This is a genomic window from Pseudomonas sp. R-28-1W-6 (assembly GCF_009799925.1).
Lineage (GTDB): Bacteria > Pseudomonadota > Gammaproteobacteria > Pseudomonadales > Pseudomonadaceae > Aquipseudomonas.
Genome location: NZ_WELK01000005.1, coordinates 77,832 through 134,735, shown reverse-complemented (window position 1 = coordinate 134,735; position 56,904 = coordinate 77,832). Strand labels below are relative to the sequence as shown.

The window sequence follows — 56,904 nt, the reverse complement described above, 5'->3', positions numbered from 1 at the left end:
GGTCACCCGCAACGACCGCAACGCGATCATCCAGCACGGCACCATGACCATGATCCGCCGCACGGTGATGGACGAGCTGCAGTGGGCCGACTGGACCATCTGCGAGGACGCCGAGCTCGGCCTGCGCGTGTTCGAGAAGGGCTACGCCGCCGCCTACGCCCACCAGAGCTTCGGCCAGGGGCTGATGCCGGACACCTTCATCGACTACAAGAAACAGCGTTTCCGCTGGGCCTATGGCGCCATCCAGATCATGAAGGGCCATGCGCGCAGCCTGTTCCTCGGCAAGGGCTCCGAGCTACAGCCGGGCCAGCGCTACCACTTCATCGCCGGCTGGCTGCCGTGGGTCGCCGATGGCCTGAACATCTTCTTCACCATCGGCGCCCTGCTCTGGTCGGCGGCCATGATCATCGTGCCGCAGCGGGTCGACCCGCCGCTGATGATCTTCGCCATCCCGCCGCTGGCGCTGTTCTTCTTCAAGTTCGGCAAGATCCTGTTCCTCTACCGCCGCGCGGTGGGTGTCGATCTGGTGCGCTCGTTCCAGGCGGCCATCGCCGGCCTGGCGCTGTCGCACACCATCGCCAAGGCCGTGCTGTACGGGGCGTTCACCAAGACCATCCCGTTCTTCCGCACGCCGAAGATGGCCAGCAACCACGGCATCCTGGTGGCCCTGGCCGAGGCCCGCGAGGAAGTGTTCATCATGCTCCTGCTGTGGGGCGCGGCACTGGGCATCGGCATCGTCCAGGGCCTGCCCAGCGCCGACGTAAAGTTCTGGGTGGCCATGCTCCTGGTGCAGTCGCTGCCGTACCTGGCCGCGCTGATCATGGCTCTGCTGTCGTCCCTGCCCAAGCCGGTGGAAGCGAGCGAGGACGAGGCCACGGCCCCGGTCTGAGTCGTTTCTGCCTGTCGAAACGGCGGCCTTGGGCCGCCGTTTTGCTTTAAGATATGCGCCTTTTCCGCGCCTTGAGTGTTATCCATGACCGCCCTCTCCCCCACCCTCGAGCTTGCCTGCGACCTGATCCGCCGCCCGTCCGTGACCCCGGTCGACGAAGGCTGCCAGGAGCTGATGATGCGCCGCCTGGCCGCCGCCGGCTTCGCGCTGGAGCCGATGCGCATCGAGGAGGTGGACAACTTCTGGGCCCGCCGCGGTGGTGACGGCCCGGTGCTGTGCTTCGCCGGGCATACCGACGTGGTGCCGACCGGCCCGCTGCAGTCCTGGCAGCACCAGCCGTTCGATGCGCTGATCGACGCCCAGGGCATGCTCTGCGGCCGCGGAGCGGCGGACATGAAGGGCAGCCTGGCGTCGATGATCATCGCCGTCGAGCGCTTCGTCGCCGACCACCCGAAGCACAAGGGCGCGATCACCTTCCTAATCACCAGCGACGAGGAAGGCCCGGCCCACCACGGCACCAAGGCCGTGGTCGAACGCCTGCGCGAACGCGGCGAGCGCCTGGACTGGTGCATCGTCGGCGAACCGTCGAGCACCACCCTGGTCGGTGACGTGGTCAAGAACGGCCGCCGCGGCTCGCTCGGCTGCACCCTCACCGTGCGCGGCAAGCAGGGCCACGTGGCCTACCCGCACCTGGCCCGCAACCCCATCCACCTGGCCGCGCCGGCCCTGGCCGAGCTGGCCGCCGAGCACTGGGACAACGGCAACGCCTACTTCCCGCCGACCAGCTTCCAGGTCTCCAACCTCAACTCCGGCACCGGCGCCACCAACGTGATTCCCGGTGAGCTGAAAGCGGTGTTCAACTTCCGCTTCTCCACTGAATCCACCGTCGAAGGCCTGCAGCAGCGCGTGCGCGCCATCCTCGACAAGCACGGCCTGGACTACGAGCTGGACTGGGCGCTGTCCGGCCTGCCGTTCCTCACCCAGCCGGGCGACCTGCTCGACGCTGTGGCCGCCAGCATCAAGAGCGTCACCGGCCGCGAAACCACGCCCTCCACCTCCGGCGGCACCTCGGACGGACGCTTCATCGCCACCTTGGGTACCCAGGTGGTCGAGTTGGGCCCGGTCAACGCCACCATCCACCAGATCGACGAGCGCGTGCTGGCCAGCGACCTGGATGTGCTGACCGAAATCTACTATCAAACCCTGGTCAATCTGCTCGCATGAGTCTGACCTGCCCGATCTGCCAGCAGGCGCTGAGCCTCGTCGACAACGGCGTGGCCTGCCCGGCCAACCACCGCTTCGATCGTGCGCGCCAGGGTTACCTGAATCTGCTGCCGGTACAGCATAAGAACAGCCGCGACCCGGGCGACAACGCCGCCATGGTCGAGGCCCGTCGACGCTTCCTCGATGGCGGCCACTACGCGCCGCTGGCCCGGCGCCTGGCCGAACTGGCCGCCGAGCGCGCCCCACAGCGCTGGCTGGATATCGGCTGCGGCGAGGGCTACTACACCGCCCAGCTCGCCGAGTTGCTGCCTGACGCCGACGGCTATGCCCTGGACATCTCCCGCGAGGCGGTCAAACGGGCCTGCAAACGTGCGCCTCAACTGACCTGGCTGGTGGCGAGCATGGCCCGCGTGCCCCTGGCGGATGCCAGCTGCAACCTGCTGGCCAGCGTGTTCAGCCCGCTCGACTGGCAGGAAGCGCTGCGCCTGCTCGCTCCCGGCGGCGGCCTGCTGCGCATGGGGCCGACCGCCGAGCACCTGATGCAGCTGCGGCAGAAGCTGTACGACGAGGTGCGCGACTATGACGAGCAGAAGCACCTCGGCCTGATTCCGCCGGGCATGCGCCTGGCCCACAGCGAAACCCTGCGCTTTGCCCTGAACCTGACCAGCAGCCAGGCCCGCGCCGACCTGCTGGCCATGACCCCGCACGGCTGGCGCGCCAGCGCCGAACGCCGCGCGGCGGTGATTGCCGAAGACTTCGAAGTTACCGTCGCCATTCGCTACGATTGGATCGAGAAACTCTAGGGACACCCTCATGCGCCAACCCGATATCGAGATCTACCTCAAGGACGCCGATCACAAGGCCATCGCCGCCTGGCTGGGCCAGGCCATCGGCCCGGTCAGCGAATGGCACCAGCAGGGCCAGACCTTCAAGTGCCGCGCCGGCGACGTGCCGGTGACCTGGCTGCCGAAGGCGGTGGGCAAGTGGCACAGCCTGTATCTGGAAAGCGACGCCACACCCTGGGACGACGACCTGGCCTGCGCCCGCGCCGCCTTCGCCGCGCTCAACGTGGAAGTGCGCTGCGCACCCGGCGGCTGGGACGAGGAGGAAAGCATCGAGACCGCCGACCGCTGGATCCGCATCAGCGCCGACGGCGAGGAAGAGATCATCTGGCGCACCGACTGAGTCGCCGCCCGGAAAACAGAAGGCCCGTCATTGACGGGCCTTTTGCATGCGGCGAGTGGCCTGGATCAGAGCTGGGAGACGTCTTCCGCCTGCAGGCCCTTCTGCCCCTGGATCACGGAAAACTCGACCTGCTGGCCCTCGACCAGCGAGCGATGCCCCTCTCCGCGGATGGCGCGGTAGTGGACGAACACGTCCGGGCCGCTGCCCCGCTGAATGAAGCCATAGCCCTTGGAATCATTGAACCACTTGACGGTTCCGGTCTCACGATCAGCCATTGCCACTTCCCTCGACTCTCATTGTTTTTATTGCCCGCATGGGCCTCGACGGTTCAGCAAGAACGTCCCTCGGCTACGCGCAGCTCCGGCCCGACAAGCAGGGCCAGGGCCACGCGAATGGCGTTCCTAATGCGACCGCTTCGCGAGTATAAAACAACTTAAGAGGCTGCCAAGGACTTTTTAAAACAGCCCGCAAGCCACGCGCGGCGTGGCCTGCAGCCATTTAAACCGGCACCGCGGCGAGCGGATCGGTCAGCTTTTTCGCCAGCCGCCAGTACTGTTGCGGCTCCGATCAACAGGCCCGCCTGGCAATTCTGTAGGGAGCACCGCGCGCACCGGCAGGTGCCTTACAGGGCCTAGGCGAACATGGCGTGGTTAGTACGTGAGCCGGCGAGGCGCCTGGCTCACGAGCCCCTAACGGTCTCTCAGGCGGCCTTGCGCCGACGCCACAGCCACAGGGCCAGCACGCCGAGGGTCAGCAGCAGCGGCACCAAGGCAATGTTGACGAACTTCAGGGTGCGCCCCAGTTCCTCGATCTTCGAGTTGAGCTGGAAGCGCACCTCGCGCAGTTCCTTGCGGATGCGCACCTTCTCGGCGAGGAACTGCTGCACGGTGGCCTGCTGTTCCGGGGTCAGTTCCATGGCCTTGCTCGGGTCCTGGTTCTGCTGCAGGGCAGCGAGTTTCTGCTCGGTCTCGCCCAGGCGCTTCTGCAGGTCTTCTTCCTTGACCCGGAACTGCGCCTCGGCCTCGCGTTGCAGCGCCTCGACCACCTCGAACGGGCGGCTGAAGCGGCCGCGCGAACGCACGCTGATCAGCGCGTCCGAGCCGGACAGGTTGTCCAGGGCATTGATGGCGAAACCGGCGTTGTCGGCGAACGGCTGCGGCACGCGCTGGCCGAAGAAGTCCTGCACCTGCACCCACATGCGGTCGCTCAGCAGGTCGGTGTCGGCCACGGCGATGACGTTGATGTTGTCCGCCGCCTTGAGGCCGTCCTTGCGCCCTTCGATGCCGTTCGGGTAGGCGCTCTGCACCGGACCGCTGATGCGCGCGGCGATGGCATAGCGCTCGCCGGTCGGCTGCAGATCGCGCAGCAGCTCTTCCGGGTTATTCAGCATGGCGAAACGCGCGGCATCGAACGGCATGGCGTATTCCGAGCTCTGCAGCAGCGGCACAAACTGGGTCTTGGCGCCTTCGAGCGGTTCGAGGATGCCGCTGGTGGCGACGTTGATGCTTTCCAGGCCAGCGGTACTCACATCGTCCTGGTTCAGCGCCCGGGCCTGCAGGCCCAGCCAGCCGGCATGGCGCACCGGGCGCTGGCCCTGGCCCATGCCCACGGCCATGGCGTAGGAACCGTCACCGAGTACCTTGCCCGGCTGCAGGCGCAGGCCCCAGGCCTTGAACAGCGGCTCGAGATCCGAGGACTTCTCGGCGCCATCGCCCGGCAGCATCGGCATGCCGGTGTCGGCCTCGCTGTAGGGGTCGACGAACACCATCAGCTTGCCGCCGCGCAGGACGAACTGGTCGATGGCGTACAGGGTCTGCTCCGGCAGCTGCTTGGGGTGCACCAGCAACAGCACCGAGACCTTCTCCGGGATCTGGTCGACGCCGATCTTCAGGCTCTCGATCTGGAACAGCTGGCGCACTTCCTCCATCACCATCCAGGGCGCCGTCGGCTGCCGGCTGGCCATGTCGAAGCCGCCGTTGATCTGCAGCCCGGACAGCACGCCGACCACCGGGCGCTGCGGGGTAGCCAGGGTCTGCACCAGCTGGCTGACCTGGTATTCGAGCAGCTCTTCCTGGTCCAGCGGGAAGAACGGGATGATCTGCTTGCCATCCTGGCCATTGGTGCCGGCCAGGCCGAAGTAGATCTGCGCGCCGTCCTGGTTCGCCGGCACGGCCTGCAGGCCGAAGCTGGCGGCCTTGTCCTCGTCCTCGGAGAACGGCTCAGGGTCGACCACGTGCAGGGTGATCTTGCCCTTGGCCGCGCGCTCGTAGGCCTTGAGCAGCTCCTGCACGCGGGTGGCGTAATTGCGCAGCACGGCCAGGTCGCGGGCCGACTTGTCGGAGTAGAAGAAGTACAGGTCGATCGGCTCCTTCAGCTCGCCGAGGATCTGCTCGGTGCCGGCGGAGATGGTGTAGAGCTTCTGCTCGGTCAGGTCGAGACGGGCGTTGTTCAGGGTCAGCCCGGCGAACAGGTTGAACGCCAGGAAGGCCGCGGCGATCAGCAGCAGGCCGGCGCCGGAATACATCAGTTTTTTCATCTTCAGTCAGCCTTCTTCAGATCGACCACGATGGCGGTGGCGGCAAGCCAGGCGGCCATCAGGGTGATGAAATAGAGCAGGTCGCGCAGGTCGATCACGCCCTTGCTGATCGCGTCGAAGCGGGTCAGGAAGCTCAGCGAGGCCACCGCATCCAGCAGCCACTGCGGCGCCCAGCCGGTGAAGGCATCCAGCACCATGGGGAAACCGCTGACGATGAACAGGAAGCAGGCGCTGACGGCGAGGATGAAGGCGATCACCTGGTTCTTCGCCAGGGCCGACATGCACGAGCCGATGGCCAGGTAGGAGCCGGCCAGCAGCCAGCTGCCCAGGTAGGCGGTGACGATCGCGCCGTTGTCCGGTTCACCCAGGTAGTTGACCGTGAGCACCATCGGGAAGGTCAGCAGCAGGGCGATGCCGGCGAACACCCAGGCGGCGAGGAACTTGCCGGTGACCGCGTCGAAGCGGGTGATCGGCAGGGTCATCAGCAGCTCTATGGAGCCGGACTTGCGCTCCTCGGCCCACAGGCGCATGGCCAAAGCCGGCACCAGGAACAGGTAGAGCCAGGGGTGGAAGCCGAAGAAGGCCTTGAGGTCGGCCTGACCGCCCTCATAGAAACCGCCCAGGTAGAAGGTGAAGACCCCCGACAGGACCAGGAAGATCAGGATGAACACATAGGCCAGCGGGGTGGCGAAGTAGCTGGCCAGCTCGCGTTTGAATACCACCGGTAGCTGCTTCATGCCGCTTCTCCCCGGGTCAGGCTGCGGAATACTTCATCGAGGCGGCCGCGCTCCACGTCCAGCTCCTCCACGTGCCAGCCACGCTGGTGAATCAGCGCATTGACCTGCGGGAAGATCACCTGGCCCGGCTGGGCCAGCACGGTGAGGCTGTGCTCGCTGCGATTCTCCTCGACCCCGGCCACGCCCGGCAGGGCGGCCAGCGCGGCCTGGTCCAACTCGCCGCGGCTGACCAGGGTGACGGCCTGGTGGTAGCGCGAGCGGCTTTCCAGCTCCAGCGGCGTGCCGTCGGCAACCAGCTTGCCGGAGGCGATCACCACGGCGCGGGTGCACACGGCGCTGACTTCTTCGAGGATATGGGTGGAGATGATGACGATCTTGTCGTGGGCCAGGCTCTGGATCAGCCCGCGCACCTGGTGCTTCTGGTTCGGGTCGAGGCCGTCGGTGGGCTCGTCGAGGATCAGCACCTTGGGGTCATGCAGGATCGCCTGGGCCAGGCCGACGCGGCGCTTGAAACCCTTGGACAGGGTGTCGATGGACTGGCCGAGGACCTTGTCCAGCTCCACCTGGTCGACCGCACGGCTGACCCGCTGCTTCTTCTCGGCGCCACGGAAACCGCGGACCTCGGCGATGAATTCGAGGAAGCCACGCACCGTCATGTCGCCGTAGCACGGCGCGCCTTCCGGCAGGTAGCCGATCTGCTGCTGGGCCTTGAGGGTCTGGCGCTGGATGTCGCAGCCGAGAATGCTCGCCGTGCCGGAAGTCGGCGCGAGGAAGCCGGTCAACATCTTCATGGTGGTGGATTTGCCGGCCCCGTTGGGACCGAGAAAGCCCAGCACTTCCCCCTGCTGGACAGTGAACGACAGGCCGTCGACGGCCGTGTGTCCCGCAAAACGCTTGGTCAGGTTTCTTATTTCGATCATGGCCTCTCACCATCGCGATAAAGGCCCGCCGCGCCACGCCGCGCGTGAAACGGGCCCGATAAATGCCGGCCGGACTATAAGGAGTCGGTCGTCGGCAATGCAAGACCGCATTGTTCGCGAAAAGTTGCCGGTTTTTTCCCGCCTGCCGGCGCCATATCGGTTTTGCCGCGGGGCGGGTGATGCGGCAAACTAGCGCCCCCGAGCAAATGCTCGCTTGATTGCCCCGCAGAGTCCGTATGACCCGCTCGCCCTTCCGCCGTCTCGTTTTTGGTGCCCTACGCCGTGTGCTGTACCTCTGGGTGCGCTCGGAAACCATCAACCAGTCCGCCTTCACTCTCAAGCTCGACCGCAGCAAGCCGGTGTTCTACGTGCTGCAGCAGCCTTCGGCGAGCGACCTGGCAGTGGTCGACACGGAATGCAGCAAGGCCGGCCTGCCACGCCCGGTGCTGCCGGTAGCGATCGGCGAGCAGATCGAACCCGCCGCGTTCTTCTACCTGACCCCCGAGCCGGGCTGGTTCGGCGGGCATGACAAGCGCGGCGCGCCGCCGGCGCTGGTACGCACCCTGGCCGCCCTCGAACGCAACGCGGTAGAAGACGCGCAAATCATCCCGGTCAGCGTGTTCTGGGGCCAGTCGCCGGACCGCGAGACCAGCCCGTGGAAACTGCTGTTCGCCGACAGCTGGGCGGTCACCGGGCGCCTGCGCAAGCTGGTGAGCATCCTGATCCTCGGCCGCAAGACCCGCGTGCAGTTCTCCGCGCCGATCCACCTGCGCGAGCTGCTGGCCCAGGACAAGGGCCTGCAGCGCACCCAGCGCATGGCCCAGCGCATCCTGCGCGTGCACTTCCGCAATCAGAAGGCGGCGGTGATCGGCCCCGACGTGTCGCACCGGCGCAACCTGGTCAAGGGCCTGATCCACGGCCCGCAGGTACGCCAGGCGATCCTCGACGAAGTCGAGCGCGAGAAGATCAGCCTGGACAAGGCCGAGGCCCAGGCCCTGCGCTACGGCAACGAGATCGCCTCGGACTACACCTACACCGCCATCCGCTTCCTCGAACTAGTACTCAGCTGGTTCTGGAACAAGCTGTACGAAGGCATCCAGGTCAACCATATCGACGCCGTGCGTGAAGTGGCCCACGGCCACGAGGTGATCTATGTGCCCTGCCACCGCAGCCACATCGACTACCTGCTGTTGTCCTACCTGCTGTTCAGGAATGGGTTAACGCCGCCGCATATCGCCGCCGGGATCAACCTCAATATGCCGGTGATCGGCGGCCTGCTGCGCCGCGGCGGCGCCTTCTTCATGCGCCGCACCTTCAAGGGCAACCCGCTGTACACCGCGGTGTTCAACGAATACCTGCACACCCTGTTCAGCCGCGGCTTCCCGGTGGAGTACTTCGTCGAAGGCGGCCGCTCGCGCACCGGGCGCATGCTGCAGCCGAAGACCGGCATGCTGGCCATCACCCTGCGCAGCTTCCTGCGCTCCAGCCGCCTGCCGGTGGTGTTCGTGCCGGTGTATATCGGCTACGAGCGCGTGCTGGAAGGCCGCACCTACCTGGGCGAGCTGCGCGGCGCGGCGAAGAAGAAGGAGTCGATTTTCGACATCTTCAAGGTCATCAGCGCCATCCGCAAACAGCGCTTCGGCAGCGTCTGGGTCAACTTCGGCGAGCCGATCAAGCTGGCCGAGTTCCTCGATGCGGAGCAGCCGGACTGGCGCAGCCAGGACCATGGCCCGCAGTTTCGCCCGGACTGGCTGAACAGCACCACCAACCGCCTCGGCGAGCGCGTGGCGCAGCACCTCAACGAGGCTGCGGCGGTCAATCCGGTCAACCTGGTCGGCCTGGCCCTGCTCTCGACAGCCAAGCTGGCGCTGGACGAGAAGAGCCTGGTGCGGGTGCTCGATCTGTACCTGGCCCTGCTGCGCCAGGTGCCCTACTCGCCCCACGCGACCCTGCCGGAAGGCGACGGCGCCGCGCTGATCCGCTACGTGCAGAGCATGGACCTGCTGGCCGAGCAGAAGGACGCGCTGGGCAAGATCCTCTACCTGGACGAGCAGAATGCTGTCCTGATGACCTACTACCGCAACAACGTACTGCACATCTTCGCCCTGCCGGCGCTGCTGGCGAGCTTCTTCCAGAGCAGCTCGCGGATGAGCCGCGAGCAGATCCTGCGCTACACCACGGCGCTGTATCCGTACCTGCAGTCCGAGCTGTTCATCCGCTGGTCGCGCGAGGAGCTGGAAGGCGTGGTCGACCAGTGGCTGGCGGCCTTCGTCGAACAGGGCCTGCTGCGTCAGGAAGACGATGTGTACATCCGCCCGGCACCGAGCTCGCGTCAGTTCGTCCTGCTCACCCTGCTGGCCCGCGCCATCGTGCAGACCCTGCAGCGCTTCTACATGGCCACCGCCCTGCTGAGCAACGCCGGGCAGAACGTGCTGTCGGCCGAGGAGCTGGAGAACCTCTGCGTGGTCATGGCCCAGCGCCTGTCGATCCTGCATGGCCTGAATGCCCCGGAGTTCTTCGACAAGAGCCTGTTCCGCCACTTCATCCAGACCCTGCTCGACGAGGGCGTGCTGCGCCAGGACAGCGCCGGCAAGCTCAGCCACCACCCGCAACTGGCCGAACTGGCCGAGGGCGCGGCCAAGCGCGTGCTGCCGGCGGAGATCCGCCTGTCGATCCGCCAGGTCGCGCTGGAACGCGGCGAGGATGCCGAGGACGCAGCCTGATCCGCCAGCGCCTGCAGAGACAAGGGCCGCCGATGCGGCCCTTGTCGCTTTCACAGCCCCTTAGCCACCGGTAACGCTCAGCCATGACCCCAGCAGCCCTCGCCACCCTGCACCAGCACCTGCTCTCGGCCTTGAGCCCGCCGCCCGACGAAGTGCGGCGCCTGTTCCACGGCCGCGGCCGCTGCTGGCCGGGGCTCGAACACCTGACCCTCGACTGGCTGCAGGGCGTGCTGCTGGTGGCGCTGTTTCGCCAGCCCGAGGCGGAGGAGCTGAACGCCCTGGAGGCCATGCTGCTGGCGCTGACCGCCTCCCCCGCCTGGCAACAGTGCGGGGCGCACAGCCTGCTGTTGCAGCACCGCTACCGCCAGGACAACGGCGCGCAATGGCTGCTGGGCGAGCCGCTGGAGGGCTGCGTGGTGGTCGAGAACGGCCTGCGCTTCCAGCTGGACCTGGGCCGCTTCCAGAACACCGGACTGTTCCTCGACATGCGCCATGGCCGGCGCTGGGTCCAGGAACAGGCGGCGGGCAAGCGCGTGCTCAACCTCTTCGCCTACACCTGCGGCTTCTCCGTCGCCGCCATCGCCGGCGGCGCCGAGCAGGTGGTCAACCTGGACATGGCCAAGGCAGCCCTCAGCCGCGGCCGGGACAATCACCGGCTGAACCGGCACGACCTCAGCCGCGTCAGCTTCCTCGGCCACGAGCTGTTCAAGTCCTGGAGCAAGGTGAAGAAGTACGCACCCTACGACCTGATCATCATCGACCCGCCCTCGTTCCAGAAGGGCAGCTTCGTTCTGACCAAGGACTACCAGAAGATCCTGCGCCGCCTGCCGGACCTGCTCGGCGCCAGTGGCAGCGTACTGGCCTGCTTCAACGACCCGAGCATCGGCCCCGACTTCCTGATCGACGGCATGGCCAGCGCGGCACCGGACCTGCGCTTCGCCGAACGCCTGGACAACCCGCCGGAGTTCGCCGACATCAGCGCCGACAGCGCCCTGAAGGCCCTGGTGTTCACCCGCCAGCCGCCTGCCGAGGCCGCCGCCCCCTGAGCCAAGCGGTTTGGCGTCACTGCCCCAGTCCGCTAAGCTCGCCCGATTCCCACCGCCATAAGGAAATCCCCATGCTCCGCCTCACCGCCCTGGCCGCCGGCCTGCTGTTGTCCGCCAATGCCTTCGCCCTGTCCCTCGCCGACCTCAGCCAGACCGACGCCAGCAGCGGGCTCAAGGATGCCCTGACCCAGGGCGCGCAGGCCGCCGTGCAGCAACTGGGCAAGCCCGGCGGCTTCAGCGACAACGAGGAAGTGCGCATCGAACTGCCGGGCAAGCTCGGCAAGGCGGCCAAGACCATGAAGATGATGGGCATGGGCGAGCAGGTCGACCAGCTCGAAGCCAGCATGAACCAGGCCGCCGAGGCGGCCGTGCCGCAGGCCCAGGCGCTGCTGGTGGATGCGGTGAAGAAGATGACGGTGACCGATGCCAAGAGCATCCTCGCCGGGCCGAACGATGCCGCCACCCAGTACCTGAACAAGACCAGCCGCGAGCAGATCCGCGCCAAGTTCCTGCCCATCGTCAAGCAGGCCACCGACCAGGTCGGCCTGGTCAAGCAGTACAACAGCTTCGCCGGCCAGGCCGCCGCCTTCGGCGTGGTCGATGCGAAGAGCGCCAACGTCGAGAACTACGTCACCGAGCAGGCGCTGGACGGCCTGTTCAAGATGATCGCCGAACAGGAAGCGAGCATCCGCGAGAACCCGGCCGAAGCGGCGACCAGCCTGGCCAAGAAGGTGTTCGGCGCGCTCTGATCGCTTGAGCCCCGACAAAAAAGCCCCGCACTCTGGCGGGGCTTTTTCTTGCCTGTCTGGCTTACGCCTCGACTTCCTTGACCTTGAACCAGGCCGCGTACAACGCCGGCAGGAACAGCAGGGTCAGCGCCGTGGCGACGATCAGGCCGCCCATGATGGCCACCGCCATAGGCCCGAAGAACACGCTGCGCGACAGCGGGATCATCGCCAGCACCGCCGCCAGGGCGGTCAGCACGATGGGGCGGAAGCGCCGCACCGTGGCCTCGATGATGGCGTGCCAGCGGTCCTGGCCGGCGGCGATATCCTGCTCGATCTGGTCGATGAGGATCACCGAGTTGCGCATGATCATCCCCGACAGGGCGATGGTGCCGAGCATGGCGACGAAGCCGAACGGCTGCTGGAACACCAGCAGGAACAGGGTCACGCCGATCAGCCCCAGCGGCGCGGTGAGGAACACCATAACCGAGCGCGAGATGCTCTTCAGCTGCAGCACCAGCAGGGTCATCACCACCAGGATGAACAGCGGCACCCCGGCGTTCACCGACTTCTGCCCGCGCGCCGAGTCCTCGACCGTGCCGCCGACCTCCAGCAGGTAGCCGCTGGGCAGCGCATCGCGGATCGGCTGCAGGGTCGGCAGGATCTGCTTGACCAGCCCGGCCGGCTGCTCGCCGCCGTAGATGTCGCCCAGCACGGTGACGGTCGGCAGGCGGTCGCGGTGCCAGATCACGCCTTCCTCGAAGCCGTATTCCAGGGTGGCGATCTGCGACAGCGCCACGCTCTTGCCGTTGCTGATCGGCACCGCCAGGCTCGGCAGCAGCTCCAGCTGCTGGCGCTCGCGCACGGTGCCGCGCAGGAGGATCTCGATCAGCTCGTTGCCCTCGCGGAACTGACTGACGCTGGAACCGGACAGCGAACTCTGCAGGAAGCGCGAGACATCGGCGGTGCTCACCCCCAGGGCGCGGGCGCGCTCCTGGTCGATGTTCAGGTAGACCACCTTGCTCGGTTCTTCCCAGTTCAAATGCACGTTGGACACATGGCTGTTCTCGCGCACCTTGTCGGCCACCTGGCGGGCAATCGCGCGGACCTCGTCGATATGCTCGCCGGAGACGCGGAACTGGATCGGGTAGCCCACCGGCGGGCCGTTCTCCAGGCGCGAGACGCGGGTGCGCAAGGTCGGGAACTCGTCGTTGAGCACATCGATCAGCCAGACACGCAGCGCCTCGCGGTCCTCGATCGACTTGGCCAGCACCACCACCTGGGCGAAACGGGTCGCCGGCAGCTGCTGGTCCAGCGGCAGGTAGAAGCGCGGCGAACCGGTGCCGACATAGGCCACGTAGTTCTCGATACCGTCGTGCTCCTTGAGGCGTGCCTCCAGGCGCTTGACCTGCTCCTCGGTGGCCTTGAGCGACGAGCCCTCGGTGAGCTTGAGGTCGATCATCAGTTCCAGGCGTCCGGATGCCGGGAAGAACTGCTGCGGCACGAAGCGGAACAACACCACCGAGGCGACGAACAGGCCGACGGTGACCAGGATCACCGTGCGCCGGCGGCGCACGCACCACTCCACCACTTCGCGCACCGTCTGGTAGAAGGTGGTCGAGTACGGATCATGGCCGCCGACGCTGCCGCCATGCTTCTTCGCATGCAGCTTGGCCAGGTCCGGCAGCAGGCGGTCGCCCAGGTACGGCACGAACACCACGGCGGCGACCCAGGACACCAGCAGGGCGATGGTCACCACCTGGAAGATCGAACGGGTGTACTCCCCAGTGCCCGATTGCGCGGTGGCGATCGGCAGGAAGCCGGCGGCGGTGATCAGGGTGCCGGTAAGCATCGGGAAGGCCGTGCTGGTCCAGGCGAAGCTGGCCGCCTTGAGCCGGTCGTAGCCCTGCTCCATCTTGATCGCCATCATCTCCACGGCAATGATCGCGTCGTCCACCATCAGGCCGAGCGCCAGCACCAGGGCGCCGAGGGAAATCTTGTGCAGGCCGATGCCGAAGTAGTGCATCAGGGCAAAGGTCATCGCCAGCACCAGCGGGATCGAAAACGCCACCACCAGGCCGGTGCGCAGGCCGAGGGAGAAGAAGCTCACCAGCAGCACGATGATCAGCGCCTCGACCAGCACCTGGATGAACTCGCCGACCCCGGTCTTCACCGCCGCAGGCTGGTCGGAGACCTTGCGCAGCTCCATGCCGACCGGCAGGGTCTGCTGCAGGCGGGCGAACTCCTGCTCCAGCGCTTCGCCGAGCACCAGGATGTCGCCACCGGCCTTCATCGACACGGCCAGGCCGATCGCGTCCTGATCCATGAAGCGCATGCGCGGCGCGGGCGGGTCATTGAAGCCGCGGTGCACCTCGGCCACGTCGCCGATGCGGAAGGTGCGGTCGCCGACGCGAATGGGGAAGTCGCGGATCTCGTCGACCGTCTCGAAGCTGCCGGACACGCGCAACTGCACGCGGTCGGTGGTGGCCTCGAAGAAACCCGAGGAAGCCACTGCGTTCTGCTCCTCCAGCGCCTGCTGCACCACCGCCAGCGGCAGGCCTAGGGTGGCCAGCTTGACGTTGGACAGCTCGATCCAGATCTTCTCGTCCTGCAGGCCGATCAGCTCGACCTTGCCCACGTCCTTGACCCGCTGCAGCTGCAGTTGCAGGCGGTCGGCGTAGTCCTTGAGCACGGCGTAGTCGAAGCCTTCGCCGGTCAGGGCGTAGATGTTGCCGAAGGTGGTGCCGAATTCGTCGTTGAAGAACGGCCCGCGGACGTCCGGCGGCAGGGTGTGGCGGATGTCGCCGACCTTCTTGCGGATCTGGTACCAGAGATCGGGAATGTTCTTCGACAGGATGTTGTCGCGGGCCATGAAGGTGACCACCGACTCGCCGGGACGCGAGTAGGACATGACCAGCTGGTAGTCGCCGGTTTCCATGACCTTGCGTTCGATGCGCTCGGTGACCTGGCGCGAGATCTGCTCGGCGGTGGCGCCCGGCCAGTCGGTGCGGATGACCATGGCCTTGAAGGTGAAGGGCGGGTCCTCGCTCTGCCCCAGCTTGGTGTAGGAGATGGCGCCGACCACGGCGATCACCAGCATGAAGTAGAGGACCACCGCGCGGTTGCGCAACGCCCATTCGGAGAGGTTGAAGGACATGCGCTTACTCCCCGGCGACGAGCTGGACGGTGCGATTGTCGCGGTCCACCGGCTTGACCTTCTGCCCGTCACGCAGCATCTGCACACCGGCGGCGACTACCCAGTCGCCCTCCTTCAGCCCTTCGAGCACCGACACGCGTTCCTGGCCGTAGCGGCCGATGCGCACGGAGGTGCGTACCACCTTGGACTCCTTGGGATCGACCACCCAGACGAAGGGCACGTCCTTCTCCGCGCTGAGCGCCGACATCGGCACCGACAGCGGCACCTCGCCCTCGGCCTTGATCGCCACGCGGGCGCTCTGCCCCAGTTCGGCTTTCATCGCGCCACCGGCAAAGGCCACCCGCGCGGCGAAGGTGCGCGACTGCGCGTCGGCGGCCGGCGACAGCTCGCGGATGCGTCCGGGGAAACGCTTGCCCGGCTGCGACCACAGTTCGACGCTGACGTCCTGGCCGATGCGGAAGCGCTCGAAGGCATGCTCCGGCACGCTGATCAGCACTTCGCGCTCGCCATCGGTGGCCAGGGTGAACACCGTCTGCCCGGCGGCCACCACCTGCCCGACCTCCGCCAGGCGCCGCGCCACCACGCCATCCTGGGAGGCACGCAGCACCGAGTAGCCGGCCTGGTTGTTGGCCACGTTGAACTCGGCCTGGATCTGTTTGACCCGCGCCTCGCCGGCGCGGTACTGATTTTCCACGTTGTCGTACTGCGACTGGCTGATCAGCTGGCGGGCCAGCAGGGTCTTGTAGCGATCACGCTCGGTGCGTACCAGCTTGAGGTTGGCCTCGGCCGCAGCCACCTGGGCGCGAGCGGCCTCCAGCTGCAGCTTGACGTCCTCGGGGTCCAGCTCGGCCAGCGGCTGGTCCTTCTTCACCCGCGCGCCAGCATCCACCAGGCGCTTGCTGATCTTGCCGCCGATGCGAAAGGCCAGCTCCGGTTCGAAGCGCGCGCGCACCTCGCCCGGGTAGGTCTCCACGGCATCGCCGGCCGGCAGTGGCTGCACCACCATGGCCGGGCGCGCCGGCGCCTCGACAGGCTCGCCGTTGCCGCAGGCAACCAGCAGGGGGATCAGGCACACGGGCACAGCGAGGGACAAGGCATGGCGGAACATGGAGAGTGACCTTTCGCAAAGAAACGCTTGGAATACTTATACTGAGCGGTATAGTAAAAATAGCAAACTCACCAGTCCAGTATTAAAACGCGAAATGTCCGACAAACTGTTGCAGTCATCCAGCGGCCCGGGACGGCCCAAGGACCCGGCCAAACGTCTGGCCATACTCGAAGCCGCCAAGCGCCTGTTCATGCGCCACGGCTACGATGGCAGCAGCATGGATGCGATCGCCGCCGAGGCGCGGGTTTCCAAACTCACGGTGTACAGCCACTTCACAGACAAGGAGACGCTGTTCGCCTGCGCGGTGGAATCGAAATGCGAGGAGCAGTTGCCGCAGCTGTTCTTCGCCCTGCAGCCGGATACCCCCATCGAGGCGGCCCTGCTGGCCATCGGCCGCGGCTTTAACACCCTGATCAACAGCCAGGAAGCCGTGGCCATGCTGCGCCTGATGATCGCCCAGTCCACGCAGAACCAGCGCCTCTCGGAGCTGTTCTACAACGCCGGGCCGCAGCGCATGCTGGACGCCATGCAGCATCTGCTGGAACAGGCCAATGCCCTCCAGCTGCTGCGCGTGGACAATCCGCAGCATGCCGCCGAGCATTTCTTCAGCCTGGTCAAGGGCGGCTGCAACTTCCGCCAGCTGATCGGCTGTGGCACCACCTTTGCCGACGAGGCGGCGGCCGAGCAGCACGTGCGCGAGATCGTCAGCCTGTTCCTGCGCGCCTACCGGCCCTGAGCGCGCGCAGTACAGGCTTCTGCCCCCACGCCCGTTTACGGGAGTGGGCTGGAGAGCAAGCAACCACTCAAGGTTTCAGTGCTTTCTTGGGGTAGATGTCATAGCGGCTGGACTTGCCCTCCAGCGCGTAGCTGGGCTTGGCCCCCTCGATCACCGGCGCCTTGCGCGGGCGCTTGACCACCACCCGGTGGCTGGCCAGGGCCAGCGCGGCCTCGAGTAGCGCCGGGGCGTCCAGGTCGTCGCCCACCAGCGGGCGGAACAGGCGCATCTCCTTCTTCACCAGGGCGCTCTTGTCGCGATGGGGAAACATCGGGTCGAGGTAGATCACCTGCGGCGGTTCGCCCTGCCACTGCCCCATCAGCTCGATGGCATTGCCGCCGAGCAGGCGCATCTGCGCGGCGATCGGCCCCACCTCGGCATCCTGCCTGGCGCGCGCCAGGCCATCTTCGAGCAGGGCGGCGATGATCGGCTGGCGCTCGATCAGGCTCACCTGGCAGCCCAGGCTGGCCAGGACGAAGGCATCGCGGCCCAGGCCCGCCGTGGCATCCAGCACCACGGGGCGCACCCCGGGCTGCACGCCGACCGCCTTGGCGATCATCTGCCCGCTGCCGCCGCCGAACAGGCGCCGGTGCGCCACCGCCCCCTCGACGAAATCGACCCGTACCGGCCCCGGCGCCTGCGGCCCCAGCTCCGCCAGCTGCAGGCCTTCGCCGCCCAGCTGCAGGGCGAACTCGGCCTCGCCCGCCAGAGGCAAGCCCAGGCGTTGCGCCCACTCGGCACAGGCCGCCTGGTAGGTTGGCGCCAGGGCCTCGGCGCGGATTCTGGCTATATGCCGCTCGTCGCTCATCGGGAAATATGCTCAAAAAATGTTCAATTCGACCGCTCGGCAGCCGATACAGGCGTAACGCCGTATTTTGCCAGACGCAGTGGCCGCCAGCCGCATCGAGTTGATCATGTTTGACGTAGTTTCCGCGCCCCATGGCGCCGCCCACCACCCGCGCCGCGACAATCTGGACGAAAGCCTGGATGCCGGCCTGCGCGACTCGCTGGATTACCAGATCCTGCGGCGCACCCTGATGCTCGACGAACCGCTGCCGGCCGCGTCGCCCGCAGCCAGCGCCGCCGCGCAGCCCAGCAGCGCCCAGGCCAGCGCGGCGCCGCCGGAAGTCGAAGCAGCCGCGCGGGTCGCCAGCTTCCGGCAGGTCCTGCAGCAGCGCGAGCTGGAGCTGAACGTCAGCGCCAACCCGCCGCCGCAGAAGAGCGACCCGCTGGCCCTGGACCTGGCCGGCAACGGCTTCAGCACCCGCGGCCTGAACGATGCCGTGCGCTTCGACCTGGATGCCGACGGTCGCACCGACCGCATCAGCGCGCCCAGCGGCGACGACGCCCTGCTGGCCCTGGACCGCAACGGCAATGGCCGCATCGACGACGGCCGCGAGCTGTTCGGCGACCAGCATGGCGCCGCCAACGGCTTCGCCGAGCTGGCCAAGCACGACGACAACCGTGATGGCCGCATCGATGCCCAGGACGCCATCTTCGAACGCCTCAGCCTGCTGCGCTTCGACGCCCAAGGCCGCCAGCAGCAACAGAGCCTGAGCGAGGCCGGGGTCGGCGCCATCCAGCTGCAGGCGCGCGATGTCCAGCAGGCCCTCGGCGCCTATGACGAAATCGCCCAGCTCGGCAGTTTCGACTTTACCGACGGGCGCCGCGGCCAGGCCGCCGACCTGCTCCTGGCGCGGCGCTGAAACCGCAAGCCCGCTAGAGCAATCCCAGCTGCCCCTCCTGCGCCTGCCTGTCGGCAAATGCCAGCTTCGGCAGGCCCGGCAAGCGTTCGCCCAGCTGCTGGTGAAAACGCAGCGCCAGGTGCGGCGCCCGCAGGTTATCCGGGGTATGCAGGAACACGAAAGGCTGCAACCCCGCCTCGATCCAGGCCGCCACCTTATCCAGCCAGGGCGCCATGAACGCATCGTTGGCCGCCAGCTCCGGGTGGCCGATGAAGCGCAGCTGCGGCTGCCCGCTGAAGGCGGTGGGGCGTGGCGGCAGGCGCGGCTTCTTGGCCTGCGCATGCAGCACCGCCGGCTCGCTGGAAGCACAGCTGAACAGGGCCCGCGAGTCCAGGCAGATGCGTTCCACCTGCCGCTCGTGGAGCAGGCGATTGAGCGCCCGCTCCTCCTCGCCCCTGGCGAAGAACGCCGGGTGGCGCACTTCCACCGCCACCTTGCCCTGCAGCGTGTCGAGCAGCGCCGGCAGCTCGGGCAGGCGCGCGGGGCCGAAGCTGGCCGGCAACTGCAGCCAGAACGGCGAACAGCGCGCGCCCAGCGGCCGCAGCAGGCCGACGAAGGCCTCGGCGGCGCTCAGTTGCTCGCGCAGATCGCCGCCATGGCTGATATCGCGCGGCAGCTTGGCGCAGAAGCGGAAGTCCATCGGCATCAGTTCGGCCCAGCGCGCCACGGTCTGCGCCGAAGGCCGAGCGTAGAAGGTGGTGTTGCCTTCCACGGCATTGAACAGCTGCGCATAGTGGACAAGGAAGTCGCTGCTGCGGGCGCTATCGGGATACAGGGAGTCGCGCCAGGCCGGCTCGCTCCAGGACGGGCAGCCGAGGAAATAGGGCAGCACGGGGTCAGGCGTAGAGATCGAGGCCGAGCACTTCGGCGGCATCCCGCTCGCTGGTGAAGCTGGCGGTGCTGCCGTAGGCGGCCAGGGCCTGGCTGGCCTTGGCATTCGGCGGGCGCTGCTGACTGAGTACGTCCTGGCTGCGCACCGGCAGGCTGTCGCTGCTGGCGCTGCCGGCCTGCACCCGGCGCAGCTGCGGCGTCTGCTCGAAGCCCTGGCTGCTGGCCGGGCTGGCGGGCAGCTCGCGGCGCACCTCGACTTCGCGCTGGCTTTCGCGATAGGGCGTTACCGCGCTGCCCGGGCGGGGCGTGCGGTCCAGCGAATAAGAGGAGGTGAAGCCATCGATGCGCATCGGTTACTGCTCGAACTACATAAGGGCAATTTAACGACGCCGCCGGCAATTGGCAATTGCCGGCGGACGCGGGGTCATGGCGCCGCCTTGGGGGTCGCCACCTTGTCGCGCAGATAGACCGGCAGCGCCTGGTCGGCCGGCAGCGCCTCGCCGCGGGCCCAGGCGAAGCGAGCCAGCTGCAGCAGGTCCTGGGCGTGCGGCAGCATGCCGCCGTCCTGGCCGGCCGGCGTCACCGCCAGACGCGCGGCGTAGCTGCCCCAGCCGGTACCGGCGCCGAACCAGTCGCCCGTGGCGCCGCGTGGCAGGCTCACCTGCTCCGGCGCCAGTACCGCCTCGACGCCCTGCAGGCGCATTTCCCCCTGCTCCTCGCGGTAGCAGCCCCAGTACACCTCGTCCATGCGCGCGTCGATGGCCGCGGCCACCTGCCGAGCACCCTGCTCGCGCAACGCGCGCTGGGCCAGCACGGCCAGGTTGGACACCGGCAGTACCGGCTTGTCCAGGGCGAACGCCAGGCCCTGGACCACGCCGATGGCGATGCGGATGCCGGTGAACGCGCCCGGCCCGCGACCGAAGGCGATGGCATCCAGCGCCGCCAGTTCGACCCCGGCCTCGTCGAGCAGGCTGCGGATCATCGGCAGCAGGCGCTGGGCGTGCAGGCGCGGGATCACCTCGTAATGGCTGAGCACCCTGCCCTCATGCAGCAGGGCAACGGAGCAGGCTTCGGTGGCGGTATCCAGGGCCAGCAGGGTGGTCATCGGGGCAATCCGGTCAGGCAAAAAGGGCATGCAGTATAAACGCCAACGGCCCGCAAGCGGGCCGTTGGACAACTAACCAATGATCGAGCGAGCTAGAGCCAGGCTAGGCGGGAAAGGGCCGAGGGCGCGGAGTTTACATGCAGTAAATGAGCACCCGAGGCCCTATTCCAACGCCGCATGGCCGACGCGCAGCCGATCAGCTCAGAGCGGCCAGCACCTTGGCGGTGATCTCGTCCACCGAACCGACGCCAGCGATGGCGCTGTACTTCGGCGTGCCGTCGACGGCAGCCAGCTTCTGGTAGAAGTCCACCAGCGGCTTGGTCTGCGAGTGATACACGGACAGGCGATGGCGCACGGTTTCTTCGGTGTCGTCCTTGCGCTGCACCAGGTCGTCGCCGGTGACGTCGTCCTTGCCCTCGACTTTCGGCGGGTTGTAGACGATGTGGTAGACGCGGCCGCTGGCCTCATGCACCCGACGACCGGCGATGCGCTGGACGATCTCTTCGTCGTCGACGGCGATTTCGACCACGTTGTCGATGATCACGCCGGCTTCCTTCAGGGCTTCGGCCTGGGGAATGGTGCGCGGGAAACCGTCGAAGAGGAAACCCTTGGCGCAGTCGGCCTCGGCGATGCGCTCCTTGACCAGGTTGATGATCAGGTCATCGGAGACCAGACCACCGCTTTCCATGATGCTCTTGGCCTTCAGACCCAGCTCGGTGCCGGCCTTGACCGCTGCACGCAGCATGTCGCCGGTGGAGATCTGTGGAATACCAAATTTTTTGGTAATGAAACCAGCCTGGGTACCTTTGCCGGCACCGGGCGCCCCCAGCAGAATCACGCGCATCGATGTGCTCCTCAAGAAATGACTAGAAATCGTCGGATTCGCCTCATGGGGCCAATCTCAATATTCGGGTTTCGGCGTCACTGAGCGGCCAAAAGGTTGACCAAGATACACAGCAGCCCCCTGCCACACAAGCCACCCAAAGTAGCAGTCCGAAAGGCCTTAGCCGGTGTTGCGCAGGCCCGCGGCGATGCCCGCGACAGTCACCAGTAAAGCCTGTTCCAGAGGGCTGTCCACCGGCCCCTGACGCTGCCTGGAACGGGCCAGGAGCTCGGCCTGCAGCAGGTGCAGCGGGTCCAGGTAGATATTGCGCACGGTGATCGCCTCGCGGGTCTCCGGGCTGTGGGCAAGCAGCTCCGACTGGGCGGTCAGGCCGAGGACGATGGCACACGACTGCGACAATAGGTCGCGTAAATGCGCACCCAGCGGTCGCAAATCGTCACCGACCAGACGCTGGTCGTAGAGCGCGGCGATGCTGCCGTCCGCCTTGGCCAGAACCATCTCGAGCATGTCGATGCGCGTGCGGAAGAACGGCCACTGCTCGCGCATCTGCGTCAGCAGGGCCTTTTCGCCACGCTGCAGGGCGTTGCCCAGTGCCGTTTCCCAGCCCAGCCAGGCCGGCAGCATCAGGCGGGTCTGGGTCCAGGCGAAGATCCACGGGATTGCCCGCAGGCTCTCCACCCCGCCGGCCCGGCGCTTGGCCGGGCGACTGCCCAGCGGCAGGCGGCCGAGCTCCTGCTCCGGGGTGGCCTGGCGGAAATACTCGACGAACTGCGGATGCTCGCGCACCACCGCGCGGTAGGCGGCCAGGCCGTCGGTGGCCAGCCGATCCATGGCCGCGCGCCAGGCCGGTTCGGGCGCCGGCGGTGGTTGCAGGGTGGCCTCCAGCACGGCCGCCAGGTACAGGTTGAGGTTCTGCTCGGCCAGGTCCGGCAAGCCGAACTTGAAGCGGATCATCTCGCCCTGCTCGGTGGTGCGGAAGCGCCCGGCCACCGAGCCCGGCGGCTGCGAGAGGATCGCCGCATGGGCCGGGCCGCCGCCGCGGCCGACCGTGCCGCCGCGACCATGGAACAGCAGCAGCTCGACCTCGTGCTGGCGACAGACCTCGACCAGCGCCTCCTGGGCGCGGTACTGGGCCCAGGCGGCGGCCAGGGTGCCGGCGTCCTTGGCCGAGTCGGAATAGCCGATCATCACCTCCTGCGGGCCGTGCAGGCGCGCGCGGTAGCCATGCAGGCCGAGCAGGCGGTCGATGGCTGGCGCGGCGTTGTCCAGGTCGGCCAGGGTCTCGAACAGCGGCACCACGCGGATCGGCCGCTGCAGGCCGGCCTCCTTGAGCAGCAGTTGCACGGCCAGCACGTCCGAGGGCGCACCGGCCATGGAGATCACGTAGGAGCCCAGCGCCGCGGCTGGCGCGCCGGCCACCACCCGGCAGGTGGCCAGGACCTCGGCGGTCTCCGCCGAAGGCCGGTGTTGCGGCGGTAGCAGCGGGCGGCGGTTGTCCAGTTCGCGCAGGAGAAAGTCGAGACGGGTGTCCTCGTCCCACTCGGCATAGCGGCCCAGGCCCAGGTAATCGGTGATTTCGCTGAGCGCGGCGGCATGCCGCGCAGCATCCTGGCGGATGTCCAGGCGCAGCAGGAACAGGCCGAAGGTGGCCGCCCGGCGCAGGCTGTCGAGCAGCGCGCCCTCGGCGACCACGCCCATGCCGCAGGCGTGCAGCGAGTGGTAGCAGAGTTCCAGGGGTTCGAGCAGCTCGCGGTTGTCGTGCAGCACCTCCGGGCCGGGGGCGACTTCGCCGGCCAGCGCCGCCTCGATCCAGGCGCGGGTGGCGCGCAGACGTTCGCGCAACTGCTTGAGCAGGGCCCGGTAGGGTTCCGGATGCACGCCGACCACCCGGCGCAGCTCGTCGCTGGCCTGCTGCATGGACAATTCGCTGGCCAGCTGCTCGATGTCGCGCAGGTACAGGTCGGCGGCCATCCAGCGCGCCAGCAGCAGCACCTCGCGCGAGACCTGGGCGGTGACGTTGGGGTTGCCGTCGCGGTCGCCGCCCATCCACGAGGCGAAGCGGATCGGCGCCGCCTCCAGCGGCAGGCGCAGCCCGGTGGCGGCCTGCAGGGCCTGATCGGCGCGGCGCAGGAAGCTCGGCACGGCCTGCCACAGGGAATGCTCGATGACGGCGAAGCCCCACTTAGCCTCGTCCACCGGGGTCGGCCGGCTGCGGCGGATTTCCTCGGTGTGCCAGGCCTCGGCGATCAGCCGGCGCAGCTTCTGCTGCAGCACCCCGCGCTCGCTGGCGGACAGGTCGGTGTGATCCAGCGCCGCCAGCTGCGCGGTGATCGCATCGTATTTCTGGATCAGGGTGCGCCGCGCCACTTCGGTCGGGTGGGCGGTCAGCACCAGTTCGATATCCAGCCGCGCCAGCTGGCGGGCCAGCTGCTCGGGCTTGTGCCCGTCGCCCTGCAGGCGCTGCAACAGCTCGGCCAGCACGCGATTCTCGAACGGCTCGGCCTCGCCCGGCCGGCGCCGGCGGATGCGGTGGTACTGCTCGGCGATATTGGCCAGGTTGAGGAACTGGTTGAAGGCCCTCGCCACCGGCAGCAGCTCGTCGTCGCTGAGGCCGTCGAGGGTGGCGCGCAGCTGCTGCTCGCCGGCGGCCGAGCCCTTGCGCCCGGCCTTGGCGCCCTGGCGGATCAGCTCGATCTTGTCGACGAACGCCGCGCCGCGCTGGTTGCCGATGGTGTCGCCGAGCAACTCGCCGAGCAGGTGCACTTCTTCGCGCAGGCGCGCATCGATTTCCGCCATGGCCGAGCACTCCCCTGGGGTAGAGGCTTCAGCTTGCCCAGCATGGCGATTTCTGACAAGTCCACGACGAATGGCGATACAGCCGGCGAGCGCGAGCTAGGCTGAACATAGCGGTCGTCAAAAGCGCCCGCCGACCGGCCTGCGCCGCTCCCGGCCAGTACCGTCGCCCACCACGAATGGGCCTGTAGAGGTGTTTATGAAAATCCGTGAGCTTGCCCGCCACTGGGAACAGAACGCCAAGGGCCGCCTGACTCCCAGCCATTACCAGATCCACCTGGACCTGGAGTCCGCCGCGCGCCTGGCCGCGCTGGCCGAGATGTACCCCAAACGCAGCAGCGAGGAGCTGATCGGCGAACTGATCAGCGCCGCCCTGGAAGAGCTGGAAGCCAGCCTGCCCTACGTCAAGGGCAGCAAGGTGGTGGCCACCGACGAACAGGGCGACCCGCTGTACGAGGACATCGGCCCGACGCCGCGCTTTCTCGCCCTGTCACGCCGCTACCTGCAGACACTCAGCGCCAAGCAGGACGGCGCCAAGCACTAAGAGCCTGACTCGGATCTTCCGTAGGGTGCGCCATGCGCACCAGCAAGCCCGCACAGGACCATGGTGCGCACAACGCCCCCTACGTGGAGGCATCGATAAGCTATCGAAGTGCGGCCGCAGGGTACCCTGCGGTACTCGCATTGTGCGGCTCGAAAAGATCGTGAACGGGCTCTAAGCAGAATCGAGCAGACGCTGGTACAAGCCGGCCATCTCGGCCGAAAAGGCCACCAGCACGGCCCGTTGCAGGCTGCTGCCGGCCGCACGCGGACGGCGCAGCTCGCCGACGGCGACCTGCGCGGCGGCCTCCCGGGGATAGCCGTAGACGCCGCAACTGATCGCCGGAAAGGCGATGCTGCTCAACCCGGCGCTTTCGGCCAGGGCCAGGCTGTTGCGGTAACAGTTCGCCAGCAGCCGGGCCTCGCCCGCATCGCCACCCTGCCAGATCGGCCCGACCGTGTGGATCACATGCGGCGCGGGCAGGCGAAACCCAGGGGAAAGCTTCGCCGCGCCAGTCGGGCAACCGCCCAGGCCGCGACAGAAGGCCAGCAGCTGCGGGCCGGCGGCGCGATGAATCGCGCCATCCACGCCTCCGCCGCCGAGCAGCGAGCCATTCGCCGCATTGACGATGGCGTCCACCGCCAGGCGGGTGATGTCGCCCTGCCAGACGTCTATCTGCATGGCCTTGCCCGGTCTTACTGGGCCGCCGGGGCCGGCGGGGTTTCCTCGCCCATGCAGCGCACGGCCTGCTTCTTGTCGTCCACCAGCACGCCGGTCAGGCCCTTCTGCTGGGTGTCGAACAGCACCAGCACGCCGTCGATGCAGTGCGCCACCTGGTTGGCCGGTTTCACCGAGAGCTTGTAGTCCTCGCCCGGAATGGTCTTGAGCATGGTGAACTCGGCCAGCAGCAGGGCGTCTTCTTCCTTGGCGAAATGCAGGTAGCCGTAGAACCACAGCACCGCGATGGTGCCGACGATGCTGGCGATACCGGTGAGGATCAGGGGGATGGCGTTACGTTCTTCACTCATGGCGTTGTTCACTGCTCGAACTGGCTGAAATGGGACTTGGCTGCCGGCAGCCAATGGCGGCGCAGCCTGATATAGGCGTACGCCATTGGCAAGAGGGCGCGACCGATAGCCGCTGCGGTCATTAGACCTTTTTACGATCTCCCGTAGGGTGCGCCGTGCGCACCACAACCCCCATACAGACATTCAGGTGCGCACGGCGCACCCTACGGATTACACAAAGTTGTAACTCAGGACTTGCCGCCGGCGCGGACTTCCTCGCGCGCCTTGAAGGTGGCGTCGTAGATGCGTTCAGCCAGGCGCGAGAACGGCAGGCTCTGGATCCACACCGTGCCGGTGCCCTTGAGGGTGGCCAGGAGGATGCCCTCGCCGCCGAACAGCATGCTTTTCAGCCCGCCGGCCAGGCCGATGTCGTAGTCGATACCGCTGGTGAAGGCCACCAGGCAGCCGGTGTCCAGGCGCAGGGTCTCGTTGTTCAGCTCCTTGCGGATCACCGTGCCGCCGGCATGCACGAAGGCCAGGCCGTCGCCCTCCAGTTTCTGCAGGATGAAGCCCTCGCCGCCGAAGAAGCCGGCGCCGATGCGCTTGTTGAAGCTGATGCCGATCTCGGTGCCGTGGGCCGCGCAGAGGAAGGCGTCCTTCTGGCAGATCAGCTTGCCGCCGACCTGGCTCAGCTCGATGGGCACCACGCTGCCCGGATAGGGCGCGGCGAAGCCGACCCGCTGCGGGCCCTGGGCCTGGTTGCTGAAGTGGGTCATGAACAGCGACTCGCCGGTGAGCAAACGCTTGCCGGCGCCCCACAGCTTGCCCAGCACGCCGCTGGCCGAGCCGTCGCCCATGCGCGTCTCGAAGCGGATGCCTTCGGTCATGTAGTTCATCACCCCGGCTTCGGCGATCACCGTCTCGCCCGGGTCGAGGATGATTTCCACGGTCTGCGCCGAGGCGCCGAGGATTTCGTAGTCGAGTTTGTGGCTGGGCATGCGGGGCTCCTTGGCTGCCGAGGTTGGGCTTCGCCGCTGCGCGGCTCAACCCAACCTACAACCCGTATCTGTAGGTTGCGGTTGAGCGCAGCGAAGCCCAACGCGAAGGTCAGAGAATGTTGGCGTAGTCCGCTTCGATGCGGTCCAGGCTGAGGTGATTGAGGAAGTTGGAGAAGCACATCCAGGCCGACAGCGCGTTGAGGTCGCGGAACTGCGGCGGCAGGTACTTGGGCGGCGTGACCAGGCCTTCGTCGACCAGCTGGCGCAGGGTGCGCATGTCTTCTAGGGTGGTCTTGCCGCAGAACAGCAGCGGGATCTGCTCCAGCTTGCCCTTGCGCACGGCCAGCTGGATGTAGTTGTAGATCAGGATGAAGCCCTTGAGGTAGGACAGGTCCTTGGTGAACGGCAGGCCGTCCGGGGTCGAACCGCGGAAGGCGCGGCTGGCGTTGCCGTAGCTTTCCTCCAGGCTGAAGCCCTGCTCGCGGTAGAACGCGTGGACCTGCAGGAAGTCGGCGCCCTCCTCGGCCATGTGGATGGCGCGGGTGCGGTTGGTCAGCTTGCGCAGGCGGGTCGGGTAGGAAGCGAAGGCGATCACCTCCATCAGGATCGCCAGGCCTTCCTGGGTCACGGTCGACGAGGGCGGCCCCTTGGCCAGGAAGGTGCAGATCGGCTGGCTCAGGCCGTTCAGCGTGGTGCCGACATGCACCATGCCCTCGTGCACTTCCAGGGCGCGCACATCGCGCTGGTTGAACAGCGCATCGGCACGCACCTTGATGTAGTCGGCACCGGCCGCCGCGTCGGCGACGATGCCGTCGGACTCGAACACGCGGATGGTGTCGTCGCCGAACACCGCGGCCAGGCGTTCCTGCAGGATAGCCACGGCGTCCTTGGCGGTGAGGGTCTTGGCCTCGTCCTCCAGGTCACCGCGGGCGGCGATGTTGTTCAGGTAGTCGGACAGCATCAGGCCGAGGTCGGCCAAGGTCGGGTCGCCGGCATGGAAGGCGTCGGAGGCAGCGCCGTACAGCTCCTGGGAGATCAGGCCGAAATCCGCGGTGCCGCGCGCCTCGAGCATGCGGATGACCATGCGGTACTCCTTGCACATGCGCCGCATGATCTGCCCGACCGGGTTGAACTGGCCGAGCTGGCGGGTGATGTCGCGCTCGATGTTCTGGAATTCCAGCTTCTTCGCCGTCGAGTCGAAGCTCAGCGGGCGGCTGTCGTAGTAGCTGCGGTCGACCGCCGGCATGGCCTTGCCCTTGGCCTTGAGGAAGCCCTGGCGGATGCTGTCGTCCCACTTGATCGCATCGAGCACGCGGATCGGCGTCTGCGCCTCGACCAGGCGATCGGACAGGGCGCGAATGGTGGCGTGGTAGTCGTCCAGCGTCTTGCGTCTGCTCATCGGCCTGCTCCGTTACTGCCCGCTGCTGCGCTGGTAGCGCGCGACTTCGACGAACACGTCGGCATTGGCCTGGTCGTCCAGGTAGCGGAACACCTGATCCAGCGAACTGCTGACCAGCACGCCCTCGCCTTCCGGGGTTTCCACCGGCTGGCCCTGCAGGGTGCCGTTCTGCATGTCCTGCAGGATGCGCTCGACATCCAGGTTGTAGATCACCAGCTCGTTGCCGGCAGTCAGCTCGAAGCCGGCAATCGCGAAGTTGGCGCCCAGGCGCTTGGGCAGCCCGGCGGAGATGTACCAGCGGCGGCCGTGGTGGGCCACGGTGAAGCCGTATTCCTCGAGGCTCTTGAGGTTGTCCTCGCTGTCGACCCAGGTGCGCGCCTTGTAGACATTGGAGCCGGCGCGGCTGATCGCCAGGAGCTGGCGCTCGCCCCACTCGTCCTGGCGCTCCCAGTCGCCGAGCAGCGGTATCGGCGCGGCCTCGTTGGCCGGAATCGGGTCCTTGAAGGTGACCAGACAGCCGCTCACCAGCAGACAGGCGAAGGCAGCTACCGCAAAGCGCCAGGCATTCATTACGCACTCCTTGTGAGATCCGTTGGGCCAACGTCGCGCTGGCTTTGCCGGCTGCAGAAACAGCGAGCCCCGCAACAGCGGGGCTTGGCCTGCCAATCCTACAGCCCTATGGCCAGGTTCAGAAAGCGCCGCAGCACGGCGCTCTGGCCCGGCATGTCCAGCTTATCCGCGCCATCGACGAGGGCATGATATTCCATCCGCAAAATAAGCGTAGTCAACACCTGCGCATCCTCGACCGCTGCCGCAGAACCCAGGGTGCGCAAGGCCAGCTCGGCGAACCGCAGGCGCAGCTGCTGGTGGGCCATGGCCAGCGGGGTCAGGGTCGGGTTGGTCAGCGCCTCCTGGCGGAAGGCCAGCTCGGCGAGCAGCTCGGCATTGCCGTCGCGAACCTTGGCCTGGACATGGGCGACGGTCAGCTCGATCAGCTGTTCGGCCATCTGCTGGCGCAGCTGTGGATTAGCGCCGATTTCCCCGGCCATGCGCTGGAAGTCGCGGGCGATATCGGCCCAGAGCAGCGCCAGGCTGGCCGAGCTGCGCTCGACGAACAGCACGAAGCTGTCGCTGATCAGGTCCTGGATGTCCTTGAAGTAGTAGGTGGTGGCCGACAGCGGCACGCCGGCCTCGGCGGCCACGGCGCGGTGGCGCACGCCACGCAGGCCGTCGCGCACGATGATGCGCAGGGCCGCGTCGAGGATGCTCAGGCGGCGCTGCTCGCTGCCCTGGCGGCTGGCCTTGCGGCCCTGATACTGGACACTGTCGGCGAGTTCACCGGCCAGCCGGGCCGGGCACGCAAGGACGGAGCTGAGAGTCACTACGGCGGAATCCCCCACGAATTGCGGACAAAAAACAGGGCCTGCCATGGGCAGACCCTCCTTTTTCGGCAGCGGCACACGGTGATAGCCATGTGCCATGCCGCGAGTTCCGCACAGTGCCCGTTGCGGGCACTGCAATCAAGCGTGCGGACGCATATGCGGGAACAGAATCACATCGCGAATCGATGGCGAGTTGGTCAGCAGCATGACCAGGCGGTCGATACCGATACCCTCGCCGGCGGTCGGCGGCATGCCGTATTCCAGGGCGCGGACGAAGTCGGCGTCGTAGTGCATGGCCTCGTCGTCACCGGCGTCCTTGTCGGCCACCTGCTGCAGGAAGCGCGCGGCCTGGTCTTCGGCGTCGTTGAGCTCGGAGTAGGCGTTGGCGATTTCGCGGCCACCGATGAACAGCTCGAAGCGGTCGGTGACGCTCGGATCGTCGTCGCTGCGGCGGGCCAGCGGCGAGACTTCGAACGGGTAACGGGTGATGAAGTGCGGCTGCTCCAGCTTGTGCTCGACCAGCTCCTCGAAAATCATCACCTGCAGCTTGCCCAGGCCTTCGAAGCCGAGGACCTTGGCGCCGGCCTGCTTGGCGATCTCGCGGGCCTTGTCGATGTCGGTCAGGTCGGCGGCGCTGATGTCCGGGTTGTACTTGAGGATCGAGTCGAACACCGACAGGCGCACGAACGGCTCGCCGAAGTGGAACACCTTGTCGCCGTACGGCACGTCGGTAGTGCCCAGAACCAGCTGGGCCAGCTCGCGGAACAGCTCCTCGGTCAGGTCCATGTTGTCTTCGTAGTCGGCGTAGGCCTGGTAGAACTCGAGCATGGTGAACTCGGGGTTGTGCCGGGTCGAGACGCCTTCGTTGCGGAAGTTGCGGTTGATCTCGAAGACCTTCTCGAAGCCGCCGACCACCAGGCGCTTGAGGTAAAGCTCCGGGGCGATGCGCAGGAACATCTGCATGTCCAGGGCATTGTGGTGGGTCTCGAACGGCTTGGCCGCGGCGCCGCCGGGAATGGTCTGCAGCATCGGCGTTTCCACTTCGAGGAAGTCGCGCTGCATCAGGAAGCTGCGGATATGCGCGATGACTTGCGAACGCACGCGGAAGGTCTCGCGCACTTCCTCGTTGACCATCAGGTCGACGTAGCGCTGGCGGTAGCGCTGCTCGGTGTCGGTCAGGCCGTGGTGCTTGTCCGGCAGGGGGCGCAGCGACTTGGTCAGCAGGCGCACGTCGGTCATTTCCACGTACAGGTCGCCCTTGCCGGAACGGGCCAGGGTGCCCACGGCGGAAATGATGTCGCCCATGTCCCAGTGCTTGACCTCGGCGAGTTTCTCTTCCGACAGGGTCTTGCGGTTGACGTAGACCTGGATGCGCCCGGTCATGTCCTGGATGACCATGAACGAGCCACGGTTGAGCATGATGCGCCCGGCAACCTTGACCGGGATGGCAGCGGCTTCCAGCTCTTCCTTGGTCTTCTCGGCGTACTGTTTCTGCAGGTCGGCGCAGTAGTTGTCGCGGCGGAAGTCGTTGGGGAAGGCGTTGCCCTGCTCACGGATGGCAGCAAGCTTTTCCTTGCGCTGGGCAATCAGCTTGTTTTCTTCCTGCTGCAGTTCGTGTTGGTCGAGTTGTTGGTCGCTCATGGTCATCGGTTTCCGTCACGGTGTCGTTGCCGCCCTCCTCTGGAGAGCGGAATCGAAAGGTATTACAGGCCTTGCTTCAGGCTGGCTTCGAGGTATTCGTCGATATCGCCGTCCAGCACCTTGTCGCAGTCGCTGCGCTCGATGCCGGTGCGCAGATCCTTGATCCGCGAGGCATCCAGTACGTAGGAGCGGATCTGGTGGCCCCAGCCGATATCCGACTTGGTCTCTTCCAGGGCCTGGGACGCGGCGTTGCGCTTCTGCACTTCCTGCTCGTACAGGCGCGCACGCAGCATCTTCATCGCGGTGTCTTTGTTGGCGTGCTGGGAGCGTTCGTTCTGGCACGCCACCACGGTGTTGGTCGGCACGTGGGTGATACGCACCGCCGAGTCGGTGGTGTTGACGTGCTGACCGCCGGCACCGGAGGAGCGGTAGGTGTCGATGCGCAGGTCGGCCGGGTTGATCTCGATCTCGATGTTGTCGTCGATTTCCGGCGAGACGAACACCGCGCAGAACGAGGTGTGGCGACGGTTGCCGGAGTCGAACGGGCTCTTGCGCACCAGGCGGTGCACGCCGATCTCGGTACGCAGCCAGCCGAAGGCGTATTCGCCCTTGATGTGCACGGTGGCACCCTTGATCCCGGCGACTTCGCCGGCGGACAGTTCGACGATCTCGGCATCGAAACCGCGCTTGTCGGCCCAGCGCAGGTACATGCGCAGCAGGATGTTGGCCCAGTCCTGGGCCTCGGTACCGCCGGAGCCGGCCTGGATATCCAGGTAGGCGTTGTTCATGTCCATTTCGCCGCTGAACATGCGGCGGAATTCCAGCTTCTCGAGGATGTCGCGCAAGCGCTCGACTTCGCTGACGATGTCGCTCACCGCGCCTTCGTCGTTCTCCTCGACCGCCATGTCCAGCAGGTCGCGCGAATCGGCCAGGCTGCCGGTGAGGTCGTCGATGGTTTCGACGATCTGCGCCAGCATGGCGCGCTCGCGGCCCAGGTTCTGCGCGTATTCGGGGTTGTTCCAGACGTTGGAGTCTTCGAGTTCGCGGTTTACTTCGACCAGACGATCATGCTTGTGATCGTAGTCAAAGATACCCCCGAATGGTCTGGGTCCGCTCGGACAGGTCCTTGATGCTGTTGAGGATCGGGTTGATTTCCATGGCTGTCAGCACTCGCAGGCGAAGAGGGACGCAGCGGCCCTGTGCGGCCCGGCGAGCCAGCCGGAACGGCCGCTGACCGGGCACGGCGACAGGCCGTGACCCCGAAGTTTCAGAAAAGCCGGCGAGTATACCCCAGTCGGTGCCGTGCTGCCGAGGCCCGGCCTGACCGGCGGAACCATTCAGAATTGCAGGCTGAGGCGCCCACCCAGCTGGTTGTCGCGGGCGTCTTCGGCGTACTGGCCGGCGTAGGTCAGGCCCAGATAAAGCTGCTCGCTCAGCTGGTAGTCCAGGCTCAGGTCCAGGCGCAGCTGATCGCGCTCGAATTCGCGCCCGCGCAGCTCGAAGGTCTGCCCGGTCGCCGGCTGCCAGGCCTGCGCCTCGGCCCGGTCATCGAGGAAGCCATGCCGCGCCGCCAGGCTGGCGCGGCCGACCAGGCGCCGCTCACGCAGCTGCCAGGCACTGGCCAGGCGCCAGCCGAGGGTCAGGTAGGCGCCATCCTGCTGCGCGCCGCTCAGGTGCAGGGCAGCGACACCGCCCACCTCGCGCAGGCTGTCGGCATCCAGATGGACGTAGGCCAGGCCGGCGAAGGGTTCCAGGGTGAAGTCGCGAAAATCCAGGGGATAGCTGGCTTCGCCGAACAGCTGGGCGCTGGCGGCCTGGCTGTCGCCCTGCAGGCGCTGCCCGGCACTGCGGCGCCGGCTGTCCAGCTCATGCCAGCTGTAGGCGGCGCCAAGCTTGAAGCCCAGCTGGTAATAGCGGGTCGTCGCGTAGGTCGCCAGGTGATAGCTGTCGACATCGCTGCCGCCGCCCCCATCCGCCTGCAACTCGCTGCGACTGACGCCGGCCAGCGCGCCGGCCATCCACATGCCCGCCAGGGGCCGGTCGACGCCGACCAGCAGCCCGGCGCTGCGCCGTTCAAGTCGGGCCGAGTCACTGCTGCCATCCCAGGAACCATAACCGCCATGGGCGCGCGACCAGCCCTGCAGCTGACCGGTCGGCGGCGGCCGCTCGCGGAAGGCGAAACGGATCTGCTGCATGCGATCGAGCGCCGCCTCGCGCGGCAGGCGGCTGTCGTCCAGCAGCAGGCGGCGCTGGCTGAGCGGCAATTCGGCCGCCTGTGCACCCGCCCCCAGGAACAGCAGGGTGATCAACAGTGCAATGCTGGAACGGGCTGGCATACCGACAGGCTCCCTTGGCGATCCGTGGATTCTAAACCCGCACGACTGCGGAGATTGCAGTCGCCCTCACTATTGTGTGCAATGGCCGCCGCCCTCGCGTCGGCACGGCTAACCGCACCCGGGAAATCGTCACGACCATCTGTTGTTTTGTCCCAGGAGCTTTAGTGCCATGCCGTTCCCGCACAGCCTGCGCAGCCGTTTCGCCCTGCTCATCGCCCTGCTGGTGACCCTGCTCAGCTGGTTGCTGGGCACCCTGATCGGCCAGGATGCGAGCAAGCGCATCCGCGAAGAAGTCGGCCGCGACCTGGCCGAAGCCTCGTTCCAGATGGTCGACCGCCTGGACCGCGACATGGCCGGCCGCGCCGACTACCTGCAAGTGCTCGCCAGCCTGCGGGTGCTGCGCCAGCCCGATGCCATCGGCGAAATACGCGCCCTGCTCGACCGCCTGCAGCAGGAAATCCCCAGCATTGCCTGGATCGGCTACACCGACACCCACGGCCAGGTCCTGGCCTCCAGCAACGGCATCCTCGAAGGCGCCAGCATCGCCCAGCGCCCGGTCTACCTGGAGGGCAGCAAGGGGCTGTTCATCGGTGACGTGCACGAGGCCGTGCTGCTGGCCAAGCTGCTGCCCAACCCCAGCGGCGAAGCGATGAAGTTCGTCGATATCAGCCTGCCGATCCACGGCCCCGACGGCACGTCGGTGGGCGTGCTGGCCAGCCACCTGTCCTGGGGCTGGGCGGAAGACGTGCGCCGCTCGCTGATGGAGCCGCTGCAGCAACGGCGCGATGTCGAGTTCCTCGTCCTCGGCCGCGACCACAGCGTGCTGCTCGGCCCTGCGGAACTGCTCGGCCAGACCCTGCAGCTGCCCGCCCTGAGCGATGAACGCGAGGACGACTTCTGGGCGGTACAGCAATGGCCCGACGGCCAGCACTACCTCACCGGCTTCGCCCGCAGCCAGGGCCATCTGGACTACCCCGGCCTGGGCTGGATCGTGCTGGCGCGCCAGCCCCTCGCCGAAGCCTATGCGCCGGCCCGCGCGCTGATGCACGGCATCCTGCTCTGGGGTAGCGCCCTGGCCCTGCTGTTCGCCGCCATCGGCTGGCTGCTGACCGGCTACTTCACCCGCCCGCTGCGGCAGATCGCACAGGCTGCCGACCGCCTCAGCGCTGGCGAAATCACGGTGATTCCGGACCTGCGCAGCCCCAGCGAAATTGCCCTGCTCAGCCAGTCGATCCGCCATCTGGTGGAAAGCCTGACCCACCAGCAGACCGCCCTCGACCTGATGGAAGACAAGGCCCATAGCGACCCGCTGACCGGCCTGCCCAACCGCGCCGCGCTGGAGAAGTACCTGCCACAGGCACAGCAACGCAGCCAGGCCCGGCATGACTGCCTGGCCCTGCTCTACCTCGATCTGGACGGTTTCAAGCCGATCAACGACCGCTTCGGCCATGCCGCCGGCGACCTGTTGCTCAAGGAGGTGGCCAGACGCCTGCGCACCGGCCTGCGCGACGGCGACCTGGTGGCGCGCCTGGGCGGCGATGAATTCCTGATGGTCCTCCAGGTGCCGCAGCACGAGGCCCGGCAGCAGGCCCGGCAGATTGCCGAGCGCACCCTGCAGGCCCTGGCCGCCCCGGTGGAGCTGAATGGGCAGCAGGCGCAGGTTGGCTGCAGCATCGGCGGCGCCCTCTGGCCGCTGGACCACGCCGACCTCGGCGCGGCGCTGGAGCTGGCCGACCAGTCACTGTACCGGGCCAAGCATGCCGGCAAGAATCGCGCACAGTTCCAACCTCCAGCAGCAATCGGCAGCCTGATGACCGATTGAAAACCCTGCAAGCGCAACGCTTGCCGCAGAAACCACCACCAAGGCGAACATGGACCCCGGTCAATTGCCAGACCCTGGTCGATACACCATGCTGATCGAGAGTCATCCCCGCCCCTCACCCCTGGAGGCTGGCCACCATGCTCAACTGGCTGCTGCTGTGCATCCCGCTAACTCTGGCGCTGGAATACCTGGCACCCCAGCAACACCTGCTGATCTTCCTGGCCGCCGCCGTGTCGATCATTCCCCTGGCCGGCTGGCTGGGCAAAGCCACCGAGCAACTGGCCGAACGCTGCGGCGAAGGCATCGGCGGCCTGCTCAACGCCACCTTCGGCAATGCCACCGAGCTGATCATCGCCATCGCCGCCCTGCGCGCCGGCCTGCATGACGTGGTCAAGGCCTCGCTGGCCGGCTCGATCATCGGCAACATCCTCCTGGTGCTGGGCGCGGCCATGTTCTGCGGCGGCCTGCGCTTCAAGGAACAGCATTTCAACTCCGAAGGCGCACGGGCCGAAGCCAGCCTGCTGACCCTGGCCGCCATCGCCCTGGTGCTGCCGGCGGTGTACATGACGCGCGCCCAAGAAGTGCCGGAGCTGCTGGGCAAGGTGCAGCACCTGAGCAACGCGATCTCGGTGGTGCTGCTGCTCGCCTATGGCCTGTTTCTCTATTACTCGCTGGTCACCCACAAGGCGCTGTTCGCCGGCAGTCGCGAGAATGACAGCGAGGCCGTGGATCTGTGGCCGATGGGCAAGGCCATCGCCATCCTCGCCGTGGCCACCGGCCTGATCGCCTGGGTCAGCGAAATCCTGGTCGGCGCCATCGAACCCAGCGCCCAGGCCTTCGGCCTGAGCAACCTGTTCATCGGCGTGTTCGTCGTGGCGATTCTGGGCAACGCCGCCGAACACGCCACGGCCATCACCGCCGCCCTGAAGAACCGCATGGACCTGGCCCTGTCGATCGCCATCGGCTCCAGCCTGCAGGTGGCCCTGTTCGTCGCCCCGGTTCTGGTGCTGGCCAGCCTGGTCATCGGCCCGCAACCGATGGACCTGGCCTTCACCGCCGGCCTGACCCTGACCGTGATGCTGTCCGTGCTGATCACCAGCCAGGTGGCTGGCGATGGCCGTTCCGACTGGCTCAAGGGCGTGCAGCTGCTGGCCGTCTACCTGGTGTTCGGCATGGCCTTCTTCTTCATCCCCGTCACCTCAGCCCCCTGACCCGCGAGCGTTCGCCCATGCCGACTGAATCGCCAAGCCCGCAGAACCCCGAGCTGCCCATCGTCACCCCGCCGAGCGGCTGGCTGCGCTGGCTGCCGGGCCTGCTGATGCTGAAAAACTATCAACTGGCCTGGCTGCCCAAGGACATCGCCGCCGGCCTGGTGCTGACCACCATGCTGGTGCCGGTGGGCATCGCCTATGCCGAGGCCTCCGGCGTGCCCGGCATCTACGGCCTGTACGCGACCATCGTGCCGCTGCTGGCCTATGCCCTGTTCGGCCCCAGTCGCATCCTGGTACTCGGCCCGGACTCGGCACTGGCGGCGCTGATCCTCGCCGTGGTGCTGCCGCTGTCCGGCGGCGACCCTATGCGCGCGGTGATCCTGGCCAGCATGATGGCGGTGGTCGCCGGCCTGGTGTGCATCCTCGCCGGCCTGCTGCGCCTGGGCTTCATCACCGAACTGCTGTCCAAGCCGATCCGCTACGGCTACATGAACGGCATCGCCCTGACCGTGCTGATCAGCCAGGCACCCAAGCTGTTCGGCATTTCCGTCGACGGCGACGGCCCGGTCCGGGATGTCTGGCTGCTCGGCCAGGCGCTGCTGGATGGCCAGGCCAACTGGTACAGCTTCGCCGTCGGTGGCGGCACCCTGGCGCTGATCCTCGCGTTCAAGCGTTTCCAGCAGCTGCCGACCATCCTCATCGCGGTGGTCCTGGCCACCGTCGCCGTCGGCCTGTTCGACCTCGGTGCGCAGGGCGTCAAGGTCCTCGGCGAGCTGCCCCAGGGCCTGCCCAGCTTCGTCCTGCCCTGGCTCAGCGGCGTCGACCTGGCCACCGTGGCCCTCGGCGGCGTGGCGGCGGCACTGGTGGCCTTCGCCGATACCAGCGTGCTGTCGCGCACCTATGCCGCACGCACGCGCAGCTACGTCGACCCCAACCAGGAAATGCTCGGCCTGGGCGCGGCCAACCTGATCGGCGGCCTGTTCCAGGGCTTCCCGATCAGCAGCAGCTCCTCACGCACCCCGGTGGCCGAAGCCGCCGGCTCGCAGACCCAGCTCACCGGCGTGGTCGGCGCCCTCTGCGTGGCCATCCTGCTGCTGGTGGCGCCCAACCTGATGCAGTTCCTGCCCAACAGCGCTCTGGCCGCGGTGGTGATCGCCGCCGCCATCGGCCTGTTCGAGTTCGCCGACCTCAAGCGCATTTTCAAGGTGCAGCAGTGGGAGTTCTGGCTGTCGATGACCTGCTTCGCCGGCGTCGCGGTATTCGGCGCCATCCCCGGCATCGGCATCGCCGTGGTGCTGGCGGTGATCGAATTCCTCTGGGACGGCTGGCGCCCCTACTACGCCGTGCTCGGCCGGGTCGAAGGCATCCGCGGCTTCCACGATATCGCCCGGCACCCCGATGCCCGCCTGGTGCCCGGCCTGGTGCTGCTGCGCTGGGACGCCCCGCTGTTCTTCGCCAACGCCGAGCTGTTCCAGCAATGCGTGCTCAAGACCCTGGCGCAATCGCCCACCCGCGTGCGCCGCCTGGTGGTGGCGGCCGAGCCGGTGACCAGCATCGACGTGACCTCGGCCGACATGCTCGGCGAACTGGGGCAGATCCTCGCCAGCGCCGGCATCGACTTCCACTTCGCCGAGGTCAAGGGGCCGGTGAAGGACAAGCTGCGCCGCTTCGGCCTGCTCAAGCCGGAAGAGGAACAGCGCATCCACCCCACGGTCGGCGCCGCCGTCGACGCCTACCTGGCCGACTACCAGGTCGACTGGACGCCCTGAGTAGCAATTGAATGGTTCTTGCGTAGGGTGCGCCGTGCGCACCACAGGCCATGCACGAGCTCCTGGTGCGCACGGCGCACCCTACGCAAAACTGGCCGGTCGGCGCTTGTCAGAGGTGGGGGCAGGCAGGCAAAGCCTGCCCCGCCATCAGTTGACCGCCACCGTCTGGCGCACCTGGGCTTCCAGCTCGGCCTTGAGGCCCGGTTCCAGCTTGAGCTGACGGGCCAGCTCCTCCAGGTAGGCGCGCTCCATGAAGTGCTCCTCGTCGACCATCAGCACGCTGGCGATGTACATCTCCGCCGCCATTTCCGGGGTAGTGGCGGCGCGCGCCACCTCGGCCGGGTCGAGCGGCTTGTTCAGCTCCGCATCCAGCCAGCGCAGCAGCTGCGGGTCGCCCGCCAGCTGGCCGATCTGCTCCTCGATCAGCTGGCGCTCCTTGGCATCGACATGGCCGTCGGCCTTGGCCGCCGCCACCAGCGCCTTGAGGATGGCCTGGCTGTGCAGCTCGGCCTGCGGCGCCGGCAGGCGATCCACGGTCTGCGGCTCGTGGGCCGGTTGCGCCGCGCCCCCCTGCTGTTGCTGGGCCTGCCAGTTGCCGTAGGCCTTGTAGGCGATCACGCCGAGGGCCGCCAGGCCGCCGTAGGTCAGCGCCTGGCCGCCCAGCTTGCGCGCGCTCTTGTTGCCCAGCAGCAGGCCCAGCGCGCCGGCCGCCAGGGCACCACCGCCGGCACCCTTGAGCAGGGTGCCGAGGTCGCCACCGCCCTGCCCTCCCTTGCCGCCACCGAGCAGGCCGCCCAGCGCACCACCCAGGCCGCCACTCAGGCCGCCAGCGGATGAACCAGCGGACTTCTGCTGCAGCAGGTCCTGGCCGGATTTCAGCAGTTGATCGAGCAAACCACGGGTATTCATAAGCGTCTCCTCTGAGGTGTAGCCATTCCTTGGTGCGACCGATTCTAGCCGCGCAGGTTGCCACGCTGCGGGGTACAGAATGCTTCGAGATATTGCGAACGACCCTGGCCAGGCCGCCGGCGACCGGCCACAGCAGGGGAAAGCGCTTTAATTTCGACAAAAAAGAACGTATTCCACCATTATCGACTAATCATAATGCTGACAGCCCTGCGCCCGCCCCGGATTCCCGCCATGATGACCCTGCGCCAGATTCGCCACTTCATCGCCGTCGCCGAGACCGGCTCGATTTCCGCCGCCGCCCAGGCGGTGTTCATTTCCCAGTCGACCCTGACACTGGCCATCCAGCAGCTGGAGGAGGAGATCGGCGTCAGCCTGTTCAACCGCCACGCCAAGGGCATGAGCCTGACCCACCAGGGCCACCAGTTCCTGCGCCAGGCGCACCTGATCCTGGCCACCGTGGACAACGCCAAGCGCAGCCTGCAGCAGAGCACCGAGCAGATCGCCGGCTGCCTGACCATCGGCGTCACCAGCCTGGTCGCCGGCTACTACCTGGCCGACCTGATCACCCGCTTCCAGCGCGCCTACCCCAACGTGCAGACCCGCGTGGTCGAGGACGAGCGCCCCTACATCGAGCACCTGCTGGTGGCCGGCGAGATCGATGTCGGCGTGCTGATCCTGTCCAATCTGGAGGATCGCCACGCCCTGCAGACCGAGGTACTGACCCATTCGCCGCACCGCCTGTGGCTGCCGGCCCGCCACCCGCTGCTGGAGCACGACAGCATCGCCCTGGCGGATATCGCCGGCGAGCCGCTGATCCAGCTCAACGCCGACGAGATGGGCCTGCACACCCAGCGCATCTGGAGCCGCGCCGGCATGAGCCCGCACGTCACCCTGCGCACCGCCTCGGTGGAAGCGGTGCGCAGCCTGGTCGCCGCCGGCCTCGGCCTGTCGATCCAGCCGGACATGACCTACCGGCCCTGGTCCCTGGAAGGCGACATCATCGAGGCGCGCCCGCTGGCCGATCTCGGCGAAACCCTCGACGTCGGCCTGGCCTGGCGCCGCGGCAGTTCACGGCCAGCGCTGGTCGATCCGTTCCTGACCCTGGCCCGCGAACAGCCGCATAACCGCAAGCTATCTATTTAATAGAACGCTACTTTCAATATTTAGAATTTGTCGACCCCTGCACCGGGCTCTAGTCTCAGTTGCACAGAGACGCGGGCGCTCCGGGCAGTACATGGAGCCGTCATGCCAAGCGCATCGAACAGAACAACAAGGTCGAAGATGTCCGCCACCACTCCCCTGTACAGCGCACTGCTGATCGACGGCCAACTGGTCGCCGGGGAAGGCCTGGCCGAGCCGATCATCAACCCGGCCACGGGCGAAACCCTCACCGCCATCGCCGAGGCCTCCCTGGAGCAGGTGGAGGCCGCCGTGCAGGCCGCCCACCGCGCCTTCCCCGCCTGGGCCCGCACCACCCCGGCGCAGCGCGCCACGGTCCTGCTGGCCATTGCCGAGGCCATCGAGCAGCGCGCCGAGGCCCTGGCCCAGCTGGAAGCGCTGAACTGCGGCAAGCCGCTGCATCTGGCGCGCCAGGACGACATTCCCGCCTGTGCCGACGTGTTCCGCTTCTTCGCCGGCGCCGTGCGCTGCCAGCAGGGCCAGTTGGCCGGCGAATACGTGCCCGGCCACACCAGCATGGTGCGCCGCGACCCGGTCGGCGTGGTCGCCTCCATCGCGCCGTGGAACTACCCGCTGATGATGGCCGCGTGGAAGATCGCCCCGGCCCTGGCCGCCGGCAACACTCTGGTGTTCAAGCCCTCGGAACACACCCCGCTGTCGATCCTGGCCCTGGCCCCGGCGCTGGCGCAGATTCTCCCGGCGGGGGTGATCAACATCCTCTGCGGCGGCGGCGAAGGGGTCGGCAGCCAGCTGGTCGGCCACCCGCGGGTGCGCATGGTGTCGCTGACCGGCGATATCGTCACCGGGCAGAAGATCCTGCAGAGCGCGGCCAAGACCCTCAAGCGCACCCACCTGGAACTGGGCGGCAAGGCGCCGGTGATCGTCTGCAACGACGCCGACCTCGACGCCGTGGTCCAGGGCATCCGCACCCACGGCTACTACAACGCCGGCCAGGACTGCACCGCCGCCTGCCGCATCTATGCCCAGGCCGGCATCCACGACCGCCTGGTGGCGGAACTGGGCGAGGCGGTGGCCGGCCTGCGCTTCGCCCGCAAGAAGGACGCGGACAACGAGATCGGCCCGCTGATCAGCGCCCGCCAGCGCGACCGGGTGGCCAGCTTCGTCGAGCGCGCCCTCGGCCAGCCGCATATCGAGCGGGTCACCGGCGCCGCCGTGCACTCCGGCGCCGGCTTCTATTACCAGCCGACCCTGCTGGCCGGCTGCAAGCAGGGCGACGAGATCGTCCAGCGCGAGGTGTTCGGCCCGGTGGTCACCGTCACCCGCTTCGACCAGCTGAGCCAGGCCGTGGACTGGGCCAACGACTCCGAGTACGGCCTGGCCAGCTCGGTGTGGACGCAGAATCTGGACAAGGCCATGCAGGTGGCCGCCCGCCTGCAGTACGGCTGCACCTGGATCAACACCCACTTCATGCTGGCCAGCGAAATGCCCCACGGCGGCCTCAAGCGCTCCGGCTACGGCAAGGACCTGTCCAGCGACTCATTGCAGGATTACAGCGTGGTGCGCCACATCATGGCGCGCCACGGACTACAACTAGACTGAGTAACACCGCCGGCTCGGCAGCCGTATCGCCGAACGACATTCCACTGCCCCGATAACAGCTCACAACAAGAGGGAATTCCGATGTCCGCGCACAAAACCACAGCGCTCAGCGCCCCCAAAATGACTGCGTTCAGCGCACTGGCCACCGCTCTGCTCGCCGCAGGCGCAGCCCAGGCCGCCGAACCGCTGAAGACCCTGGGCAAGGCCGAAGGCCAGCTCGATATCATCGCCTGGCCCGGCTACGTCGAGCGCGGCGAGACCGACAAGAACTACGACTGGGTGACCCAGTTCGAGAAGGACAGTGGCTGCAAGGTCAACGTCAAGACCGCCGCCACCTCCGACGAGATGGTCAGCCTGATGGCCAAGGGCGGCTACGACCTGGTCACCGCCTCCGGCGACGCCTCCTTGCGCCTGATCGCCGGCAAGCGCGTGCAGCCGGTCAACATCGACCTGATCCCCAGCTGGAAGAACGTCGACAGCCGCCTGCAGAACTCGCCCTGGCATATGGTCGACGGCAAGCACTACGGCACCCCCTACCAGTGGGGCCCGAACGTGCTGATGTACAGCACCAAGCTGTTCAAGGAAGCGCCGACCAGCTGGAAAGTGGTGTTCGAGGAGCAGATCCTGGCCGACGGCAAGAGCAACAAGGGCCGCGTGCAGGCCTACGACGGCCCGATCTACATCGCCGACGCCGCCCTGTACCTGAAGGCGACCCAGCCGGAGCTGGGCATCACCGACCCCTACCTGCTCGACGAAACCCAGTACGCCGCCGTGCTCAAGGTGCTGCGCGCCCAGCAGCCGCTGATCCACCGCTACTGGCACGACGTCACCGTGCAGATGAACGACTTCAAGAACGAAGGCGTGGTCGCCTCCGGCGCCTGGCCGTACCAGGTCAACGCGCTGCAGCTGGAGAAACAGCCGATCGCCTCCACCGTGCCGGCCGAAGGAGCCACCGGCTGGGCCGATACCACCATGCTGCACGCCGAAGCCAAGCACCCGGTGTGCGCCTACAAGTGGATGGACTGGTCGCTGCAACCCAAGGTGCAGGGTGACCTGGCGTCCTGGTTCGGCTCGGTGCCGGCGGTGCCGGCGGCTTGCAAGGACAACGCCCTGCTCGGCGCCGAAGGCTGCAAGACCAACGGCTTCGACAACTTCGACAAGATCGCCTTCTGGAAAACCCCGCAGGCCGAGGGCGGCAAGTACGTGCCCTACAGCCGCTGGACCCAGGACTACATCGCCATCATGGGCGGCCGCTAAGGAACACCTCGGCTCGGCAGACTCGTAGGGTGGACGACGTCTTTTTCGTCCACCAACCGGCACCGCCGGTGGATGAATAAAGCGCCATCCACCCTACGCCGAGGCACGCCGTAGCTGTTCACCGTTATACATCCACCACCGACTCTCCCGTCTTGTGTCGGCAAACCCAACCCGGGCGAGACGGTGGTGGATGGCTTTTATCCTGGAGTTCTTGAAATGACCCTTGCAGTGCAATTTACCGATGTGTCCCGCGCGTTCGGCGACGTCAAAGCCGTCGACCGGGTGTCCATCGACATCCAGGATGGCGAGTTCTTCTCCATGCTCGGTCCTTCCGGCTCGGGCAAGACCACCTGCCTGCGCCTGATCGCCGGCTTCGAGCAGCCCAGTGCTGGCTCCATTCGTATTCATGGGGTGGAGGCCGCGGGCCTGCCGCCCTACCGGCGCGACGTCAACACGGTGTTCCAGGATTACGCCCTGTTCCCGCACATGAACGTGCTGGAAAACGTCGCCTACGGCCTCAAGGTCAAGGGCGTCGGCAAGTCCGAACGCCTGGCCCGCGCCGAGGACGCCCTGGGCATGGTCGCCCTCGGCAGCTACGGCGCGCGCAAACCGGCGCAGCTGTCCGGCGGCCAGCGCCAGCGCGTGGCCCTGGCCCGCGCCCTGGTCAACCGCCCGCGGGTGCTGCTGCTCGACGAGCCGCTGGGGGCGCTGGACCTCAAGCTGCGCGAGCAGATGCAGAGCGAGCTGAAGAAGCTGCAGCGCCAACTCGGCATCACCTTCATCTTCGTCACCCACGACCAGAGCGAAGCGCTGTCCATGTCGGACCGCGTGGCGGTGTTCAACAAGGGCCGCATCGAGCAGGTCGACACCCCGCGCAACCTGTACATGAAGCCGGCCACCCCGTTCGTCGCCGAGTTCGTCGGCACTTCCAACGTGCTCAAGGGCGAGCTGGCCGCACGCATCAACGGCTCGCCGCTGCCGGTGTCGATCCGCCCGGAACACACCCGCCTGAGCAACGGCGAGGCGCTGGGCAGCGACGAGGTGGAAGTCAGCGGCCTGCTCCACGACATCCAGTACCAGGGCGCCGCCACCCGCTTCGAGATCCAGCTGGAGAACGGCCAGAACTTCTCCGTCAGCCAGGCCAACAATCAATGGCAACTGGGCGAGGCGCCGGTGCAGCCGGGCCAGCGGGTCAGCGCGCGCTGGGCCCGTGGCGCCATGGTCGGCCTGCGCGAGGACGTGTGACATGAGCAGCCAGACTCTCGCCCTCGACAGCACCGGCGGCGGCCCGATGCGCCGGCTGTCCGACCTGCTCTACCGCAAGCCGACGCTGTACCTGTCGCTGCTGCTGATTCCGCCGCTGCTGTGGTTCGGCGCGGTGTACCTGGGTTCGCTGCTGACCCTGCTGTGGCAAGGTTTCTACACCTTCGACGACTTCAGCATGACGGTCACCCCGACCCTCACGCTGGCCAACTTCCTGGCGCTGTTCCAGGCCGCCAACTTCGACATCATCCTGCGCACCGTCGGCATGGCGGTGGCGGTGTCGATCGCCAGCGCCCTGGTGGCCTTCCCCATCGCCTACTACATGGCGCGCTACACCACGGGCAAGACCAAGGCGTTCTTCTACATCGCGGTGATGCTGCCGATGTGGGCCAGCTACATCGTCAAGGCCTATGCCTGGACCCTGCTGCTGGCCAAGGGCGGGGTGGCCATGTGGTTCATCCAGCAACTGCACCTGCAACCGCTGCTGGAGTTCATCCTGGGCGTGCCGGGAGTGGGCGGCAATACCCTGTCGACCTCGCACCTGGGACGCTTCCTGGTGTTCGTCTACATCTGGCTGCCGTTCATGATCCTGCCGATCCAGGCGTCGCTGGAGCGCCTGCCGCCCTCCTTGCTGCAGGCTTCCGCCGACCTCGGCGCCAAGCCCCGGCAGACCTTCATGCAGGTGATCCTGCCGCTGTCGATCCCCGGCATCGCCGCCGGCTCGATCTTCACCTTCAGCCTGACCCTGGGCGACTTCATCGTGCCGCAGCTGGTGGGGCCGCCCGGCTTCTTCATCGGCAACATGGTGTATTCGCAGCAGGGCTCGATCGGCAACATGCCGATGGCCGCCGCCTTCACCCTGGTGCCGATCGTGCTGATCGCCATCTACCTGTCCATCGTCAAACGCCTGGGGGCCTTCGATGCACTCTGAGAAAGCTTCCCTCGGCCTGAAACTGGCCGCCTGGGGCGGGTTGGTGTTTCTGCACTTCCCGATCCTGATCATCTTCATGTACGCCTTCAACACCGAGAGCGCGGGCTTCAGCTTTCCGCCCCAGGGCTTCACCCTGAACTGGTTCAGCGTGGCCCTGGCGCGCCCGGACGTGCTGGAGGCGATCGAGCTGTCGGCGCAGATCGCCGCCCTGGCCACGCTGGTGGCGATGATCCTCGGCACCCTGGCCGCCGCCGCGCTGTACCGCCGCGACTTCTTCGGCAAGGAGAGCATCTCCATGCTGCTGATCCTGCCGATCGCCCTGCCCGGCATCATCACCGGCCTGGCGCTGCTGGCGGCGTTCAAGAGCTTCGGCATCGAGCCGGGTTTCCTGACCATCGTCATCGGCCATGCCACCTTCTGCGTGGTGATCGTCTACAACAACGTCATCGCCCGCTTTCGCCGCACCAGCCACAGCCTGATCGAGGCGAGCATGGACCTGGGTGCCGACGGCTGGCAGACCTTCCGCTACATCGTCCTGCCCAACCTCGGCTCGGCCCTGCTGGCCGGCGGCATGCTGGCCTTCGCCCTGTCGTTCGACGAGATCATCGTCACCACCTTCACCGCCGGCCACGAACGCACCCTGCCGCTGTGGCTGCTCAACCAACTGTCGCGCCCGCGCGATGTGCCGGTGACCAACGTGGTGGCGATGCTGGTGATGATCGTGACCATGCTGCCGATCCTCGGCGCCTACTACCTGACCAAGGGCGGCGAAGGCGTGGCCGGCAGCGGCAAGTAGAGACACAGAGCAAAAAGTAGGGTGGATCGCGCCTCATCGATCCACCACAGCCCGTAGAGATGCCCAGGGTGGATGGAAAAAGCGCCAGCTACGCGCCCCGATCCACCCTACGGGAATATTCATGCAGCCCCCATAGCGAGGTTTATGCGATGCAAACCAAACTGCTGATCAACGGCGAACTGGTCGACGGCCTCGGTGCCGCGCAGCCGGTGCTCAACCCCTCCCTGGGCAGCCCCCTGATCCAGATTCCCGAAGCCACCCCGGAGCAGATCGACGCCGCCGTGCGCGCCGCCGACGCCGCCTTCGACGGCTGGTCGCAGACCACCCCAGGCCAGCGCTCCGCCCTGCTGCTGGCCCTGGCCGACGCCATCGACGCCAACGCCGACGAACTGGCCCGCCTGGAGTCGCAGAACTGCGGCAAGCCCTACGCCGCCGCCCGTAACGACGAGCTGCCGGCGATCGCCGACGTATTCCGCTTCTTCGCCGGCGCCGCGCGCTGCCTGCAGGGTTCCGCCGCCGGCGAGTACCTGCCCGGCCATACCTCGATGATCCGCCGCGACCCGATCGGCGTGGTCGCCTCCATCGCACCGTGGAACTATCCGCTGATGATGGCCGCCTGGAAGCTGGCCCCGGCCCTGGCCGCCGGCAACTGCGTGGTGCTCAAGCCGTCCGAGCAGACCCCGCTGACCGCCCTGCGCCTGGGCCAGCTGATTGCCGGGATCTTCCCGGCCGGCGTGGTCAACATCGTCTTCGGCCGCGGCGCCAGCGTCGGCGAGCCGCTGGTCACCCACCCCAAGGTACGCATGGTGTCGCTAACCGGCTCCATTCCCACCGGCGCCAACATCATCGCCAGCACGGCGGCCAGCGTGAAACGCATGCATATGGAGCTGGGCGGCAAGGCCCCGGTGATCATCTTCAACGACGCCGACATCGACGCCGCCGTGGAAGGCATCCGCACCTTCGGCTTCTACAACGCCGGCCAGGACTGCACCGCCGCCTGCCGCATCTACGCGCAGAAGGGCGTCTACGAGAAGTTCGTCGCCGCCCTCGGCGCCGCGGTCGGTTCGATCAAGCACGGCCTGCAGGACGACGCCGGCACCGAGCTGGGCCCGCTGATCACCGATGCGCATCGCCAGCGCGTGGCCGGCTTCGTCGAACGCGCCAGCGCGCAGTCGCACATCGAAGTGGTCACCGGCGGCAAGGCCCCGGCCGGCAACGGCTTCTTCTTCCTGCCGACGGTACTGGCCGGCGCCCGGCAGACCGATGAAATCGTCTGCCGCGAGGTGTTCGGCCCGGTGGTCTCGGTCACCCCGTTCGACGACGAAGCGCAGGCCCTGGCCTGGGCCAACGCCTCCGACTACGGCCTGGCCTCCTCGGTGTGGACCCGCGACGTCGGCCGCGCCCATCGCATGGCCGCGCGCCTGCAGTACGGCTGCACCTGGGTCAACACCCACTTCATGCTGGTCAGCGAGATGCCCCACGGCGGCATGAAGCTGTCCGGCTACGGCAAGGACATGTCGATGTATGGCCTCGAGGATTACACCGCCATCCGCCACGTGATGTTCAAGCACTGACGAAGGCCTGCGTAGGGTGGATCGCGCTTCATCGATCCACCACAGCGCGCTCATGGTGGATGTACAAAGCGACATCCACCCTACGAATCCCCACAACGAGCTGGAGCAATAACAATGAAAAACGCACTGCGCACTATCAGCTTCTTCGCCCTGTTCGCCCTCGCCGGCCTGGCCCAGGCGGCGGATGACGCCAAGGCCATAGTCGATGGCTACATGGCCGCCTGGAATGCCCACGATGCCGACAAGGCCGGCGAGTTTCTCGCCGAAGACGCCGAGTATTACGACGTCACCGTCGGCACCGCGCAGAAAGGCCGCGCCGCCGCCCGCGACAACGTGATCAAGGTATTCGTCACTGCCATTCCCGACCTCAAGTGGGAAATGACCGGCGCGCCGATCATCAGCGCCGACGGTATCGCCTTCCAGTGGGTATTCAGCGGCACCAACACCGGCGCCTGGAGCGCAGAAACCCCGGCTACCGGCAAACCGGTGAAGTTCGAAGGGGTCAGCTTCGTGCGCATCAAGGACGGCAAGATCGCCTACCAGGGCGACTACTACGACGCGCTGGGCTTCAACAAGCAACTCGGCTGGTAAGACCTGCGCGGCACAGGCGTCAGACCTGTGCCGCCTCTCCGGCAACGCCTTTACTGCCGGCTCGGCGACCACCTTGGCCGCTCTCTCCTGCCCCACCCCGCTCGGACTAAGTCAGATGTCAGATTCCCGCAGTAACGCCCTGGCCCAGGAAGACAGCACCCGTACCACCATCGATCAGGTCAAGCAGCTGATCGCCGGCCTGAATACCCGCTGGGGCGAAATCGGCAAGGTCGCGGACGTGATCCGCCAGATCGCCAAGCACACCAACCTGGTGGCGCTCAACGCCGCCATCGAGGCCGCCCGCGCCGGCGAGCAGGGTCGCGGCTTTGCCGTGGTCGCCGACGAAGTGCGGCGCCTGGCCAGCCAGTCTGCCGAGGCCACCAGCGAGATCGGCACTGTGGTCGGCGCCATCCGCCAGGAAAGCCAGAAGGCCCTGGCCGATGTGGAACAGGCCGAGCAGGCCAGCCTGCTGGAACAGGCCCAGGTGCTGCTGGCCCATGAGGCCCTGCAGCTGCAGGGCCAGTTCAGCGTGATGGCCACCGCCCTGTATGGCCTGAAGAGTTTCATCGTCGGCATGAAGACCAAGGGACTTGACCCGCAGCGCGAACAGATCGATGCGGTGATGCAGCAGTACCTGGTACAGAACCCGGACCTGCTGGCCTTCGCCTGCGCCTGCGAAAGCAACGTGCTGGATGGTCGTGACAGCGCCTTCGCCGGCCAGCCCGGGCATGACGCCAGCGGCCGCATCCTGGCCTACTGGAACCGTGGCAGCGGCCTGCCGCAGCGTGAGTGCCTGGTCGGCTACGAGACAGACGACTGGTACCAGCTGCCCAAGCGCAAGGCCCGCGACGTGTTCATGGAGCCCTACGACTATCCGATTGGCGGGCGCACGGTGCTGATGACCTCGTTCATGACCCCGATGTTTCTCGGCAGCCAGTTCCTCGGCATCCTCGGCGCCGACTACACCCTGGCCCAGCTGCAGGAACGCCTGGCCCAGCACAAGCCGTTCGGCCACGGCCATTTCGCCCTGCTGTCGAACCAGGCCACCTACGTCACCCACCCCGACGCCAGCCGCCTGGGCAGCCAGGCCGGCGAGCTGAACAACGAGCTGCGCCAGGCCATCCGCGACGGCAAGCCGCTGTGCCAGCGCCAGCGCGATGGCCAGGTACAGCTGCTGCAGCCGATCTTCGTCGGCAACTGCAATGCACCCTGGGCGCTGCTGATGCACCTGCCGCCACGCTAGCGACCGTTCGTCGGCCCCGAGGCTTGCCTTGCGTGCAAAGGGTGCGGGCCATCACAGCACGGCCCTAGCTGCCGGGCGGCTGGCCCCCTAGGATCAAGCCCATAACGAGAAGCGGCTGCCGTCCTGGCGAACCGCACCCTGGCCCAACGCCCCTCCATGCTTGCAACCACCCGACTCCTCGCGCGCCGCACGCTGGGTGCTGCCTGCGCCCTGCTGCTCTACCTGAACGCTGGCTTGAGCGCGGCCGACGAAAGCACCGTCAGCAGCGGCTCGGCACTGGCGTCGGCCCTCAGCCAGAGTCGACTGGACGCCTGGCAAGGCCTGCTGATGCAGACCAGCGGCAGCGAACGTGAGCGCCTGCAAAGGGTTAACCGCTTCATCAACCGCAGCATCGTGCATGGCGAAGACGCCGAGGTCTGGGGCGAGGCCGACTACTGGGCCACGCCGCAGGAAACCCTCAGCCGCGGCCGTGGTGATTGCGAAGACTTTGCCATCGCCAAGTACTTCAGCCTGGTACGCCTGGGCGTGCCCAGCGCCAAGCTGCGCCTGACCTTCGTCAAGGCCCTGCAGCGCCAGCAGGCGCATATGGTGCTGGCCTACTATCCGAGCCCGAGCGCCGAGCCGCTGATCCTCGACAACCTGCAACAGCAGATCAGCCCGGCCGGCCAGCGCCACGACCTGCTGCCGGTATATGCCTTCAACAACCACGGGATCTTTCTCGGCAGCGCGCCGCAGCGCCAGTCCAAACAGTCGCCGCAGCTGCTGTCGCGCTGGCAGGACGTCAGCGCACGGGCGCTGGTCGATGGCTCGACGCCGCCGATGCCACAAGGCTAAACGCGCCGGCCCTTCACCGTAGGGTGCGCCATGCGCACCATGAGCACACCAGAGCCTGACCGGTGCGCATGGCGCACCCCACGCAGCGGCGAACCTCAGCGCGGCGCCAGATGCGCCACCATCAGCTGCACGCTCTCGCGGCCCTGGTACTCGTTGACGTCCAGCTTGTAGGCCAGCTCGACCCAGCGCACGTTGGGGTTGGGCCAGACCTCGCGGTCGATATTGAAGGCGATGCCATCCAGGGTCTGGCCGCCGCATTCGGTCTTCAGCACCAGCTTGAGGTGCTTGTCGCCGACCAGGCGCTGCTGGACGATCTGGAACACGCCGTGGAACAGCGGCTCGGGGAAATGCTGGCCCCAGGGCCCGGCATGGCGCAGGGCCTTGGCCAGTTCCAGGTGGAATTCCTCGACGCCCAGTTGGCCGTCGGACAGCAGGCGTCCGGTCAGGTCGTCCTCGCTCAGCTGGCGGCGCACCTCGGCATCGAAGGCGGCGGCGAAGGCGCCGTAGTTTTCCTGGGGCAGCGACAGGCCGGCGGCCATGGCATGCCCGCCGAACTTGCTGATCAGCCCCGGATGCCTGGCCGCGACCGCGTCCAGCGCATCGCGGATATGCAGGCCCGGCACCGAACGGGCCGAGCCTTTCAGCACACCCTCGCCGGCATCGGCGAAGGCGATGGCCGGGCGGTGGTAGCGCTCCTTCAGGCGCGAGGCGAGGATGCCGATCACCCCCTGGTGCCAGTCCGGCTCGAACAGGCACAGGCCGAACGGCATGTCGGCCAGCGGCAGGTCCTTGAGCTGGGCCAGGGCCTCGCGCTGCATGCCCTGTTCGATGGCCTTGCGGTCCTTGTTCAGCTCGTCGAGCTGCTGGGCCATGTCGCGGGCCAGCGCTTCGTCGTCGCACAGCAGGCATTCGATGCCCAGGCTCATGTCGTCCAGGCGCCCGGCCGCGTTCAGGCGCGGGCCGAGGATGAAGCCGAGGTCGGTGGAGGTGATGCGCCCATGCTGCCGCCCGGCCACTTCCAGCACCGCGCGCAACCCCGGACGCGCACGCCCGGCACGGATGCGCGCCAGGCCCTGGTGCACCAGGATGCGGTTGTTGGCATCCAGCGGCACCACGTCGGCCACGCTGCCCAGGGCGACCAGATCGAGCAGTTCGCCCAGGTTCGGCTCGGCGATACCGCTGCTGGCGAACCAGCCGATTTCGCGGAGTTTGGCGCGCAGGGCCAGCAGCACATAGAACATCACCCCGACCCCGGCCAGCGCCTTGCTCGGGAACTCGCAGCCCGGCTGGTTGGGGTTGACGATGGCATCGGCCGCCGGCAGTTCCGGGCCCGGCAGGTGGTGGTCGGTGACCAGCACGGTCAGCCCGGCGGCCTTGGCCGCGGCCACCCCCTCGACGCTGGAGATGCCGTTGTCCACGGTCAGCAGCAGGTCGGGCTGGCGCTGCAGGGCCACGGCGACGATCTCCGGGGTCAGGCCGTAGCCGTATTCGAAGCGATTGGGCACCAGGTAGTCGACATGCGCCGCGCCGAGCATGCGCAGGCCAAGCATGCCGACCGAGCTGGCGGTGGCGCCGTCGGCATCGAAGTCGCCGACGATGAGGATGCGCTGGCGCCGCTCAAGGGCCTGCACCAGCAGGTCGACGGCCGCGTCGATGCCCTTGAGCTGCTGATACGGGATCAGCCGCGCCAGGCCCTTGTCCAGCTCGGCCTGGGACTGCACGCCACGCGCCGCATACAGGCGGGTCAGCAGCGGCGGCAGGTCACCGAGGTCGGGCAGGCTGGCGGGAAGCGGGCGGGGTTCGATGCGCATGGGTATTCCGGTTGTTCTATGCAAGCTGGCGGCAATACGTAGCCCGGATGCAATCCGGGATCATCACGACACAGTTGCCCGGATAGCATCCGGGCTACGTCAGAAGCTGAACTCAGCGTTCGCCGACCAGCCACTCCAGGGGAATCTCGTGCTGGCCGCGCTCGTCGGTGACGAACAGCTCGCCGTCGCTGATCATCACGCTCCAGCTGACCGTGCGCGGCAGGTCGCGGGCGAGGTTTTCCAGGGCTTCCTGCTGCACGCCGACCACGTTGATGTTCTTCAGGTTGCGCACGCTGTCGAGCACCTTGCTCTGCCACACGCGCAGGTTGCCGTAGGCCACCAGGCTGAACTTCTCGGTGCGCCGCGAACACCAGGTGATGCGCTCGGCGTCCGGCTGACCGACTTCGATCCAGTGCAGCACGCGGTCGTCCAGGCTCTTCTCCCACAGCGCCGGCTCGTCGATATCCGACAGGCCGCGCCCGAAGGCCAGCTGCTCGTGGTACCACAGCGCATAGGCGATCAGCCGCACGCACAGGCGTTCCTCGGTTTCCGAGGGGTGCTTGGCCACGGTGAAGCGCAGGCTCTCGTAGATGCTGCGATCGATATCGGTGAGGTTCAGGTCGACTTTGTAGGGCGTGGCTTGCAGGGCCATGGGCAGGCTTCTTGATGTTCTGGAAAGCCGCCAAGTCTACCCCGAAACATCTCGCCCTGCCCGGCTGCCATGCGCCCGTTCGGCACATCGGCGACTGCGGCAGGAGTCCCACAAACTGCCGATCAGGGTTGCCACACCCGCGCCCGGCACTTATAACCCGCGCGATCCAAGGCGATGCGCAACCCGCGTACCGGCCAGCGACGAATGGAAAGGAAGCACATGGAAGTGTATGCAGGGATGGTCATCGGGGTTGCCGTACTGGCGATCTACCTCTTTTATCGCCACAGAAAAGCCCTGGCCTTGCGGCTTACCCCGCAAGAGTCTGCGCAGATCAACCGTGTCACCCTGGTCGCCATGAGCGAGCCCCTGTTGGCACTGGAGATTGCCCAACGCCTGGACGGTCCCGCACGGCAGCGGGCCATGCAAATCGTTGCGCCGGAGCTGATCAAGGCCGGCCACCGTTCGGCAGGCGAGCAAGCCTTGGCCGAGTTGAGCAAAGCCAACAAATCCGAACCGCTGAAAACCATCCTGGAAGTGATGCTGCAACAGGGCGAGTCGCAGGCGGCCAAAACGCTGCTGCAAAATGCCAATGCGCAGCTGCCGATCGATGGGCATGTCGTCAGCATCCAGCTGGATCTGGCTAACGGCAAAGAGCAGGAAGCCCTGAAACTCCTCAAACTCCTCAGCGAAATGCAAGAAGTCGCCGGGGCCTACACGCTTTCCCGTGCCCACAGCCTGGAGGTTGCCCGCCTGCAGCGCCGCTTCAACATGAATAAAGCCGCGGCCTTGAGCATTGCCTGGGCCTGGTCCACTCTGGGAGCGGACGGTGAACTGTCGTGGGATGAGTTGCGCGCCATTCTCCAGGAGTTTTTCCAACAGGACGGCAGCGTCCGGGTCATAGAGCTAGCCGAGCAACTGCCCGCCCCCTACAAAACCAGCGCCGCCAGCGTGCTGTTCGAGGCCGGCGAACTAGAGCCGGCCTTTGCTCTGCTGAGCGAAAGCGGCAGCGACATTCCCGTCGACACCTACGACAAACTGCTGAACATTGCCCTCAACGCCAATCAGCCAGACAAGGCCTTGCGCCTGATTGACTTCGTGGCCACTCATGCCGCCGACGAATTACTCCTGAGTCTTATGCAGTGGCACCTGCAACGTGGCGAAACTGCGGCGGTCGATGCCTTGTTGCAGAAGCGAGTGCAGAGCCCCGAACAGCACATCGAGTTGCGACTCCGGCTATTTACCTACAACCATGAGCAGCAACCGAGCTGGAGTGCTGCGCAGCTGCAGCAGGCCGAACGCCATCTAAAGCAACTACGTGGCAAGGAGCACGAGGGCTGGTATCACCTGCTGACTCTGGAAGCCCGACTGCAAGCTCAAACCCAGCTGTCTGCCCCCCGCCGCGATCAGACACTGATCCGTACCAGCCTGGAACAGATCACCCGGTTCAACAGCCAACTGAGCACGTCAGACAAGCTGCCGCGCTACAGCGCTCAGGCCAAGCTGCTGCATGCGCTCGGCCAGAATACGGCGGCCGGGAAACTGCTGGACGAGCTGGTGCAACAACTCAAGGACCATCCCAACGAGGATGACGATGAATACGGCCATCAGCTGAACTTGGAAGATGTCGCGCATACCTATCTGAGTATCGACCAGCACCTGCCCGCCATTGCCCTGCGCGATGAGCTGAACACCCAGGGAGCCTGCAGCCATGAGTTATCACAGGGCATCGTGCTTAACCACATTCGCCACCAGCGCCTGACCGATGCAATCGATGCGCTTGACTGCAGCATTCTGATCGGCGGCCGCAACCTCCTGACGCCTCTGCGCCAAGCCATCGAACAGCAACAAGCACCAGCACGCGCTCGCAAGCTGCATGAGAAACTGCTCCATACCCTGAGCAACGGCCTGCTGCCGCCACAGGCCGCCGGCTAGGGTTGCTCGCCACGACCGGCCAGACGCTGCTCCAGGGCCGCGAACAGCACCCCGCACAGCGCGCCGAACAGGTGGTACTCGAAGGACACGCCCTGGCTCGGCAACAGGCCGAACCACCAGCCGCCGTAGTAGAACAGCACCAGCACGGCGACCAGCAGGTTGCCCAGGCTGCGCTGGAACCAGGCCTGGGCCAGCAGCAGGCCCCACAGGCCGAACAGCCAGCCGCTGGCGCCCAGGTGCATGCCCGGGCGGGCGAACAGCCAGACCAGCAGGCCGCTGCCGAGGATGATGAAGGCGCTGGCACCGAGCAGGCGGCGCAACGAGCCCAGGCTGACCAGCCAGCCCAGCACCAGCAGCCCCGGCAGGTTGTTGAGCAGGTGCAGCCAGCCGGCATGCAACCAGGGGGCGGCGAGGATGCCCGGCAGGCTGGCCGACTCGCGCGGCAGTACGCCCCAGACATTCAAGGCATTGCCGCTGAGGCTGTTGACCAGCTGCAGCGCCAGCATCAAGGCGGCGATGCCGAGCAGCAGCTGCAGGCGCGGGACTATCCAGGCTTTCACCTTCCGTTGTGCTCCATGATCCAGGCTATCTGTGCGTGCGCCGGCGATTTAACCGCACAATGCCGGCGTGCAACAGCCTCGCCATGCGCCCCACGCTCCCCAGCCGGCGCGCAATGGCATAGGCTTATGCGCTCCCCTTCTGCCCCGGAGCCGCCATGATCCCCAGCAAACCCCTCGCCGGCCTGAAAGTGGTCGAACTCGGCACCCTGATCGCCGGGCCGTTCGCCTCGCGCATCTGCGCCGAGTTCGGTGCCGAGGTGGTCAAGGTCGAGTCGCCGGATGGCGGCGACCCGCTGCGCAAGTGGCGCAAGCTGTACGAGGGCACCTCGCTGTGGTGGTTCGTGCAGGCGCGCAACAAGCAGTCGATCACCCTCAACCTCAAGCACGAGGCCGGCCGCGAAGTGCTGAAGAAGCTGCTCGGCGAGGCCGACATCCTGATCGAGAACTTCCGCCCTGGCGTGCTGGAAAAGCTCGGCCTCGGCTGGGACGTGCTGCATGCGCTCAACCCCAGACTGGTGATGGTGCGCCTGTCCGGCTTCGGCCAGACCGGGCCGATGCAGGACCAGCCCGGCTTCGGCGCGGTGGGCGAGTCCATGGGCGGGCTGCGCTACATCACCGGCTTCGAGGACCGCCCGCCGGTGCGCACCGGCATCAGCATCGGCGACTCGATCGCCGCGCTGTGGGGGGTGATCGGCGCCTTGATGGCGCTGCGGCACCGCGAGGTCAACGGCGGCACCGGCCAGGTGGTCGACGTGGCGCTGTACGAGGCGATCTTCGCCATGATGGAAAGCATGGTGCCGGAGTTCGACGTGTTCGGCTTCATCCGCGAGCGCACCGGCAACATCATGCCCGGCATCACGCCCTCCTCCATCCATACCTGCGCCGATGGCAAGCACATCCAGATCGGCGCCAACGGCGATGCGATCTTCCAGCGTTTCATGCGCGCCATCGGCCGCGATGATCTGGCAGAAGCGGCAGACCTGGCCGACAACGCCGGCCGCGATGCCCGCCGCGATGAGCTGTACGGGGTGATCGACCGCTGGACCGCCAGCCTGCCGCTGGCCGAGGTGGAAGCCACCCTGGTGCGCGCCGAGGTGCCGGCCAGCCGCATCTACTCGGCCGAAGACATGTTCAAGGACCCGCAATTCCTCGCCCGCGAGATGTTCCTCTCCGCCAAGCTGCCGGACGGCAAGCCGTTCAAGATGCCCGGCATCGTGCCCAAGCTGAGCGAGACGCCGGGCGGCGTGGAATGGACCGGCCCCGAGCTGGGCGAGCACAACGCGGCGGTGCTGGGCCGCCTCGGCTACAGCGCCGAGCAGATCGACGAGCTGCGCCGCAGCAAGGCGATCTGAACCGGGACGGC

At 67.0% G+C, this 56,904-nt stretch carries 50 protein-coding genes and 1 pseudogene (1 of these 51 cut by a window edge); 26 read left to right on the top strand and 25 right to left on the bottom strand.

Annotated elements, in window-relative coordinates; genetic code table 11:
* From F3I62_RS12460 to F3I62_RS12445, 4 genes are all read left to right on the top strand, one after another.
* Positions 1-889, top strand: partial view of a glycosyltransferase gene (locus F3I62_RS12460; RefSeq protein WP_160489954.1) — the 3' portion only. Its footprint begins 1,709 nt before the window's first position; only the last 889 of its 2,598 coding nucleotides appear in the window; its start codon lies beyond the left edge, outside the window; the stop codon is at positions 887-889.
* A gap of 84 nt (positions 890-973) precedes the next feature.
* On the top strand, positions 974-2,113 hold the full coding sequence (gene dapE, locus F3I62_RS12455; RefSeq protein ID WP_160489953.1) for a succinyl-diaminopimelate desuccinylase: 1,140 nt from the start codon (positions 974-976) through the stop codon (positions 2,111-2,113).
* Positions 2,110-2,916, top strand: a complete 807-nt coding sequence (locus F3I62_RS12450; RefSeq protein WP_160489952.1) for a putative RNA methyltransferase — start codon at positions 2,110-2,112, stop codon at positions 2,914-2,916. Before dapE ends, F3I62_RS12450 begins: the two co-directional genes overlap by 4 nt.
* A 10-nt stretch (positions 2,917-2,926) precedes the next feature.
* Positions 2,927-3,298: a hypothetical protein gene (locus F3I62_RS12445; protein WP_160489951.1), complete on the top strand. Its 372-nt coding sequence runs from the start codon at positions 2,927-2,929 to the stop codon at positions 3,296-3,298.
* Positions 3,299-3,363: 65 nt separating this feature from the next.
* Here F3I62_RS12445 and F3I62_RS12440 read toward each other — a convergent pair whose 3' ends face one another.
* The 4 genes from F3I62_RS12440 to F3I62_RS12425 all read right to left on the bottom strand — a co-directional run bounded on the left by F3I62_RS12440 (position 3,364) and on the right by F3I62_RS12425 (position 7,491).
* Entirely contained in the window at positions 3,364-3,573 is a 210-nt protein-coding gene (locus F3I62_RS12440; protein ID WP_160078711.1) for a cold-shock protein, read from the bottom strand.
* 425 nt (positions 3,574-3,998) lie between these two features.
* Positions 3,999-5,834, bottom strand: coding sequence for a Gldg family protein (locus tag F3I62_RS12435; protein WP_160489950.1), 1,836 nt, complete (start codon positions 5,832-5,834; stop codon positions 3,999-4,001).
* A 2-nt stretch (positions 5,835-5,836) separates the two neighbouring features.
* Complete coding sequence (locus F3I62_RS12430; protein WP_160489949.1) at positions 5,837-6,571, bottom strand: ABC transporter permease; 735 nt, start codon at positions 6,569-6,571, stop codon at positions 5,837-5,839.
* On the bottom strand, positions 6,568-7,491 hold the full coding sequence (locus F3I62_RS12425) for an ABC transporter ATP-binding protein (RefSeq protein WP_160489948.1): 924 nt from the start codon (positions 7,489-7,491) through the stop codon (positions 6,568-6,570). The genes F3I62_RS12430 and F3I62_RS12425 overlap by 4 nt, the downstream gene beginning before the upstream one ends.
* A 236-nt stretch (positions 7,492-7,727) precedes the next feature.
* Here F3I62_RS12425 and plsB point away from each other — a divergent pair, with 236 nt between their 5' ends.
* The 3 genes from plsB (at position 7,728) to F3I62_RS12410 (ending at position 12,009) form a co-directional block, all read left to right on the top strand.
* On the top strand, positions 7,728-10,214 hold the full coding sequence (plsB, locus tag F3I62_RS12420) for a glycerol-3-phosphate 1-O-acyltransferase PlsB (protein WP_160489947.1): 2,487 nt from the start codon (positions 7,728-7,730) through the stop codon (positions 10,212-10,214).
* An 83-nt stretch (positions 10,215-10,297) separates the two neighbouring features.
* Positions 10,298-11,260, top strand: a complete 963-nt coding sequence (locus F3I62_RS12415) for a class I SAM-dependent methyltransferase (protein WP_160489946.1) — start codon at positions 10,298-10,300, stop codon at positions 11,258-11,260.
* A 71-nt stretch (positions 11,261-11,331) separates the two neighbouring features.
* Entirely contained in the window at positions 11,332-12,009 is a 678-nt protein-coding gene (locus F3I62_RS12410) for a DUF4197 domain-containing protein (protein WP_160489945.1), read from the top strand.
* A 61-nt stretch (positions 12,010-12,070) separates the two neighbouring features.
* Here the strand turns inward: F3I62_RS12410 and F3I62_RS12405 are convergent, their stop codons facing one another.
* Both F3I62_RS12405 and F3I62_RS12400 read right to left on the bottom strand, forming a co-directional pair.
* Complete coding sequence (locus F3I62_RS12405; protein ID WP_160489944.1) at positions 12,071-15,142, bottom strand: efflux RND transporter permease subunit; 3,072 nt, start codon at positions 15,140-15,142, stop codon at positions 12,071-12,073.
* A gap of 4 nt (positions 15,143-15,146) precedes the next feature.
* Positions 15,147-16,250, bottom strand: a complete 1,104-nt coding sequence (locus tag F3I62_RS12400; RefSeq protein WP_160489943.1) for an efflux RND transporter periplasmic adaptor subunit — start codon at positions 16,248-16,250, stop codon at positions 15,147-15,149.
* A gap of 94 nt (positions 16,251-16,344) precedes the next feature.
* Here F3I62_RS12400 and F3I62_RS12395 point away from each other — a divergent pair, with 94 nt between their 5' ends.
* Positions 16,345-16,986, top strand: a complete 642-nt coding sequence (locus tag F3I62_RS12395) for a TetR/AcrR family transcriptional regulator (protein ID WP_160489942.1) — start codon at positions 16,345-16,347, stop codon at positions 16,984-16,986.
* A 67-nt stretch (positions 16,987-17,053) separates the two neighbouring features.
* Here the strand turns inward: F3I62_RS12395 and F3I62_RS12390 are convergent, their stop codons facing one another.
* The gene (locus F3I62_RS12390) at positions 17,054-17,833 is read right to left on the bottom strand and encodes a class I SAM-dependent methyltransferase (RefSeq protein WP_160489941.1); all 780 of its coding nucleotides are present in this window, start codon (positions 17,831-17,833) and stop codon (positions 17,054-17,056) included.
* A 106-nt stretch (positions 17,834-17,939) separates the two neighbouring features.
* Between F3I62_RS12390 and F3I62_RS12385 the strand changes: the two genes are divergently transcribed.
* Positions 17,940-18,731 carry a hypothetical protein gene (locus F3I62_RS12385; RefSeq protein WP_256667752.1) on the top strand — a complete coding sequence of 264 codons (792 nt, stop codon included), beginning with the start codon at positions 17,940-17,942 and terminating at the stop codon, positions 18,729-18,731.
* Positions 18,732-18,744: 13 nt separating this feature from the next.
* Here the strand turns inward: F3I62_RS12385 and F3I62_RS12380 are convergent, their stop codons facing one another.
* From F3I62_RS12380 to ppc, 5 genes are all read right to left on the bottom strand, one after another.
* Positions 18,745-19,644 (bottom strand): DUF72 domain-containing protein, encoded by a 900-nt coding sequence (locus F3I62_RS12380; RefSeq protein WP_160489940.1) that lies wholly within the window; start codon positions 19,642-19,644, stop codon positions 18,745-18,747.
* Positions 19,607-19,951, bottom strand: a complete 345-nt coding sequence (locus tag F3I62_RS12375) for a hypothetical protein (protein WP_160489939.1) — start codon at positions 19,949-19,951, stop codon at positions 19,607-19,609. Before F3I62_RS12375 ends, F3I62_RS12380 begins: the two co-directional genes overlap by 38 nt.
* 74 nt (positions 19,952-20,025) lie before the next feature.
* Complete coding sequence (tsaB, locus tag F3I62_RS12370; protein ID WP_160489938.1) at positions 20,026-20,706, bottom strand: tRNA (adenosine(37)-N6)-threonylcarbamoyltransferase complex dimerization subunit type 1 TsaB; 681 nt, start codon at positions 20,704-20,706, stop codon at positions 20,026-20,028.
* A gap of 196 nt (positions 20,707-20,902) precedes the next feature.
* On the bottom strand, positions 20,903-21,550 hold the full coding sequence (gene adk, locus F3I62_RS12365) for an adenylate kinase (RefSeq protein WP_160489937.1): 648 nt from the start codon (positions 21,548-21,550) through the stop codon (positions 20,903-20,905).
* A 159-nt stretch (positions 21,551-21,709) separates the two neighbouring features.
* Positions 21,710-24,346 carry a phosphoenolpyruvate carboxylase gene (gene ppc, locus F3I62_RS12360; protein WP_160489936.1) on the bottom strand — a complete coding sequence of 879 codons (2,637 nt, stop codon included), beginning with the start codon at positions 24,344-24,346 and terminating at the stop codon, positions 21,710-21,712.
* A 196-nt stretch (positions 24,347-24,542) separates the two neighbouring features.
* Here ppc and F3I62_RS12355 point away from each other — a divergent pair, with 196 nt between their 5' ends.
* Complete coding sequence (locus F3I62_RS12355) at positions 24,543-24,887, top strand: pilin assembly protein (RefSeq protein ID WP_160489935.1); 345 nt, start codon at positions 24,543-24,545, stop codon at positions 24,885-24,887.
* Between the two features lie 171 nt (positions 24,888-25,058).
* Here F3I62_RS12355 and F3I62_RS12350 read toward each other — a convergent pair whose 3' ends face one another.
* The 9 genes from F3I62_RS12350 to F3I62_RS12310 all read right to left on the bottom strand — a co-directional run bounded on the left by F3I62_RS12350 (position 25,059) and on the right by F3I62_RS12310 (position 33,647).
* The gene (locus tag F3I62_RS12350) at positions 25,059-25,565 is read right to left on the bottom strand and encodes an O-acetyl-ADP-ribose deacetylase (protein ID WP_160489934.1); all 507 of its coding nucleotides are present in this window, start codon (positions 25,563-25,565) and stop codon (positions 25,059-25,061) included.
* Between the two features lie 14 nt (positions 25,566-25,579).
* Complete coding sequence (locus F3I62_RS12345; protein ID WP_160078688.1) at positions 25,580-25,912, bottom strand: hypothetical protein; 333 nt, start codon at positions 25,910-25,912, stop codon at positions 25,580-25,582.
* 227 nt (positions 25,913-26,139) lie between these two features.
* Positions 26,140-26,889, bottom strand: a complete 750-nt coding sequence (locus tag F3I62_RS12340; protein WP_160489933.1) for a TIGR00266 family protein — start codon at positions 26,887-26,889, stop codon at positions 26,140-26,142.
* A 109-nt stretch (positions 26,890-26,998) separates the two neighbouring features.
* The gene (locus F3I62_RS12335; protein ID WP_160489932.1) at positions 26,999-28,288 is read right to left on the bottom strand and encodes a flavohemoglobin expression-modulating QEGLA motif protein; all 1,290 of its coding nucleotides are present in this window, start codon (positions 28,286-28,288) and stop codon (positions 26,999-27,001) included.
* Between the two features lie 12 nt (positions 28,289-28,300).
* A complete protein-coding gene (locus tag F3I62_RS12330) occupies positions 28,301-28,858 on the bottom strand; it encodes a hypothetical protein (protein ID WP_160489931.1) in 558 nt (185 codons plus the stop codon).
* 98 nt (positions 28,859-28,956) lie between these two features.
* Entirely contained in the window at positions 28,957-29,670 is a 714-nt protein-coding gene (locus tag F3I62_RS12325; RefSeq protein ID WP_372240123.1) for a TetR/AcrR family transcriptional regulator, read from the bottom strand.
* 138 nt (positions 29,671-29,808) lie between these two features.
* Positions 29,809-31,311: a lysine--tRNA ligase gene (gene lysS / locus F3I62_RS12320; protein ID WP_160489929.1), complete on the bottom strand. Its 1,503-nt coding sequence runs from the start codon at positions 31,309-31,311 to the stop codon at positions 29,809-29,811.
* Positions 31,312-31,373: 62 nt separating this feature from the next.
* Positions 31,374-32,469 (bottom strand): peptide chain release factor 2 gene (prfB, locus tag F3I62_RS12315; RefSeq protein ID WP_160489928.1). Its coding sequence is split into 2 segments (ribosomal slippage): positions 31,374-32,396 and positions 32,398-32,469, totalling 1,095 coding nucleotides; the frame shifts between segments, so codons are not numbered across the junction.
* 179 nt (positions 32,470-32,648) lie between these two features.
* On the bottom strand, positions 32,649-33,647 hold the full coding sequence (locus tag F3I62_RS12310; RefSeq protein ID WP_160489927.1) for an autotransporter domain-containing protein: 999 nt from the start codon (positions 33,645-33,647) through the stop codon (positions 32,649-32,651).
* Positions 33,648-33,816: 169 nt separating this feature from the next.
* Between F3I62_RS12310 and F3I62_RS12305 the strand changes: the two genes are divergently transcribed.
* The 3 genes from F3I62_RS12305 (at position 33,817) to F3I62_RS12295 (ending at position 38,449) form a co-directional block, all read left to right on the top strand.
* Complete coding sequence (locus tag F3I62_RS12305) at positions 33,817-35,469, top strand: sensor domain-containing diguanylate cyclase (protein WP_160489926.1); 1,653 nt, start codon at positions 33,817-33,819, stop codon at positions 35,467-35,469.
* Positions 35,470-35,606: 137 nt separating this feature from the next.
* Complete coding sequence (gene cax, locus F3I62_RS12300) at positions 35,607-36,680, top strand: calcium/proton exchanger (RefSeq protein ID WP_160489925.1); 1,074 nt, start codon at positions 35,607-35,609, stop codon at positions 36,678-36,680.
* Between the two features lie 17 nt (positions 36,681-36,697).
* Entirely contained in the window at positions 36,698-38,449 is a 1,752-nt protein-coding gene (locus tag F3I62_RS12295; RefSeq protein ID WP_160489924.1) for a SulP family inorganic anion transporter, read from the top strand.
* Positions 38,450-38,596: 147 nt separating this feature from the next.
* Here F3I62_RS12295 and F3I62_RS12290 read toward each other — a convergent pair whose 3' ends face one another.
* Complete coding sequence (locus F3I62_RS12290; protein ID WP_160489923.1) at positions 38,597-39,358, bottom strand: tellurite resistance TerB family protein; 762 nt, start codon at positions 39,356-39,358, stop codon at positions 38,597-38,599.
* Between the two features lie 231 nt (positions 39,359-39,589).
* On the opposite strand from F3I62_RS12290, the gene F3I62_RS12285 reads away from it, so the two are divergent.
* The 11 genes and pseudogenes from F3I62_RS12285 (at position 39,590) to F3I62_RS12240 (ending at position 50,586) form a co-directional block, all read left to right on the top strand.
* On the top strand, positions 39,590-40,501 hold the full coding sequence (locus F3I62_RS12285; protein WP_160489922.1) for a LysR family transcriptional regulator: 912 nt from the start codon (positions 39,590-39,592) through the stop codon (positions 40,499-40,501).
* Between the two features lie 138 nt (positions 40,502-40,639).
* On the top strand, positions 40,640-42,097 hold the full coding sequence (locus tag F3I62_RS12280) for a gamma-aminobutyraldehyde dehydrogenase (RefSeq protein ID WP_160489921.1): 1,458 nt from the start codon (positions 40,640-40,642) through the stop codon (positions 42,095-42,097).
* Between the two features lie 81 nt (positions 42,098-42,178).
* On the top strand, positions 42,179-43,354 hold the full coding sequence (ydcS, locus tag F3I62_RS12275) for a putative ABC transporter substrate-binding protein YdcS (RefSeq protein WP_160489920.1): 1,176 nt from the start codon (positions 42,179-42,181) through the stop codon (positions 43,352-43,354).
* A 216-nt stretch (positions 43,355-43,570) separates the two neighbouring features.
* A complete protein-coding gene (locus F3I62_RS12270; RefSeq protein ID WP_160489919.1) occupies positions 43,571-44,599 on the top strand; it encodes an ABC transporter ATP-binding protein in 1,029 nt (342 codons plus the stop codon).
* A 1-nt stretch (position 44,600) separates the two neighbouring features.
* Positions 44,601-45,548, top strand: coding sequence for an ABC transporter permease (locus F3I62_RS12265; protein WP_160489918.1), 948 nt, complete (start codon positions 44,601-44,603; stop codon positions 45,546-45,548).
* Entirely contained in the window at positions 45,538-46,344 is an 807-nt protein-coding gene (locus tag F3I62_RS12260) for an ABC transporter permease (protein ID WP_160489917.1), read from the top strand. Before F3I62_RS12265 ends, F3I62_RS12260 begins: the two co-directional genes overlap by 11 nt.
* 149 nt (positions 46,345-46,493) lie before the next feature.
* Entirely contained in the window at positions 46,494-47,918 is a 1,425-nt protein-coding gene (locus F3I62_RS12255) for a gamma-aminobutyraldehyde dehydrogenase (protein WP_160489916.1), read from the top strand.
* A gap of 114 nt (positions 47,919-48,032) precedes the next feature.
* Entirely contained in the window at positions 48,033-48,509 is a 477-nt protein-coding gene (locus tag F3I62_RS12250) for an ester cyclase (protein ID WP_160489915.1), read from the top strand.
* Between the two features lie 115 nt (positions 48,510-48,624).
* Positions 48,625-48,915, top strand: a pseudogene (locus F3I62_RS20305) (methyl-accepting chemotaxis protein); the annotation flags it as partial.
* Between the two features lie 126 nt (positions 48,916-49,041).
* On the top strand, positions 49,042-49,752 hold the full coding sequence (locus tag F3I62_RS20545) for a hypothetical protein (protein WP_372240125.1): 711 nt from the start codon (positions 49,042-49,044) through the stop codon (positions 49,750-49,752).
* 156 nt (positions 49,753-49,908) lie between these two features.
* Positions 49,909-50,586: a transglutaminase-like cysteine peptidase gene (locus F3I62_RS12240; protein WP_160489913.1), complete on the top strand. Its 678-nt coding sequence runs from the start codon at positions 49,909-49,911 to the stop codon at positions 50,584-50,586.
* A gap of 95 nt (positions 50,587-50,681) precedes the next feature.
* Here the strand turns inward: F3I62_RS12240 and recJ are convergent, their stop codons facing one another.
* Complete coding sequence (gene recJ / locus F3I62_RS12235; RefSeq protein ID WP_160489912.1) at positions 50,682-52,397, bottom strand: single-stranded-DNA-specific exonuclease RecJ; 1,716 nt, start codon at positions 52,395-52,397, stop codon at positions 50,682-50,684.
* A gap of 112 nt (positions 52,398-52,509) precedes the next feature.
* Positions 52,510-53,049, bottom strand: coding sequence for a YaeQ family protein (locus F3I62_RS12230; protein ID WP_160489911.1), 540 nt, complete (start codon positions 53,047-53,049; stop codon positions 52,510-52,512).
* Positions 53,050-53,268: 219 nt separating this feature from the next.
* Between F3I62_RS12230 and F3I62_RS12225 the strand changes: the two genes are divergently transcribed.
* Positions 53,269-54,981 (top strand): hypothetical protein, encoded by a 1,713-nt coding sequence (locus tag F3I62_RS12225; protein WP_160489910.1) that lies wholly within the window; start codon positions 53,269-53,271, stop codon positions 54,979-54,981.
* On the opposite strand, the gene F3I62_RS12220 is transcribed toward F3I62_RS12225, so the two are convergent.
* On the bottom strand, positions 54,978-55,541 hold the full coding sequence (locus F3I62_RS12220) for a rhomboid family intramembrane serine protease (protein ID WP_372240122.1): 564 nt from the start codon (positions 55,539-55,541) through the stop codon (positions 54,978-54,980). The two genes, F3I62_RS12225 and F3I62_RS12220, sit on opposite strands and share 4 nt — an antisense overlap.
* A 155-nt stretch (positions 55,542-55,696) precedes the next feature.
* Here F3I62_RS12220 and F3I62_RS12215 point away from each other — a divergent pair, with 155 nt between their 5' ends.
* Complete coding sequence (locus tag F3I62_RS12215) at positions 55,697-56,893, top strand: CaiB/BaiF CoA-transferase family protein (RefSeq protein WP_160489909.1); 1,197 nt, start codon at positions 55,697-55,699, stop codon at positions 56,891-56,893.
* The last annotated feature ends 11 nt before the right edge of the window (positions 56,894-56,904 follow it).

Coding starts and splice junctions, on each gene's coding strand:
- F3I62_RS12305 (WP_160489926.1), top strand. CDS start 33,817: ATGCCGTTCCCGCACAGCCTGCGCAGCCGTTTCGCCCTGCTCATCGCC.
- F3I62_RS12430 (WP_160489949.1), bottom strand. CDS start 6,571: ATGAAGCAGCTACCGGTGGTATTCAAACGCGAGCTGGCCAGCTACTTC.
- F3I62_RS12215 (WP_160489909.1), top strand. CDS start 55,697: ATGATCCCCAGCAAACCCCTCGCCGGCCTGAAAGTGGTCGAACTCGGC.
- F3I62_RS12335 (WP_160489932.1), bottom strand. CDS start 28,288: ATGAGCAGACGCAAGACGCTGGACGACTACCACGCCACCATTCGCGCC.
- F3I62_RS12250 (WP_160489915.1), top strand. CDS start 48,033: ATGAAAAACGCACTGCGCACTATCAGCTTCTTCGCCCTGTTCGCCCTC.
- F3I62_RS12425 (WP_160489948.1), bottom strand. CDS start 7,491: ATGATCGAAATAAGAAACCTGACCAAGCGTTTTGCGGGACACACGGCC.
- F3I62_RS12230 (WP_160489911.1), bottom strand. CDS start 53,049: ATGGCCCTGCAAGCCACGCCCTACAAAGTCGACCTGAACCTCACCGAT.
- plsB (WP_160489947.1), top strand. CDS start 7,728: ATGACCCGCTCGCCCTTCCGCCGTCTCGTTTTTGGTGCCCTACGCCGT.
- dapE (WP_160489953.1), top strand. CDS start 974: ATGACCGCCCTCTCCCCCACCCTCGAGCTTGCCTGCGACCTGATCCGC.
- F3I62_RS12405 (WP_160489944.1), bottom strand. CDS start 15,142: ATGTCCTTCAACCTCTCCGAATGGGCGTTGCGCAACCGCGCGGTGGTC.
- F3I62_RS12395 (WP_160489942.1), top strand. CDS start 16,345: ATGTCCGACAAACTGTTGCAGTCATCCAGCGGCCCGGGACGGCCCAAG.
- F3I62_RS12330 (WP_160489931.1), bottom strand. CDS start 28,858: ATGAATGCCTGGCGCTTTGCGGTAGCTGCCTTCGCCTGTCTGCTGGTG.
- F3I62_RS12390 (WP_160489941.1), bottom strand. CDS start 17,833: ATGAGCGACGAGCGGCATATAGCCAGAATCCGCGCCGAGGCCCTGGCG.
- F3I62_RS12385 (WP_256667752.1), top strand. CDS start 17,940: ATGTTTGACGTAGTTTCCGCGCCCCATGGCGCCGCCCACCACCCGCGC.
- cax (WP_160489925.1), top strand. CDS start 35,607: ATGCTCAACTGGCTGCTGCTGTGCATCCCGCTAACTCTGGCGCTGGAA.
- F3I62_RS12380 (WP_160489940.1), bottom strand. CDS start 19,644: ATGCCGCCGAAGTGCTCGGCCTCGATCTCTACGCCTGACCCCGTGCTG.
- F3I62_RS12345 (WP_160078688.1), bottom strand. CDS start 25,912: ATGAGTGAAGAACGTAACGCCATCCCCCTGATCCTCACCGGTATCGCC.
- tsaB (WP_160489938.1), bottom strand. CDS start 20,706: ATGACCACCCTGCTGGCCCTGGATACCGCCACCGAAGCCTGCTCCGTT.
- ppc (WP_160489936.1), bottom strand. CDS start 24,346: ATGGCGGAAATCGATGCGCGCCTGCGCGAAGAAGTGCACCTGCTCGGC.
- F3I62_RS12270 (WP_160489919.1), top strand. CDS start 43,571: ATGACCCTTGCAGTGCAATTTACCGATGTGTCCCGCGCGTTCGGCGAC.
- lysS (WP_160489929.1), bottom strand. CDS start 31,311: ATGAGCGACCAACAACTCGACCAACACGAACTGCAGCAGGAAGAAAAC.
- F3I62_RS12280 (WP_160489921.1), top strand. CDS start 40,640: ATGTCCGCCACCACTCCCCTGTACAGCGCACTGCTGATCGACGGCCAA.
- F3I62_RS12375 (WP_160489939.1), bottom strand. CDS start 19,951: ATGCGCATCGATGGCTTCACCTCCTCTTATTCGCTGGACCGCACGCCC.
- F3I62_RS12225 (WP_160489910.1), top strand. CDS start 53,269: ATGGAAGTGTATGCAGGGATGGTCATCGGGGTTGCCGTACTGGCGATC.
- F3I62_RS12310 (WP_160489927.1), bottom strand. CDS start 33,647: ATGCCAGCCCGTTCCAGCATTGCACTGTTGATCACCCTGCTGTTCCTG.
- adk (WP_160489937.1), bottom strand. CDS start 21,550: ATGCGCGTGATTCTGCTGGGGGCGCCCGGTGCCGGCAAAGGTACCCAG.
- F3I62_RS12435 (WP_160489950.1), bottom strand. CDS start 5,834: ATGAAAAAACTGATGTATTCCGGCGCCGGCCTGCTGCTGATCGCCGCG.
- F3I62_RS12265 (WP_160489918.1), top strand. CDS start 44,601: ATGAGCAGCCAGACTCTCGCCCTCGACAGCACCGGCGGCGGCCCGATG.
- ydcS (WP_160489920.1), top strand. CDS start 42,179: ATGTCCGCGCACAAAACCACAGCGCTCAGCGCCCCCAAAATGACTGCG.
- F3I62_RS12415 (WP_160489946.1), top strand. CDS start 10,298: ATGACCCCAGCAGCCCTCGCCACCCTGCACCAGCACCTGCTCTCGGCC.
- F3I62_RS12290 (WP_160489923.1), bottom strand. CDS start 39,358: ATGAATACCCGTGGTTTGCTCGATCAACTGCTGAAATCCGGCCAGGAC.
- F3I62_RS12340 (WP_160489933.1), bottom strand. CDS start 26,889: ATGCCCAGCCACAAACTCGACTACGAAATCCTCGGCGCCTCGGCGCAG.
- F3I62_RS12260 (WP_160489917.1), top strand. CDS start 45,538: ATGCACTCTGAGAAAGCTTCCCTCGGCCTGAAACTGGCCGCCTGGGGC.
- F3I62_RS12410 (WP_160489945.1), top strand. CDS start 11,332: ATGCTCCGCCTCACCGCCCTGGCCGCCGGCCTGCTGTTGTCCGCCAAT.
- F3I62_RS12255 (WP_160489916.1), top strand. CDS start 46,494: ATGCAAACCAAACTGCTGATCAACGGCGAACTGGTCGACGGCCTCGGT.
- F3I62_RS12295 (WP_160489924.1), top strand. CDS start 36,698: ATGCCGACTGAATCGCCAAGCCCGCAGAACCCCGAGCTGCCCATCGTC.
- F3I62_RS12350 (WP_160489934.1), bottom strand. CDS start 25,565: ATGCAGATAGACGTCTGGCAGGGCGACATCACCCGCCTGGCGGTGGAC.
- recJ (WP_160489912.1), bottom strand. CDS start 52,397: ATGCGCATCGAACCCCGCCCGCTTCCCGCCAGCCTGCCCGACCTCGGT.
- F3I62_RS12355 (WP_160489935.1), top strand. CDS start 24,543: ATGAAAATCCGTGAGCTTGCCCGCCACTGGGAACAGAACGCCAAGGGC.
- F3I62_RS12450 (WP_160489952.1), top strand. CDS start 2,110: ATGAGTCTGACCTGCCCGATCTGCCAGCAGGCGCTGAGCCTCGTCGAC.
- F3I62_RS12440 (WP_160078711.1), bottom strand. CDS start 3,573: ATGGCTGATCGTGAGACCGGAACCGTCAAGTGGTTCAATGATTCCAAG.
- F3I62_RS12445 (WP_160489951.1), top strand. CDS start 2,927: ATGCGCCAACCCGATATCGAGATCTACCTCAAGGACGCCGATCACAAG.
- F3I62_RS12285 (WP_160489922.1), top strand. CDS start 39,590: ATGATGACCCTGCGCCAGATTCGCCACTTCATCGCCGTCGCCGAGACC.
- F3I62_RS12400 (WP_160489943.1), bottom strand. CDS start 16,250: ATGTTCCGCCATGCCTTGTCCCTCGCTGTGCCCGTGTGCCTGATCCCC.
- F3I62_RS20545 (WP_372240125.1), top strand. CDS start 49,042: ATGGCCACCGCCCTGTATGGCCTGAAGAGTTTCATCGTCGGCATGAAG.
- F3I62_RS12240 (WP_160489913.1), top strand. CDS start 49,909: ATGCTTGCAACCACCCGACTCCTCGCGCGCCGCACGCTGGGTGCTGCC.